46 protein-coding genes and 1 pseudogene are annotated in these 47,934 nt (G+C 67.1%); 26 read left to right on the top strand and 21 right to left on the bottom strand.

Translation table 11 applies throughout. The features are described from left to right. Positions 1-268 (bottom strand): annotated as a pseudogene (locus tag HB724_RS14625) (hypothetical protein); the annotation flags it as partial. Between the two features lie 5 nt (positions 269-273). After that, positions 274-1,653 (bottom strand): efflux transporter outer membrane subunit, encoded by a 1,380-nt coding sequence (locus HB724_RS14620; RefSeq protein ID WP_346344735.1) that lies wholly within the window; start codon positions 1,651-1,653, stop codon positions 274-276. A gap of 197 nt (positions 1,654-1,850) precedes the next feature. Between HB724_RS14620 and HB724_RS14615 the strand changes: the two genes are divergently transcribed. Then, a complete protein-coding gene (locus tag HB724_RS14615; RefSeq protein WP_213981674.1) occupies positions 1,851-2,309 on the top strand; it encodes a VOC family protein in 459 nt (152 codons plus the stop codon). Between the two features lie 153 nt (positions 2,310-2,462). Next, positions 2,463-4,568 carry a TonB-dependent receptor gene (locus HB724_RS14610; RefSeq protein WP_213981673.1) on the top strand — a complete coding sequence of 702 codons (2,106 nt, stop codon included), beginning with the start codon at positions 2,463-2,465 and terminating at the stop codon, positions 4,566-4,568. A gap of 28 nt (positions 4,569-4,596) precedes the next feature. Here the strand turns inward: HB724_RS14610 and HB724_RS14605 are convergent, their stop codons facing one another. Next, positions 4,597-5,874 carry a glycosyltransferase gene (locus tag HB724_RS14605; protein ID WP_213981672.1) on the bottom strand — a complete coding sequence of 426 codons (1,278 nt, stop codon included), beginning with the start codon at positions 5,872-5,874 and terminating at the stop codon, positions 4,597-4,599. Positions 5,875-5,996: 122 nt separating this feature from the next. On the opposite strand from HB724_RS14605, the gene HB724_RS14600 reads away from it, so the two are divergent. Beyond that, positions 5,997-6,713, top strand: coding sequence for a phosphatase PAP2 family protein (locus tag HB724_RS14600; RefSeq protein WP_213981671.1), 717 nt, complete (start codon positions 5,997-5,999; stop codon positions 6,711-6,713). Between the two features lie 79 nt (positions 6,714-6,792). On the opposite strand, the gene galE is transcribed toward HB724_RS14600, so the two are convergent. Beyond that, complete coding sequence (galE, locus tag HB724_RS14595; RefSeq protein WP_213981670.1) at positions 6,793-7,785, bottom strand: UDP-glucose 4-epimerase GalE; 993 nt, start codon at positions 7,783-7,785, stop codon at positions 6,793-6,795. A 95-nt stretch (positions 7,786-7,880) separates the two neighbouring features. Between galE and msrA the strand changes: the two genes are divergently transcribed. Further along, entirely contained in the window at positions 7,881-8,426 is a 546-nt protein-coding gene (gene msrA / locus HB724_RS14590) for a peptide-methionine (S)-S-oxide reductase MsrA (protein ID WP_213981669.1), read from the top strand. Positions 8,427-8,455: 29 nt separating this feature from the next. Here msrA and aqpZ read toward each other — a convergent pair whose 3' ends face one another. Continuing rightward, entirely contained in the window at positions 8,456-9,181 is a 726-nt protein-coding gene (aqpZ, locus tag HB724_RS14585; protein ID WP_213981668.1) for an aquaporin Z, read from the bottom strand. A 146-nt stretch (positions 9,182-9,327) separates the two neighbouring features. Then, positions 9,328-10,251, bottom strand: coding sequence for an L-threonylcarbamoyladenylate synthase (locus HB724_RS14580; RefSeq protein WP_213981667.1), 924 nt, complete (start codon positions 10,249-10,251; stop codon positions 9,328-9,330). A gap of 47 nt (positions 10,252-10,298) precedes the next feature. On the opposite strand from HB724_RS14580, the gene HB724_RS14575 reads away from it, so the two are divergent. Beyond that, positions 10,299-12,005 carry an acyl-CoA dehydrogenase gene (locus HB724_RS14575; protein WP_213981666.1) on the top strand — a complete coding sequence of 569 codons (1,707 nt, stop codon included), beginning with the start codon at positions 10,299-10,301 and terminating at the stop codon, positions 12,003-12,005. Between the two features lie 4 nt (positions 12,006-12,009). Here the strand turns inward: HB724_RS14575 and HB724_RS14570 are convergent, their stop codons facing one another. The 5 genes from HB724_RS14570 to HB724_RS14550 are packed head-to-tail and all read right to left on the bottom strand — an operon-like array spanning position 12,010 to position 14,681. After that, on the bottom strand, positions 12,010-12,510 hold the full coding sequence (locus tag HB724_RS14570) for a hypothetical protein (protein ID WP_213981665.1): 501 nt from the start codon (positions 12,508-12,510) through the stop codon (positions 12,010-12,012). Positions 12,511-12,568: 58 nt separating this feature from the next. Next, the gene (locus HB724_RS14565; protein WP_213981664.1) at positions 12,569-12,868 is read right to left on the bottom strand and encodes a putative quinol monooxygenase; all 300 of its coding nucleotides are present in this window, start codon (positions 12,866-12,868) and stop codon (positions 12,569-12,571) included. Next, on the bottom strand, positions 12,868-13,704 hold the full coding sequence (gene lepB, locus HB724_RS14560; RefSeq protein ID WP_213981663.1) for a signal peptidase I: 837 nt from the start codon (positions 13,702-13,704) through the stop codon (positions 12,868-12,870). Before lepB ends, HB724_RS14565 begins: the two co-directional genes overlap by 1 nt. 4 nt (positions 13,705-13,708) lie before the next feature. Continuing rightward, positions 13,709-14,065 carry a GntR family transcriptional regulator gene (locus HB724_RS14555; RefSeq protein WP_213981662.1) on the bottom strand — a complete coding sequence of 119 codons (357 nt, stop codon included), beginning with the start codon at positions 14,063-14,065 and terminating at the stop codon, positions 13,709-13,711. A 31-nt stretch (positions 14,066-14,096) separates the two neighbouring features. Next, entirely contained in the window at positions 14,097-14,681 is a 585-nt protein-coding gene (locus tag HB724_RS14550) for a nitroreductase (RefSeq protein WP_213981661.1), read from the bottom strand. 141 nt (positions 14,682-14,822) lie between these two features. On the opposite strand from HB724_RS14550, the gene HB724_RS14545 reads away from it, so the two are divergent. Then, on the top strand, positions 14,823-16,616 hold the full coding sequence (locus tag HB724_RS14545; RefSeq protein WP_213981660.1) for a peptide MFS transporter: 1,794 nt from the start codon (positions 14,823-14,825) through the stop codon (positions 16,614-16,616). A 108-nt stretch (positions 16,617-16,724) separates the two neighbouring features. Beyond that, positions 16,725-17,288: a hypothetical protein gene (locus HB724_RS14540; RefSeq protein ID WP_213981659.1), complete on the top strand. Its 564-nt coding sequence runs from the start codon at positions 16,725-16,727 to the stop codon at positions 17,286-17,288. Positions 17,289-17,362: 74 nt separating this feature from the next. Here the strand turns inward: HB724_RS14540 and HB724_RS14535 are convergent, their stop codons facing one another. Continuing rightward, positions 17,363-19,393 (bottom strand): M13 family metallopeptidase, encoded by a 2,031-nt coding sequence (locus tag HB724_RS14535; RefSeq protein ID WP_213981658.1) that lies wholly within the window; start codon positions 19,391-19,393, stop codon positions 17,363-17,365. A gap of 65 nt (positions 19,394-19,458) precedes the next feature. After that, the gene (gene acs, locus HB724_RS14530; RefSeq protein WP_213981657.1) at positions 19,459-21,396 is read right to left on the bottom strand and encodes an acetate--CoA ligase; all 1,938 of its coding nucleotides are present in this window, start codon (positions 21,394-21,396) and stop codon (positions 19,459-19,461) included. 145 nt (positions 21,397-21,541) lie between these two features. On the opposite strand from acs, the gene HB724_RS14525 reads away from it, so the two are divergent. The 4 genes from HB724_RS14525 to HB724_RS14510 are packed head-to-tail and all read left to right on the top strand — an operon-like array spanning position 21,542 to position 26,358. Further along, the gene (locus HB724_RS14525; protein ID WP_213981656.1) at positions 21,542-23,017 is read left to right on the top strand and encodes an efflux transporter outer membrane subunit; all 1,476 of its coding nucleotides are present in this window, start codon (positions 21,542-21,544) and stop codon (positions 23,015-23,017) included. Then, positions 23,007-24,440: an efflux RND transporter periplasmic adaptor subunit gene (locus HB724_RS14520; RefSeq protein WP_213981655.1), complete on the top strand. Its 1,434-nt coding sequence runs from the start codon at positions 23,007-23,009 to the stop codon at positions 24,438-24,440. The genes HB724_RS14525 and HB724_RS14520 overlap by 11 nt, the downstream gene beginning before the upstream one ends. Next, the gene (locus HB724_RS14515; RefSeq protein ID WP_213981654.1) at positions 24,427-25,149 is read left to right on the top strand and encodes an ATP-binding cassette domain-containing protein; all 723 of its coding nucleotides are present in this window, start codon (positions 24,427-24,429) and stop codon (positions 25,147-25,149) included. The genes HB724_RS14520 and HB724_RS14515 overlap by 14 nt, the downstream gene beginning before the upstream one ends. Continuing rightward, the gene (locus tag HB724_RS14510) at positions 25,150-26,358 is read left to right on the top strand and encodes an ABC transporter permease (RefSeq protein ID WP_213981653.1); all 1,209 of its coding nucleotides are present in this window, start codon (positions 25,150-25,152) and stop codon (positions 26,356-26,358) included. It begins immediately after the preceding gene. Positions 26,359-26,390: 32 nt separating this feature from the next. Here the strand turns inward: HB724_RS14510 and HB724_RS14505 are convergent, their stop codons facing one another. Next, positions 26,391-26,984, bottom strand: a complete 594-nt coding sequence (locus tag HB724_RS14505; RefSeq protein WP_213981652.1) for a nucleotidyltransferase family protein — start codon at positions 26,982-26,984, stop codon at positions 26,391-26,393. Further along, positions 26,977-27,888 (bottom strand): XdhC family protein, encoded by a 912-nt coding sequence (locus tag HB724_RS14500; protein ID WP_213981651.1) that lies wholly within the window; start codon positions 27,886-27,888, stop codon positions 26,977-26,979. Before HB724_RS14500 ends, HB724_RS14505 begins: the two co-directional genes overlap by 8 nt. Before the next feature lie 88 nt (positions 27,889-27,976). On the opposite strand from HB724_RS14500, the gene HB724_RS14495 reads away from it, so the two are divergent. Both HB724_RS14495 and HB724_RS14490 read left to right on the top strand, forming a co-directional pair. Beyond that, on the top strand, positions 27,977-29,011 hold the full coding sequence (locus HB724_RS14495; protein WP_256731533.1) for a glycerophosphodiester phosphodiesterase: 1,035 nt from the start codon (positions 27,977-27,979) through the stop codon (positions 29,009-29,011). A 12-nt stretch (positions 29,012-29,023) separates the two neighbouring features. Then, positions 29,024-29,308, top strand: coding sequence for a hypothetical protein (locus HB724_RS14490; RefSeq protein WP_213981650.1), 285 nt, complete (start codon positions 29,024-29,026; stop codon positions 29,306-29,308). Positions 29,309-29,589: 281 nt separating this feature from the next. Here the strand turns inward: HB724_RS14490 and HB724_RS14485 are convergent, their stop codons facing one another. Beyond that, the gene (locus HB724_RS14485; protein ID WP_213981649.1) at positions 29,590-30,471 is read right to left on the bottom strand and encodes a LysR family transcriptional regulator; all 882 of its coding nucleotides are present in this window, start codon (positions 30,469-30,471) and stop codon (positions 29,590-29,592) included. A gap of 204 nt (positions 30,472-30,675) precedes the next feature. Between HB724_RS14485 and HB724_RS14480 the strand changes: the two genes are divergently transcribed. Genes HB724_RS14480 through HB724_RS14470 form a run of 3 tightly spaced genes read left to right on the top strand, consistent with a single transcriptional unit; the run spans position 30,676 to position 32,625 of the window. Next, positions 30,676-31,425, top strand: a complete 750-nt coding sequence (locus tag HB724_RS14480; protein WP_213981648.1) for a glucose 1-dehydrogenase — start codon at positions 30,676-30,678, stop codon at positions 31,423-31,425. 20 nt (positions 31,426-31,445) lie between these two features. Further along, complete coding sequence (locus HB724_RS14475; RefSeq protein WP_213981647.1) at positions 31,446-31,979, top strand: nuclear transport factor 2 family protein; 534 nt, start codon at positions 31,446-31,448, stop codon at positions 31,977-31,979. A 13-nt stretch (positions 31,980-31,992) separates the two neighbouring features. Continuing rightward, a complete protein-coding gene (locus HB724_RS14470; protein ID WP_213981646.1) occupies positions 31,993-32,625 on the top strand; it encodes a class I SAM-dependent methyltransferase in 633 nt (210 codons plus the stop codon). Between the two features lie 190 nt (positions 32,626-32,815). On the opposite strand, the gene HB724_RS14465 is transcribed toward HB724_RS14470, so the two are convergent. Continuing rightward, the gene (locus HB724_RS14465) at positions 32,816-33,553 is read right to left on the bottom strand and encodes an alpha/beta fold hydrolase (RefSeq protein WP_213981645.1); all 738 of its coding nucleotides are present in this window, start codon (positions 33,551-33,553) and stop codon (positions 32,816-32,818) included. Between the two features lie 109 nt (positions 33,554-33,662). On the opposite strand from HB724_RS14465, the gene phhA reads away from it, so the two are divergent. After that, positions 33,663-34,535, top strand: coding sequence for a phenylalanine 4-monooxygenase (gene phhA, locus HB724_RS14460; RefSeq protein ID WP_213981644.1), 873 nt, complete (start codon positions 33,663-33,665; stop codon positions 34,533-34,535). A gap of 162 nt (positions 34,536-34,697) precedes the next feature. Here the strand turns inward: phhA and HB724_RS14455 are convergent, their stop codons facing one another. Genes HB724_RS14455 through HB724_RS14445 form a run of 3 tightly spaced genes read right to left on the bottom strand, consistent with a single transcriptional unit; the run spans position 34,698 to position 37,739 of the window. Next, positions 34,698-35,672 carry a 50S ribosomal protein L11 methyltransferase gene (locus HB724_RS14455; RefSeq protein WP_256731531.1) on the bottom strand — a complete coding sequence of 325 codons (975 nt, stop codon included), beginning with the start codon at positions 35,670-35,672 and terminating at the stop codon, positions 34,698-34,700. Between the two features lie 13 nt (positions 35,673-35,685). Beyond that, positions 35,686-36,387 carry an SDR family oxidoreductase gene (locus HB724_RS14450; RefSeq protein WP_213981642.1) on the bottom strand — a complete coding sequence of 234 codons (702 nt, stop codon included), beginning with the start codon at positions 36,385-36,387 and terminating at the stop codon, positions 35,686-35,688. A gap of 26 nt (positions 36,388-36,413) precedes the next feature. After that, complete coding sequence (locus HB724_RS14445) at positions 36,414-37,739, bottom strand: methyl-accepting chemotaxis protein (RefSeq protein WP_213981678.1); 1,326 nt, start codon at positions 37,737-37,739, stop codon at positions 36,414-36,416. A gap of 242 nt (positions 37,740-37,981) precedes the next feature. Here HB724_RS14445 and sdhC point away from each other — a divergent pair, with 242 nt between their 5' ends. From sdhC to HB724_RS14400, 9 genes are all read left to right on the top strand, one after another. Continuing rightward, positions 37,982-38,377, top strand: coding sequence for a succinate dehydrogenase, cytochrome b556 subunit (gene sdhC / locus HB724_RS14440; RefSeq protein WP_213981677.1), 396 nt, complete (start codon positions 37,982-37,984; stop codon positions 38,375-38,377). After that, entirely contained in the window at positions 38,370-38,759 is a 390-nt protein-coding gene (sdhD, locus tag HB724_RS14435; RefSeq protein ID WP_213981641.1) for a succinate dehydrogenase, hydrophobic membrane anchor protein, read from the top strand. Before sdhC ends, sdhD begins: the two co-directional genes overlap by 8 nt. After that, positions 38,756-40,558 carry a succinate dehydrogenase flavoprotein subunit gene (gene sdhA, locus HB724_RS14430; RefSeq protein ID WP_213981676.1) on the top strand — a complete coding sequence of 601 codons (1,803 nt, stop codon included), beginning with the start codon at positions 38,756-38,758 and terminating at the stop codon, positions 40,556-40,558. The genes sdhD and sdhA overlap by 4 nt, the downstream gene beginning before the upstream one ends. A gap of 322 nt (positions 40,559-40,880) precedes the next feature. Beyond that, a complete protein-coding gene (locus HB724_RS14425) occupies positions 40,881-41,264 on the top strand; it encodes a GIY-YIG nuclease family protein (RefSeq protein WP_213981640.1) in 384 nt (127 codons plus the stop codon). Positions 41,265-41,354: 90 nt separating this feature from the next. Next, positions 41,355-42,329 carry a C13 family peptidase gene (locus HB724_RS14420; protein ID WP_213981639.1) on the top strand — a complete coding sequence of 325 codons (975 nt, stop codon included), beginning with the start codon at positions 41,355-41,357 and terminating at the stop codon, positions 42,327-42,329. A gap of 115 nt (positions 42,330-42,444) precedes the next feature. Beyond that, positions 42,445-43,227 carry a succinate dehydrogenase iron-sulfur subunit gene (locus HB724_RS14415; protein WP_213981638.1) on the top strand — a complete coding sequence of 261 codons (783 nt, stop codon included), beginning with the start codon at positions 42,445-42,447 and terminating at the stop codon, positions 43,225-43,227. Continuing rightward, positions 43,224-43,676: a PaaI family thioesterase gene (locus HB724_RS14410; RefSeq protein ID WP_213981637.1), complete on the top strand. Its 453-nt coding sequence runs from the start codon at positions 43,224-43,226 to the stop codon at positions 43,674-43,676. Before HB724_RS14415 ends, HB724_RS14410 begins: the two co-directional genes overlap by 4 nt. Next, the gene (zapE, locus tag HB724_RS14405; protein ID WP_213981636.1) at positions 43,673-44,785 is read left to right on the top strand and encodes a cell division protein ZapE; all 1,113 of its coding nucleotides are present in this window, start codon (positions 43,673-43,675) and stop codon (positions 44,783-44,785) included. Before HB724_RS14410 ends, zapE begins: the two co-directional genes overlap by 4 nt. 303 nt (positions 44,786-45,088) lie before the next feature. Then, the gene (locus HB724_RS14400) at positions 45,089-46,960 is read left to right on the top strand and encodes a glycoside hydrolase family 2 TIM barrel-domain containing protein (protein WP_346344734.1); all 1,872 of its coding nucleotides are present in this window, start codon (positions 45,089-45,091) and stop codon (positions 46,958-46,960) included. A 105-nt stretch (positions 46,961-47,065) separates the two neighbouring features. Here the strand turns inward: HB724_RS14400 and HB724_RS14395 are convergent, their stop codons facing one another. Then, a complete protein-coding gene (locus HB724_RS14395; protein ID WP_213981635.1) occupies positions 47,066-47,887 on the bottom strand; it encodes a glutaminyl-peptide cyclotransferase in 822 nt (273 codons plus the stop codon). Positions 47,888-47,934: the final 47 nt, after the last annotated feature.

Below are 47,934 nucleotides of genomic sequence, written 5' to 3'. Positions count from 1 at the left end.
CCCCCCCCCCCCCCCCCCCCCCCCCCCCCCCCCCCCCCCCCCCCCCCCCGGCTTTCCCCCCCCCCCCCCCCCCGGCCAGGATGGTGCGGATGCGGCCCGGTGCCTTGGCCGAGACATCGACCTCGGTGGCCTCGATCCGGCCGTTGCCGCTTGCGATCCCTTCGCCGAGCGGATCGCGCGTCAGATAGTGGCGCGCGACCAGCACCACGACGACCGCCACCACTGCGATGCCGAAGCGTATTACCCATTTGGTCCAGTTCTTCGTCATGGGCTTCACCCCTGCGGTTCGGATTCGGGAAAGCCGCCGCCCAGCGCGGCATAGAGCGCGACGCCGCTCGCCAGCCAGGCGCGGCGAAGCTGGACGCGCTTCTGCTCCGCCGAGAAGCGGTCGCGCTCGGCGTCGAGCACTTCTAGATAGGCGGCGCGGCCGGCCTCGTAGCGGAGCTGCGCCAGCCGCGAGCGCTCGGCGAGCGCGGCGATCGACTGGTCGGCGGTGGCGATCTGCTCGGCGAGCCAGTGACGCTGGGCGAGCGCATCGGCCACATCGCGAAAGGCGGACTGGATCGTCCTTTCGTAAGCGGCGAGCATCTCGTCACGCTGCGCCTCGCTGCCGCGCAGATTGGCGTGCAGCTTGCCGGCGGTGAAGATAGGCAGTGAGATGCCGGGGCGGAACAGCCAGAGCCCGGTGCCCTTGCCGAACAATCCGTCGAGATCGTCGCTGGTGGTGCCTGCCATGCCGGTGAGGGTGATGCTCGGGAAGAAGGCGGCGCGGGCGGCGCCGATATTCGCCTCCGCGCCGCGAAGCTGGTGCTCGGCGGCGGCGATGTCGGGCCGGTTGGCGAGCAGCTCGGAGGGAAGGCCCGCGGGGATCGGCTGGTCGAGCCCGAGCCGGGCGAGGCCGTGGGTGAGCAGCGCCGGGTCGATCGGCTCGCCCACCAGCAGCGCCAGCGCGTTCAGGTTCTGCGCGCGGGCGAGTTCGGTCGCCTGGATCTCACCGACCGCCTGAGTACGCAGCGTCTCGGCCTGCGTCACTTCGACCTTCGAGCCCGATCCGACCTGATAGCGCCGTTCGAGCAGGTGGAGCGAGCGCTCGCGATTGGCGAGCGTGTCGCGGGCCAGCGCCAGCCGCTCGACATATTCGCGATCGGCCAGATAGCCGGCGGCGACCTGGGCGATCAGGCTGGTGGCGAGTCCGCGCCGGGCCTCCGCGCTTGCCAGATATTGCTCCAGCGCCGCCGCACGCAGGCTGCGCAGCCGGCCGAACAGGTCGATCTCCCAGCTTGTCTGGAGCAGCCCGTCATAGCTGGTGAGCGTGTCGTCCCGCAGCATCGTCGCCAGATTGTCGGGCACGCCGATCTTCGCCATGCCGAGCGAGCCGCTGACCTGCGGCGCCAGATCGGCCCCGCGCATCCGGAGCCCGGCGCGCGCCTGCTCGATCCGCGCGGCGGCGGCGCGCAGGTCGCGATTGTTGGCAAGCGCGCGGCCGATCAGCGCCTGGAGCTCGGGATCGGCGAAGAAGTCGCGCCAGCCGATCCGCGCGACCGATGCCTCGCCGGGCGTCGTTGTGGGATAGCGGGCGGGCGTGGGGAGGTCCGGGTGCAGCGGCTTCGGCGCCAGCGTGCAGCCGGCGACAAGCAGTGTGGCTGCCAGCACCCCGATCCCGGTTTCGATTCGACTGGCCAATCTTGTCCGCCCCAACAGCCCTGGATGCCGGGTGCTACCGCGCTGCAACATGGCTGGGCATTGGGGATGCTACGGACGCGGATGCCCGCCGGGCTCCGTATCAACCCCAATACAGAAGCCCCCTCGCGCGGGCGCATGGGGAGGCTTTCCCGGCATGGAGCAGCGCCATGGTGCAGGTCGTCGGCATAGATCATCTCGCTATCCGCGTGGGCGATCTCGCGCGCTCGAAGCGGTTCTACGACGCGCTGCTCTGCTTCATGGGCTTCGTGCGCGAATGGGAGTTCGGTGAGGTCGTCGGCTGGGACAATGGCGAGACGATGTACTGGATCACCCAGGCCGATGCCGAGGGACTGCGCCGCCCGCACCGCACCGGCGACATCGGCTATCACCATTATGCCTTCGAGCTGGCCTCGCGCACGGAGGTGGACGAACTCTACGCCTTCCTGCTCGCCCACGACGTGGAGATCGTCGACGCCCCCGCCGACTATCCCGATTATGGCGAGGGCTATTACGCGGTCTATTTCCTCGATCCCGACGGGCTGAAGTTCGAAGCGATGCACTTCGTCGAGAAGGAGAAGCGCCGCGCGGCACGGGCCGCGGCGAAGAGGGACCGGACCGCCGCCTAAGGCCACGGCACCGCGCATTCAATCGCCGTTCAGCTTGGCCGACCTAACGCCCCGGCCGCACAGCTATTTTCCGCTGCGGCGATTCCGCTATTGATACTTTATATCATCGCAGTTACCGCAGTGCAGCACGTTCTCTGTCGGAGTTGCCCCTTGATGCTGCGTACCCTGCTGCTTGCTTCCGCCGCACTCTTCGTCCTCCCCGCGCATGCCGAGGACAAGCCGACTCCTACAGGCAGCGACAAGAGCGCCCCCGCCGCCGCTGAAGACGATCCCCAGGACCACGTCCAGCCCGGCAACGAGATCGTCGTCACCGGCACGCGCGCCCGCAACACCGCCGACGTGCTGGGCGGAACCAGCGTGCTCGCGCAGGAGGAGCTCCAGCGCCAGATGCGCCCGACGATCGGCGAGACGCTGGCGAAGCAACCCGGCGTCTCCGCCACGTCGTTCGGCCCCAACGCCTCGCGCCCTGTCCTGCGCGGCTTCATCGGCGCCCGCGCGCCCCTGCTCACCGACGGCATCGGCAGCATCGACGTGTCGAACACCTCGGCCGATCACGCGCCGATCATCAATCCGCTGACCGCCGACCGCATCGAAGTGCTGCGTGGGCCGACTGCGCTGATCTTCGGCCCCTCGGCGATCGGCGGCGTGGTCAACGTGATCGACAGCCGCATCCCGCGCCACATGCCCGACGAGCCCGTCCATGCCGACGGCATCGCCACCTATGGCAGCGCCGCCGACGAGCGCTCCTTCTCGGGCGCGGTCGACGTGCCGATCGCCGGCAAGCTGGTCGCGCATGCGGACGGCAGCTTCTCGCAGACCGGCGACGAGCGGATCGGCGACTATGTGCTGAGCCCGGCGCTCCGCGCCCAGGCGCTGGCGAGCGCCGATCCCGGGGTGCAGGCGCTGGCCGATCTCAAGGGCAAGCTGCCCAACAGCGCCGCCAAGACCTGGAACGTCGCCGGCGGTGCGGCGATCATCGACGACAACGGCAATCTCGGCTTCTCCGCGTCGCATTTCGACACCTTCTACGGCGTGCCGATCCGCTATTCGCTCGATCCCTCGATCGAGGCCGAGCAGGTGCGGCTCCATGCCCAGCAGGACCGGTTCGACCTGCGCGGCGAAGTGAACACCGGCGACGGCTTCCTCAAGCAGATCCGCCTGCGCGCAGCGGCGGCCGATTATCGCCACAGCGAGATCGAGGATACCGGCGAGATCGGCACGACCTTCTTCAGCCAGGGCTTCGAGTCGCGGCTGGAGTTCGTCCAGAAGGCCCAGGGCGGCTGGGACGGCATGTTCGGCGGGCAGTTCTCGGTCCGCGACATGCATGTGGTGGGCGACGAGAAGTTCCTGCCCCAGAATTCGAGCACCCAGTTCGGCCTGTTCACGCTGCAATCGCTCGATCTCGGCCCCGTGAAGGCCGAGGCGGCCGCGCGTTTCGAGCATAACGAGATCAGCGCCCAGGCGGACGGCGATATCGGCAATCCGGCCTATCAGCGGACCTTCGACACGTTTTCCGGCTCGCTCGGCGCGAGCTATGCACTGGCCGACCGCATCCGCTTCGGCGTCAACGTCTCGCGCAGCGAACGCGCGCCGACGCCCGAGGAGTTGTTCGCCCGCGGGCCGCATGCCGGCACCCAGGCGTTCGAGATCGGCAATCCGAACTTCGGCAGCGAAAAGGCCTGGGGCGTCGAGGCGACGCTGAAGGGCTCGGGCGACGGCTTCAACTTCTCGACCGCGGCCTATTACTCCTGGTTCACCGGCTATATCTACGACACGCCGACCGGCGCGGTGCAGGACGACCTGCCGGTCTTCCAGACCTATCAGGCCGATGCGCGCTACTACGGCTTCGAGGCCGAGGGTTCGCTGCGGCTCGCCACTCTGGGCAGCTATGCGATCAATGCCGATGCGCTGGCCGATTATGTCCATGCCGAAGTGGTCGATAGCGGCCCCGTGCCGCGCATCCCGCCGCTGCGCCTGATGGGCGGGCTCGAGGCGCAGTCGGACGCGATCAGCGCGCGCGTCGAAGTCGAGCACAGCTTCGCCCAGGATCGCATCGCCGAGTTCGAGACGCGCACCGACGCCAATACGCTGGTGAACGCATCGGTCGCCTGGAAGCCCTGGGGCGAGAACGGCACCAGCCTGACGCTGTCGGCGAACAACATCTTCGACGTCGATGCCCGCCGCGCCGCCAGCGTGCTCAAGGATTATGCGCCGCTCGCGGGCCGCGACATCCGGGTGACGGCGCGAGTACAGATCTGAGGCGGCCTGTCGATCCTGGCAGGGGCCATCATGGACGAAGGCCGGCGATGCAGTGCGCCGCCGCTGCGGCCCCATCTTCGTCGGCCATCATGCGGGCGGCCCGTTGCGCCGCCCGCGCCATGTCCGGATCGGATAGGACGCGGGAAATGACGCGCGCGGCAAGATCGCGCTCGAACCGTTCCCGCCTGATGGTCATGCCGATGCCTGCGGATTGCAGCCGAGCGGCGTTGTCGAACTGATCGCCGAAATGCGGGACGACGATCTGGGGCCGTTCGGCGCGGAGGGCCTGGCCGGTCGTCCCGATGCCGCCGTGATGGATGACGGCCGCCGCGCGCGGAAAGACGGCCGAGTGCGGCGCATAGCCCATGAACAGGCAGTCGCCATCGAGACGCGGAGCCGCCGGCTGTCCCGTCAGCAGGAGCGCACGCTTGCCCAACGCCCGGCTTGCGGCGGCGGCTTCCTCGTAGAAGCCCCCAGCCGAGGCGACCGCGAACGAACCCAGAGTGAATATGAGGGGCGCATCGCCCTGATCCAGGAAGCTGTTCAACTCGGGCGCAAGCATTTCCTCCGCACCGCTTTCGCTGTCGAAGAAGGGAAATCCGACAAGCGCAGCTTCACGCGGTGCGTCCGGCGGGAGCGCCCCCAGCGCTGCGGACCAGCAGCATAGGACTGCCCTCGTGGCGGGCCCGTGATCCAGCATGGGCGCACCCTCGCTCGGACGGAGGCCATGTTCGGCGCGCACCGCATCGATCCGCGCGGCATGCCGTCGGCGCAACAGGGCACGCGCCAGCGAGGAGAACGCTCGATTCCAGCTCCGGCCAAGCGCAGTATGCGGATTATGCCGCATCATTTCGAAGCGCGGAGCGGTCGGCGGCTGCCAAGCGGAGAACAAGGTCATCGGCTGAAGCACCACCGTTGCCAAGGGCAAGCGCCGCTTCTCCGCGACGATCCCGGCTGCGAAGGCGAAGATCGAACCCGCCAGCACGTCCGCGTCCGCCGCCAGTTCATCCAATGCAAGCGTGCTCGTGTGCAACGACGGCAGCAGGATCTCATCGATCACGAAGTCCGGGTCGGCGATGACCCTGGCGGCAGCGTCTTCCGGGCTTATGCCCAGCCGCTCGCAGATGTCGGCGTAGCTCGGCAGGATGGGAGCGGCGTCGAGCCCGGCCGCCCGCACCTTCGCCAAACCATCCTCGGGAACGGCCAGCAGCACCTGCTCGCCCTGCGCGGCAAGCGCCCTGCCGATCGCGATGAAGGGATGCAGGTCGCCAAGCGAGCCAATGGTTGCGAGAACGATCCGGGCCATGATCTTACCTAGTCGAAGATCGTTGCGCCAGCGAGACGGCTGGATCCGAGGCTACCTTGTGGAAGGCGCTGAGGGAGCGCGGAAGAGTTGCGACACGCGGGCGATTGGGCGATCCAGTCGCGATGGAACGGCCGCCCGCCCCCGATGAATCGCTGGTTTCGCTGACCCCCGAAGCGAGCGCCTCACGGCGCGTGCCCTGGGGAATCGTCGCATCGGCCTGTATCGCGGCAATATTCGCGGTGCTGCTGTGGCTCGGCCACGAGCTCAACGAAGGCGATGGCGCGGCATTCGATCACGCGGTGATGCTGGCGATGCGCGTGCCGGGCCATCCCGATCTGCCGCGCGGCCCCACCTGGCTCCCCTCCGCCGTGCGCGACGTGACGGCGCTGGGGAGCAGCACGGTGCTCAGCTTCGTGGTGATCGCGACAGCCCTGTTCCTGTGGCTGCGCGGCCGGGCGCGCACCGCGTTGCTGGTGCTCGCCTCGACCACGCTCGGCGCAGTCGCGGTCACCCTCATCAAGGCGCTGGTCGGCCGTTCGCGGCCCGATCTGATCGGCCGGCTGATGGACGAGACCTCGAACAGCTTTCCCAGCGGCCATGCCGCGTCGAGCGCGATGGTCTATCTGACGCTGGCGACCCTGCTCTTCCCGGTCGTGCGCGAGCCGAGGATGCGTGCCTATCTGATCGGCGTGGCGCTGGTGCTGGTGGGGGCGATCGGGATCAGCCGCGTCTATCTGGGCGTCCACTGGCCCAGCGACGTGATCGCCGGCTGGGCCTTTGGCAGCCTGTGGGCGCTGCTCTGGTGGTGGATCGAACTACGGCTGATGCGCCGGGCCTGAAATCTTCCCCCGTCACCCCGGCACTTCGGCCGGGGTGACGATAGAGGGTTGGGTAGTCACCACCCCTTAGGGTATGCCCTCAGCGCTCCGCCAGCCTGCGCTCCCACGCCAGCGCATCGCGGACAATGCCGTCGAGATCGTCGTACTTCGGGCGCCACGGCAGCGCCGCAAGGATCGCGCCGTTGTCGGCCACCAGCGCGTCGGGATCGCCGGCGCGGCGGCCTTCCAGCCTGCGCTCGATCTTCATGTTGGTGACGCGGTCCACCGCATCGAGCACCTGGAGCACCGAGAAGCCGCGGCCATAGCCGGCGTTGAGCGTGTGATTCTCCTCCGGTCGCGCGATCAGCAGGTCGAGCGCGTCGACATGCGCCGCCGCCAGATCGCTGACATGGATATAGTCGCGCACCCCGGTGCCGTCCTCGGTCGCGAAATCGGTGCCGAACACGGAGACCGCGGCGCGCTTGCCCGTCGCCGCCTCTACCGCGACCTTGATGAGGTGGGTGGCCCCGGCGGTCGACTGGCCCGAACGTCCCTGCGGATCGGCGCCGGCGACGTTGAAATAGCGCAGCGCGCAATAGTTGATCGGATGCGCTGCAGAGACGTCCTTCAGCATGATCTCGGTCATCAGCTTGGACATGCCGTAAGGATTGATCGGCGACTTGGGGCTGTCCTCGCGCACCGGCACGACCTCGGGGATGCCATAGGTCGCGGCGGTGGAGGAGAAGATGAAATGCTGCACGCCCTCCGCCACGGCGCTCTCGATCAGCGAACGGCTGGCCGCCGTGTTGTTGCGATAATATTTGAGCGGGTCGGTCACCGATTCAGGCACCACCACCGATCCGGCGAAGTGCATCACCGCAACCACGCCATGCTCGCGCATCGCGGCGCGGACCACCGCTTCGTCCTGGATATTGGCGACCACCAGGGCCGCGCGCTTGTCGACCGCCCAGTCGAATCCGGTAACGAGATTGTCGACCACCACCACGTGCCAGCCCGCATCGAGCAAGGCCAGCACCGCATGGCTGCCGATATAGCCCGCACCGCCCGTCACCAGCACCGATCCTTCGCGCATGCACGTCCTCCCTTTGAGCAGGTGCCGCGCTACACGGGCGGATTGCGGTGCGCCATGGCGATCCTATCTTCTGGCGACGAACCGAGGAGATTATCATGACGATCGAAACCGCGACGCTGGCGGGCGGATGTTTCTGGTGCACCGAGGCCGTCTTCAACGACGTGATCGGCGTGCAGTCGGTCGAAAGCGGCTATATCGGCGGCACGGTCGACAGCCCGACCTACAAGCAGGTCTGCACCGGCGAGACCGGCCATGCCGAGGCGATCCGGGTGAGCTTCGACACCGATCAGATCAGCTATGGCGAGATACTCGACATCTTCCTGGCGACGCATGATCCCACCCAGCTCAACCGCCAGGGCAATGATGTCGGCACCCAGTATCGCTCTGCGATCTTCCCGCATTCGGCCGAGCAGGAGCGCGAGGCGCTCGACGCGATCGATCGCGCCCGGCCCGATTGGCCGCAGCCGATCGTAACGACGATCGAGACGCTGGGCCAATGGTGGCCGGCCGAGGATTATCACCAGGAATATTGGCAGGGCGACGGGCAGCGTAACCCCTATTGCCTGGCGGTGATCCCGCCCAAGCTGCGGAAGCTGCGCAAGAGCTTCGCCAACCGCGCAAAGGAGGGCGCGGCGGCTTAGCCTTTACCGCGCCCTCCACGGGGGGAAACTCAGGGAAGCGCCTCGCCCTCGATCGGCGGGCGCTTCTTCGTATCGGCACCGAGCGCGCGATAGGCGAGCCCGCCCAGCGCCCCGCCGACGATCGGCGCGATCCAGAACCAGATAAGCTGGCTGAGCGCGATCCCGCCCTCGATCACGGCCGGTCCGGTGCTGCGCGCCGGGTTCACCGAGGTGTTGGTGACCGGGATGCTGATGAGGTGGATCAGCGTGAGCGCCAAGCCGATCGCGATCGGCGCGAAGCCCGCGGGCGCGCGCGTATCGGTCGATCCCATGATGACGATCAGGAACATGAAGCTCAGCACGCCTTCGATGGCCATGCCCGCCTGGAAGGAATAATGGCCGGGCGAATGCTCGCCGAAACCGTTCGAGGCGAGACCGCCCGCATAATCGGGCGCGCCGCTGGCGATGCAATAGAGCAGCAGCGCTGCGATCAACGCGCCGACGACCTGTGCCAGCACATAGAGCGGAATGTCCTTCGCCGGGAAGCGCCCGCCGGCCCATAGCCCGATCGTCACCGCCGGATTGAGGTGGCAGCCCGAGATATGCCCGATCGAATAGGCCATGGTGAGGACAGTCAGGCCGAAGGCAAGGGCGACGCCGACAAGGCCGATACCCACTTCGGGAAATTTTGCCGCAAGAACTGCGCTGCCGCAGCCACCAAAAACCAGCCAGAAAGTACCGATCAGCTCGGCAAGCCCCCGCTGTGCGTGATTCATCATCCGCTCCCCTGTCGCTGCGCGCACATCTTGCACGCCGCGCGAATAAACGACGTCACGAATTCTATGTTCCGTTTCGCATCTGTAAAGAAAAGTAAAGAAAAGGCGTCGCATTTATCCTACCCGATTTGGGAGGATGCGAGGTCTCAGCGCGGATGCGCGGCGCGGCGGAGGCGATCGTTGATGGCGATGCCGATGCCGGCATGCGGCACGGGCGCGACCGCGATCGCGGGTGCCGCCGACGCATCGGCGCGATGCAGCGCGTCGAACAGGCGGGATGCCGCCTCCACCAGGTCTCCCGTGGCAGAGAGCGTGTCGTCCCCCGCGATCGGCCCGAAGCCGATCAGCCATTCGCCACCATTCCGCTCGACGGCATCGAGACGCAGCGGCTTGCCCGGCGCATAATGGCTCGCGAGCTGGCCGGGCGCGGTGATCGTGCCCGATGCGGGCGCCGCGTCGCTCAGCCCCAGATCGGCGGCGGTGAGCGGCCCGGGGCGCAGGACATGGCCGTCCATCACGATCGTCGATTCGAGACCGGCGGGCGTCGCGCCGTCGTCGATCACCAGCGGGATGCGCCCCGCGAGGCTCGCCGCGACATGCTCCGCGCGGGTAGGACTGATCGCGCCGCTGGCATTGGCCGAGGGTGCGGCGAGCGGCTTGCCGCAAACGGCGAGCAGCGCCTGCATCGCGCGGTGGGCGGGCACGCGCAGCGCGATCGTCTCCAGCCCCGCCGTCACCAGCGATGCGATGCCCGAACCAGCACGCACCGGCAGCACCAGCGTCAGCGGCCCCGGCCAGAAGCGCTCCGCCAGATCGCGCGCCGCGTCGTCGAACACCGCGATCCGCTCGGCCACCGCCAGATCGGCGACATGGACGATCAGCGGATTGAACGAAGGCCGCCCCTTGGCCGCATAGATGCCCGCGACCGCCGCCGAATCGGTCGCGTCGGCGGCGAGGCCGTAGACCGTCTCGGTGGGCACGGCGACGCACTCTCCCGCGCGGATCAGCGCGGCGGCCTCGGCGATCGCGGCCTCGCCGTAGGGTAAGATGCGGGGATTTGTCGGGCTCACCCGGTGCGGGCTATAGCGCCCGCGACACGCAGACAAGAGAGGCACCGATGTTCACGCCCGCCATCACCGAACAGCGCTTCGTTCTGGAGCATATCGTCCGCCTTTCCGAAGTCTCCGCCGAGGCGACGCCGGACCTGGTCGAGGCGGTGCTGGAGGGAGCGGGCCAGTTCGCGGCGGGCGAATGGGCGCCGCTGGAGCGACTCGGCGATACCGACGGCCCGAAATGGACCGAGGACGGCGTGAAGATGCCGGCGGGCTTCGCCGATGCCTATCGCGCCTATGTCGAGGGCGGCTGGGGCACGATCGGCTCGCCCGTCGCATTTGGCGGGCAGGGCCTGCCGGTGAGCCTGTCGATCGCGGTGCTGGAGACGCTGGGCACCGCGAACATGGGCTTCGCGCTCGCGCCGATCCTGACGGTGGGCGCGATCGAGGCGCTGACGCATCACGGCACGCCCGGGCAGCAGGCGCTCTACCTCCCCCATCTCGCCACCGGCGCCTGGACGGGGACGATGAACCTGACCGAACCCCAGGCGGGCAGCGATGTCGGCGCGCTCAAGTCCAAGGCCGAGCCGGTCGGCGACGGGACATACCGGATCAAGGGCACCAAGATCTTCATCTCGTTCGGCGATCACGACCTGGCCGAGAACATCGTCCACCTCGTCCTGGCCCGCACGCCCGACGCCCCGGCGGGCACCAAGGGCCTGTCGCTGTTCCTCGTCCCCAAATACCGGCTGAACGCGGACGGCACGCCCGGCACCTTCAACGATGTCCGCACCGTCTCGATCGAACACAAGATGGGGCTGCATGCCTCGCCGACCTGCGTGCTTTCCTTCGGCGACAATGACGATTGCATCGGCGAGCTGATCGGCCCCGAGCTGGGCGGCATCCGCGCGATGTTCACGATGATGAACAATGCCCGGCTGAACGTTGGGCTCCAGGGCGTGCAGGTGGCCGAGCGCGCCACCCAGCGCGCCGTCGCCTATGCCCGCGAGCGCATCCAGTCGGCTCGCGCCGGCTCGGCCAGCCGCGAGCCTGTCGCGATCGTCGAGCATCCCGATGTCCGCCGCATGCTGATGCGGATGAAGGCCCAGACCCAGGCGGCCCGCGCGCTGGTCTATTACGCCTTCGCCCAGCTCGACCGCGCCCGTGCTGGCGATGCCGCCGCCAATGCGCGGGTGGAGCTGCTCACCCCGCTCGCCAAGGCGCATGCCACCGATCTGGGCAACGAAGTCGCCTCGATCGGCATCCAGGTCCATGGCGGCATGGGCTATATCGAGGAGACCGGCGCCGCCCAGCATTTCCGCGATGCGCGCATCACCCCGATCTACGAAGGCACCAACGGCATCCAGGCTGCCGATCTGGTCGGCCGCAAGCTCTCGATGGACAATGGCGGCACGCTGCTCGCGCTGCTGGCCGAGATGCGCGGCGATGCGGAGGATGCCGAGCTGACCCGCCTGATCGACGCCTGCGAGGAAGTCGCCCGCAACCTGCTGGCAAGCGAGACCGACGACCGGCTCGCGGCGAGCTACCCCTTCCTGACGATGCTCTCGGTCGCGGTGTGCGGCTGGCTGATGGAGACGCAGGGCCGCATCGCCGCGCGCAGCGAGGGCGATCCGGCGTTCCTCAAGATGAAGCAGGCCGCCGCGCGCTTCCATGTCGAGCAGATCGTGCCCGAGGCGATGGGACTGAAGGCCGCCGCCATGGCAAAGGCGGAACTGCTCTACGCAGTGGACGCGGAGGCGTTCGCCGCCTGACGCCTCACTCCCCCGAGGGGCAGGGGTCGGTGCGCGCGATCTTTTCGCCGCCGGCATACCAGACCGGCTTGTCGGCGCCGTCGGGCTGGTAACAGACCTGCGCATCATGCCCGTCGGGCGCGACCAGCACGGTCCATTGGTGCGGCCCACAATTATGCGCCTCGCATCCCCAGGCGGCGAGCCGGCCCTCCACCACCGCGATCGGCGCCTGCGGTCCCGCCTTTTCGAAGATCCATGTGCGGATCGCGGCATCGCGCACCGCGCCCTCCACCGCCGAGCGGACCAGCGGCTGCTCGAAGAAGGTCTTCCCGTCCAATTTGTCGAACGGATATTTGCCGACATAGCCGGCCAGCGGCCCGGTGACGGATGCGGTCTCGTTTCCGGCCGCGCTCTGGTTCGCAGCCGGCTCCGGCGCGGCGAGGTTCGCGGTCGTTTCGTTCGCCCGGGGCTGATCGGCGGAACATCCTGCCAGCACGACGCCGGCGGCGAGGATCAGGAAACGCATCGGCCTTCTCCCACGGAACCCGGGGGAACCTATTACGCACCGGCCGGCGCGGCAATGTTCAGAGCGGAGTCCCCTCGCCGGCCTCATACACCCTCAGGTTGCGCTCGCCGACGCCGGCCGCCACGCAAGCGGCGCGCCACGGCGCCATGTGCGGTGCCCGGCCATGGGCAGCCAGCGCCTCGGCGCTTTCCCAGCGTTCGGCGACATGGATCAGGCCGGGATCGAGCACGTCCTCGGCAAAGCCATAAGCGAGGCAACCGGGGTCAGCACGGCTGGCGGCGATCACCGCCGCCATCGCCGGGCGAAGGGCGTCCAGCCACTCCGCCGGCACGCGAAGGGTTCCGGCGACGATCAGCATCAATGCGCGGGCCGCAGGCTGGCGCCGGTGCGGCTGCCCCGGATCGACGTGAAATAGCTGAGCGGGTTCAGCCAGGAGCCCTCGCCGTCATAGCTGAGCGTCAGGAACTCGGCGCGCCCGGCGATCGTCTCCAGCGGCACCGGCCCGCCCAGCCCCATCTCCGCCAGCGGAAAGCGGCTGTCGGCCGATTGGTCGCGATTGTCGCCCATCAGGAAGACATGGCCGGCCGGCACCGTCACCGGCCCATATTCGTCGCCGGGGCTGCGATAGCCGCCGGGCAGGTCGCTATCGCCCAGGTCGATCACGTCATAGCTGGCGCCGTTCGGCAGCGTCTCGCGATAGAGCGGCGGCTGGCAATAAAGCCGCCCGTCCGGCCCCGGCCTGCGGAACGCCGCCAGCGGCCCCTCGTCGCACGGCACCGCCGCATCGACCGGGATCATCGCATGGCCGTGCGCCGCGCGCGGCACCGGCCTGCCGTTCAGGATCACCTGGCCATGGCTGACCTCGATCGTGTCGCCCGGCAGGCCGATCACCCGCTTGATGAGGTCCGCCCCGTCGCCGCGCCGCACGACGATGACGATATCGCCCCGCTCGGGCGTGCTGCCAAGCAGCCGGGCCTTCGCCATGCCGGTGCCATGGATCATCAGCGACGCCTGCGACCAGCCATAGGGGAATTTGCTCGCCACCAGCCGGTCGCCGGTCAGCAGCGCCGGCATCATCGAGCCCGAAGGAATGTAGTAAGGCCGCGCCAGCGCGCTTTGGAACAGGAACAGCCCGGCCGCGAGCACCGCCCAGCCCGCGAGCGATCGCAGCCAGCCGGGCTTGTCCTCGGCCATCGGCTCAGGCGGTCTCGCGGTCCAGCAGCTCGTTCACGTCGAGCCCGAGCAGCGCGATATGATCCTTCACGCGCGGCCAATAGCCCTTGAGGAAGCGCTCGCGCTCGGCGACGCGCAGCGCCTCGACCGCGCCTGGCAGCACGAACATGCCGACGCCGCGGCGGACCTCGACATAGCCATCGTCCTGGAAGCTCTGATACGCCTTGGCGACCGTCAGCGGATTCGCGCCATGCTCGGCCGCGAGCGCGCGTACCGACGGCAATTGATCCCCTGCCCGATATTGCCCGCGCAGGATCGCCGCGGCGATGCTGGCGCGAAGCTTGAGGTAAACCGGGCTGTCCTCATGCTCTAGCGCTGTCATGCTCCCTTAATACACCATCGAGGCGGAGAGTCTACCCCTGCGAATCCCAATAGTGTGCAATTTCGGACAGTTCGGGTCGCGGCCGTTCTTCGAGTTCCCGCGCGGGCGTGCCGATGAAGACGAAGCCGGCGATGCGCTCGCCGGGCTTGCCGAACAGATCGCGCACCGCTTCCGAATAGGCCGCCCAGCCCGTCAGCCAGCCGCCGGCGAAACCCATCGCATGGGCCGCGTGGAGCAGGTTCATCGCCGCCGCGCCGGCCGACAGTTCCTGCTCCCACACCGGCACCTTATGGCCACGGACGGGGGCGGAGAGCACCACCACCAGCGCGGGCGCCTGGGTGGCGAACTGCTCGGCGGCCTCCACGTCGCGCGGGCCGCCGTCCGGCTTCTCGGCCATCAGGATCGCGCCGAGCTTCGCGGCGAGCTTCGCGCGCTGATCGTCGGGGACGATCACGAAGCGCCAGGGGAAGAGCTTGCCGTGATCGGGCGTGCGCGCGGCGATCGCGACCATCTCGCGAAGCTGGTCGGGGCTCGGCCCCGGAGCGACCAGATCGCGCGGCTTGCCCGAGCGGCGCGTGCGGAGGAGCGAGAGCGGCGTGGCGGTGTCGTTGAACATGTCCGCCATCTAGGAGCCGCATGCGATGTCGGCAACGCACCCGCGCCGCCGCCTTCTTTACAGCCGTCTCTTTCCGTCTAGTCTGGCCTCCCATGCGCCGGGCGCCTGCCCGGAAATCGATATAAAAGGGCAATAAATCGCATGGTCGACACTCCCACTGCCGATAACCCGGCAGAGCCGGACATCACCCATATCAATCCCGCCCGCGAGGAGACCTGGTTCGGCCACCCGCGCCAGCTCGCGCGGATGTTCACCACCGAGATGTGGGAACGCTTCGGCTATTACGGCATGCGGGCGCTGCTCACGCTCTACCTGACGCAGCATTTCATGTTCGGCGATCGCGAGGCCACCGGCCTCTATGGCGGCTATACCGCGCTCGTCTATCTGACGCCGCTGGTCGGCGGCTATCTCGCCGATCAGTATCTCGGCTCCAAGCGCGCGGTGAAGTTCGGCGCGATCGTGATGTCGCTCGGCTATCTGGTCCTCTGCTTCGGCGGCCAGACGGCCAAGCCCTATGCGACGGTCGACGGCCAGCGCTACGAAGTCTCGATCGAGCAGGCGAACGGCGCCGAGACCCGCTATGTCCTGGCCGACGGCCACAAGCAGCAGATCAAGGGCAATGACGACGGCTCGGTCTCGCTGATCGAGAACGGCCGGACGGTGCGCACCGTCGCCAAGGGCGGCTTCGTCTCCGATGCCGATCGCAGCCCCTTCTACGTGATGGTGATGCTGATCGCGCTGTCGATGGTGTCGGTGGGCAACGGCTTCTTCAAGCCCAACATCTCGACGATGGTCGGCGAGCTCTACGCTCCCGGCGACCGGCGCCGCGATACCGGCTTCACCATCTTCTACATGGGCATCAACCTGGGCTCGCTATTGTCCCAGATCCTCTGTCCGCTGCTCGCGGTGGTGCTCGATTGGTGGGTCGGCTTCGGGCTGGCCGCGATCGGCATGCTGATCTCCTGGGCGCTGATCCAGTTCGACGGCGGCAAGCTCGCCGGCTATGGCGAGCCGCCCGCGCGGCCGGCGGTCGAGCGGCAGCAATGGTGGATCTATGCCGGCGCGCTCTGCGTCGTGCCGATGTTCTACTTCCTCTACGTCAACCTGATGCACTCGACCGCGGCCGCGCCGGGATCGGGCATCCTCGGCTATATCGCCTCGCTGTCGCTGATGGGGAAATTGCTGTTCGGCACCTTCCTGGTCTCGGTGCCCGGCATCCTGATCTGGTCCTTCGTCGCCGGCGACCGGCGCGAGTTCCAGATGATGCTCGCTGCGATGGTGCTCATCGTCTTCAACGTCGTGTTCTGGACGCTGTTCGAGCAGGCCGGCTCGTCGCTCACCCTGTTCGCCGATCGCAACACCGATCTCTCGGTGTTCGGCTGGTTCAGCATCACCGCCGGCCAGACCCAGTTCTTCAATGCCGCGTTCATCGTGCTGCTGGCGCCGTTCATGAGCATCCTGTGGACGTCGCTTGCCCGGCGCGGCCTGGAGCCGTCGATCCCGGTCAAGTTCGGCATCGCGCTGGTCGGCGTCGGCGCCGGCTTCCTGTTCCTCGTCTGGGGCGCCAGCTTCGCCGATGCGAGCTTCAAGGTCGGGATCTGGTGGCTTGCGGGCCTCTACCTGATCCACAGCTTCGCGGAGCTGTGCATATCGCCGGTGGGCCTCAGCATGATCACGAAGCTCTCGATCGCGCGGGTCGTCGGGCTGATGATGGGGGTGTGGTTCCTGTCGATCTCGGTGGCGCAATATGTCGCCGGCGTGATCGCGCAATTCGCCAGCGTCGATACGGTCGGCGGGCAGGTGACCAATCTCAAGATCAGCCTGGACACCTATCTGGGCGTGTTCACGCTGATCTCCGAATGGGCGATCGGGCTCGGCATCCTGTTGCTGCTGCTCTCCTGGCCGCTCAAGCGCTGGATGCATGGGGTGAAGTGATCCCGGCATACCCGCGCCAGGAAACAGAAGGCCGGCCGCGAGAGTGCGCCGGCCTTTCCTTTGCGCCCGCGGCGCCCGGCGCTACAAGCCGCCGCAAAGGGGGACTTCATGGGCGCTTTCGAGTTCATTTTCTCGCTGTTCGGCCTGTTGCTGGGCCTGTCGCTCGCCGAGGTGCTGGGCGGCCTTGCCCGGGCGATCGAGGCACGGCTGCGGCCGAATACGGCGGTGCGGATCGGATGGCTGACGCCGCTGCTCGGCGCGTTCGTGATGCTGGACCTGCTGTCCTTCTGGCAGGCAGCCTGGACGGTGCGCGACATCATCGGGGTATCGGGCCGAACGCTGATGGCAATAACTGTCTTCGCCAGCGCCTATTATCTCGCGGCGCATCTCGTCTTTCCGCGCGAAGCGGAGGACCAGCCGCACTTCGACGCTCATTTCTTCCGGGTGCGGCGGATCGTCATCGGCGTCATGTTCGCACTGCTGCTGTGCCAGCTCGGCTGGTATGCGAGCATCCCGGCGCTGGCGACACATCTCGTTCGCCCTTTGGCCCTGACGCTCACCGCGATCCTGGCGCTGCTCATGATCGCCGCGATGCTCGTTCGGGGCGAACGCTGGAGCAGGCTGGTGATGCTCGCGCTCGTGGCGCGCTACGTCTTCGTCTATCTTCTCTAGCCGACTGACATCCCCAAACGAAAGCGGCCCGGCATCGCTGCCGGACCGCCTCGTTCGGTACGCCCTTCCGGGACTTACCAGATGTGGACGCGCTTCTCCGGCGCCAGATACAGCGCGTCGCCCGGCTTGATGTTGAACGCCTTGTACCAGGCATCGACATTGCGGACGACGCCGTTCACGCGGAACATCGCCGGCGAGTGCGGATCGGTGAGGAGCTGCTGGCGCAGCGCCCCTTCGCGCACCTTGGTCTGCCAGGCCTGGGCATAGGCCAGGAAGAAGCGCTGGTCGCCGGTCAGCCCGCCGATCACCTTCGCCTTGCCGTGCTCGGCCTGGTATTTCTGGAAGGCCGCATAGGCCGCCTCGATGCCGCCCAGATCGCCGATATTCTCGCCGAGGGTGAGGCCGCCCTTCACATGCGTGCCCGGCACCGCCTCATAGGTGTCGTACTGGGCCGAGAGCGCCGAGGTACGGTCCTTGAACGCCTTTTTCGCCGCGTCGGTCCACCAGTCCTCCAGCTTGCCGGTCGGGCCGAACTGGGCGCCCTGATCGTCGAAGCCATGGCCCATCTCATGGCCGATGATCGCGCCGATCGCGCCGTAGTTCACCGCCGGATCCGCGTTCGGATCGAAGAAGGGCGGCTGGAGGATCGCGGCCGGGAAAGTGATCTGGTTCGCCAGCGGGTTATAATAGGCGTTCACCGTCTGCGGCGTCATCTCCCACAGCGTGCGATCGACCGGCTTGGGGAAACGCTGCAGGTCGAGCTGGTGCTGGAACTCGCCGGCACGCATCGCATTGCCGAGCAGGTCGCCGCGATCGACCTGGAGCGACGCATAGTCGATATATTTGTCGGGATGGCCGATACGCGGCTCGAAGGCGGCGAGCTTGGCGAGCGCGGCCTTCTTGGTGGCGGCATCCATCCAGGTCGAGCCGGTGATCCGCTCCTGATAGGCGGCGCGCAGATTTTCGATCAACTCGGCCATCTGCTTCTCGGCGGCCGGCGGATAATATTTCTGGACATAGATCGCGCCCACCGCCTCGCCGAGCGCGCCGTTGACGAGCTGCACGCCGCGCTTCCAGCGCTCGCGCTGGACCTGCACGCCGCTCAGCGTCTTCGAATAGAAATCGAAGCGCGCATCGTCGAACGCCTTGGGCAGATACTGGGCGTGATCGCTGACGAAGCGATAGGCGAGATAGTCCTTCCAGGTGGCAAGCGGCGTCGCGACCAGTATCTTGCCCATCGCGGCGATCGCAGTGTTCTGCGTCATCAGCACCGTGGGCGAGCTTTCGATGCCGGCGGTCTTGAGCAGCAGCGCCCAATCGAATTCCGGCGCCTTGGCCTCCAGGCCCGCCACCGTCTCGGGATCGTTCAGCGCGGCGATGTCGCGGCTCTGCTCGGGCGACCATTGGCCCTTGGCCATCGCGGTCTCGAGCGCGACGATCGCATCGGCCTTGGCACCGGCATCGGGGATGCCGGCCAGCTCCTGGATCTTCTGGACATAGGCGCGATAGGCGGCGCGGAAACCGTCATATTTCTCGCCCTCCAGCAGATAATAGTCGCGCGGCATGCCAAGGCCGCCCTGGCCGGCGACGGCGGTGTAGCGCGTCGGATCGGCGAGATCGGGCATGACGCCGATCTCGACCGGCGAGGCATAGCCGATGCTGGCGAACAATGTCTGGAGCCCGGCCAGATCCTGCACCGCGGCGATGCGGCCCAGATAGGGCTGGAGCGGCGCCGTGCCGCGCGCCTCGATGCCGGCCTGGTCCATCCAGCTCGCATAATAGTCGCCGACCTGCCGGCCCGTCGCGCCATAGCTGGCGGGGTTCTTCGCCATGTCGTCCAGGATGCCGCGGACATTCGCCTCCGCCTCGATCGAGAGCTGCGTGCCAAAGCCCGCCGAGGCGCGATCCGGCGCGATCTGGACGCGATCGGCCCAGCCGCCGTTCGCATAGGTCCAGAAATCGTCACCCGGCTTCGTGCTTGCCTTCTGCGCGCTCAGATCGACGCCGAAGCTGCCATATTTGGGCGCCGTCTGCGCGAGCGCCGGTGCGGCAACCGCCAGCAACGCGGCGCCGCCCGCGAGCAGCAGGAATTTCTTGGTCTTCATGGAGTGTCCCTCGGTTAGTGTATTAGCCGAGGATAACGCCCCGATTCGCCGCCCGCAATCGCGATTCAGCCGATCCGGTTCGCCAGCAGATCGTCGACCACCGCGGGATCGGCGAGCGTGCTCGTGTCGCCCAGGTTCGAGACGTCGCCCTCGGCGATCTTCCGGAGGATGCGGCGCATGATCTTGCCCGAGCGCGTCTTGGGCAGGCCGGGCGCGAACTGGAGCGCGTCGGGCGTGGCGATCGGCCCGATCTCGTGCCGAACCCAGTCGCGCAGCGCCTTGCGCAGTTCCTCGCTGGCCTCGCAGCCCGCGTTGAGCGTCACATAGGCGTAGATGCCCTGGCCCTTGATGGCGTGCGGCATGCCGACCACCGCCGCCTCGGCGACCTTGGGGTGGAGCACCAGCGCGCTCTCCACCTCGGCGGTGCCCATGCGGTGCCCGGAGACGTTGATGACGTCGTCCACCCGGCCGGTGATCCAGTAATAGCCGTCCGCGTCGCGGCGGCAGCCGTCGCCGGTAAAATATTTGCCGCGATAGGTGGTGAAATAGGTCTGGAAGAAGCGCGCATGATCGCCCCAGACGGTGCGCATCTGGCCCGGCCAGCTCTTGGCGATCACCAGATTGCCCTCGGTCGCGCCGCGCAGGACATTGCCGTCGGCATCGACGATCTGCGGATCGACGCCCGGAAAGGGCAAGGTCGCCGAGCCCGGCTTGAGCATTGTCGCGCCCGGCAGCGGCGTAATCATGTGGCCGCCGGTCTCGGTCTGCCACCAGGTATCGACGATCGGGCAGCGCCCCTCGCCCACCACTTCGTGATACCAGCGCCACGCCTCGGGATTGATCGGCTCGCCCACCGTGCCGAGCAGGCGGAGCGACTTGCGCGATGTCTTCGCCACATAGTCGTCGCCCTCGCGCATCAGTGCGCGCAGCGCCGTGGGGGCGGTGTAGAGAATCTCGACCTTGTGGCGGTCCACCACCTGCCAGATGCGCGAGGCGTCGGGCCAGTTGGGGATGCCTTCGAACATCAAGGTCGTGCCGCCGTTCGCGAGCGGGCCATAGACGATATAGCTGTGGCCGGTGACCCAGCCGATATCGGCGGCACACCAATAGATCTGGCCCGGCTTGTAATCGAACACCAGCTCGTGCGTGTAGCTCGCCCAGAGCAGATAGCCGCCCGACGAATGGAGCACGCCCTTGGGCTTGCCGGTCGAGCCCGAGGTATAGAGGATGAACAGCGGATCCTCCGCCCCCATCGGCTCGGGCGGACAATCGGCGGAAACCTTCGCGGCCGCCTCATGATACCAGATGTCGCGGCCCGGCTGCATCGTCACGTCGCCACCGGTCGCCTTGACCACGATCACCTTCTGCATCGCCGGGGCATGCTCGGCCGCCGCATCGACATTGGCCTTCAGCGGCACCTTCTTGCCGCCGCGCCGGCCCTCGTCGGCAGTGACGACGACCGCGCTGTCGCAATCGGTGATGCGTCCCGCCAGCGCCTCGGGCGAGAAGCCGCCGAACACCACCGAATGGATCGCCCCGATCCGCGCGCAGGCAAGCAGCGCGAACGCCGCCTCGGGGATCATCGGCATGTAGATGGTGACGCGGTCGCCCTTCTTGACGCCTTCCGCCTTCAGCACATTGGCGAAGCGGCAGACCTCGGCATGGAGCTCGCGATAGGTGAAGGCGCGCGATGCCTCGCCGGGTTCGTCCGGCTCCCAGAGGATCGCGGTCTCGTTTCCGCGCTTCGCCAGGTGGCGGTCGATGCAGTTGGCCGCGACGTTGAGCTTGCCGTCCGCGAACCAGCTTATGTGGAAATCCTCTTCGTCGAACGACCAGTCGCCGGCCATTTCGGGCCGCTTGATCCAGTCGAGCCGGCGCGCGGTCTCCAGCCAGAAGCTGCCGGGATCGGCGATCGACCGGCCATAGAGCTTTTCATAGCCCGCAGCGTCGATCCGGGCGGTCTTCGCCCATTCTGCCGGAACCGGATACACGCTGTCGCTCATGGGGTTCTCCTCGCGCGCGCTTCTAGAGTTCGAGGGTGCCGATAGGCAAGCCGACGCGGCGTCTTTGCGCAGCCGTAACGGCTCCGATACAAGTTGCGACAAAATTTAGGTGGAACTCGCGCGCCTCTCCAATCATCTAGGCCGGATGGTCAAACGCCCCCTCGCCTTGATCCTGACCGTCGCGCTGCCGCTTTCGGCCTGTGCGGTCGGCCCTGACTATCGCCCGCACGCTTCGGCAGAGCTGGGCGTGCCCGATGCCTATTCGGTCCCGGCTGACCAGAAGGCGCGGGAAGACCTGACCAAATGGTGGACCCGGTTCGACGATCCGATGCTGGCGTCGCTGGTCGAGCGCGCCCAGGCATCGAACCTCGACGTGGCCCAGGCCGTCACCCGGCTGCGCCAGGCGCGCGAATCGCTGATCCAGTCGCGCGCGTCGCTGCTGCCCGGCGTCAGCGCATCGGGCGGCTATACGCGCAGCGAGCCGCTTAGGGGCGGCAGCACCACCGTCACCCTGCCCGACGGCACCGTCACGTCCTTCTCGCAGGGCGGGAGCAGCAACTTCTCGATCGGCCTCGACGCCAGCTATCAGGCCGACATCTTCGGCGGGGTGCGCCGCGGCGTCGAATCGGCGCGTGCCGGCTATGAAGCGAGCGGCTTCGACTATGCCTCGGTGCTGATCTCGGTCGAGGCGGAGACGGCGCGCAACTATGTGCTGGCGCGGCTCGCCCAGGCGCAGCTCGCCAATGCCCGCGATTCGCTGGCGATCCAGGACGACAATCTCCAGATCGCCCAGTGGCGGCTCCAGGCCGGGCTGGTCACCTCGATCGACGCCGAGCAGGCCCGGGCGCAGCGCGCGCAGACCGCCGCGTCGATCCCGTCGCTTGAGGCGAACTACAACGGCTTCGTCTCGCGTCTCGGCGTGCTGACCGGCCAGGCGCCCGGCGCGCTCAAGGCCGAGATCGAGGCGGTGAAGCCGATCCCGCGCGGCCCCGCCGATGTCGCCACCGGCATTCCCGCCGAGGCGCTGCGCCAGCGCCCCGACATCCGCGCCGCCGAGCGCAATCTGGCTTCCGCGACCGCCCAGATCGGCGTCGCCACCGCGCAGCTCTATCCCTCGCTGTCGATCGGCGGCAGCATCGATTCCGGCAGCAGCGCGCTCAGCTCGATCTTCGACGTCATCACCGGGCGGCTGTTCGGCAACATCGCCCAGACGATCTTCGACGCCGGCCGCGGCCGCAGCCAGGTCCGATCGGCCCGGGCCGCGGCGGACGGCGCGTTCCTTTCGTACAAATCGACCGTGCTGACTTCGCTCGAGGATATCGAGAACGCCGTCGTGGCGCTCCAGTCGGCCAGGCAGCGCGAGGCCGAATTCCGCATCGCGCTCGACGCCGCCAACAACCAGGCGCTGCTCGCGCGGATGCAATATCGCTCGGGCCTGACCGATTTCACCACGCTCAACCAGTCCGAAAGCCAGTTGCTGTCGGCGAAGAACGGCCTAAGCCAGGCCCAGTCCGATGAGGCGACCGCCCTCATCCAGCTCTATCAGTCGCTCGGCGGCGGATGGGACAGCAGCATCACCCCCCAGGCACCCAGCGCAGGCAGCACCGCGAATGGCCACTGATCCGAACCAGAATCTCAGCGACTTCCTGGGCACGCCCCCGCGGCCCTGGTGGCGGCGCTACCTGAAATGGGCGCTGATTGCGATCGGCGTGGTGTTGGTGGCGCTGGTCGGCTGGCATTTCCTGGGTGGTAGCGCCGAAGTTCGCTATGCCACCGAGGAAATCCAGCGCGGCAATCTGACGGTGACCGTGTCGGCCACCGGCAAGCTGGCGCCGACCAACCAGGTGCAGGTCGGCTCCGAGCTTTCGGGCCTGGTCGAGACCGTCTCGGTCGACGTCAACGATCGCGTGACCAAGGGCCAGCCGCTGGCGGTGCTCGATACCTCGCGGCTCGACGACGCGATCACCCAGAGCCAGGCGACCCTCGATGCCGCCGTTGCGACGGTGGCGCAGAACCAGGCGACCGTGGCGCAATCCCAGGCCAATCTCGCCCGCATGGAGGAAGTCAGCCGGCTGTCCGGCGGCAAGGTGCCCGCCAAGGTGGAGATGGAGCAGGCCCGCGCCGATGTGCAGCGCGCGATCGCCAATCTGCGCTCGGCCCAGGCGAACGTGGTGTCGCAGCGCGCCGCGCTCTCCTCGAACCAGACCCAGCGCTACAAGGCGGTGATCCGCTCGCCCGTCAACGGCGTGGTGCTGGCCCGCCAGATCGACGCCGGCCAGACGGTCGCCTCGTCGTTCAACACGCCGACCCTGTTCGTGATCGCCGAGGATCTGTCGAACATGGAGCTCCAGGTCGCGATCGACGAGGCCGATGTCGGATCGGTGAAGCAGGGCCAGACCGCGAGCTTCACGGTCGATGCCTTTCCGGGCCAGACCTTCCCGGCGACGATCACCCGCGTCGATCTCGGCTCGAACCTCTCGGCCCAGGCGGCGAGCAGCACCAGCTCCACGGCTTCCACCACCACCCAGGGCCAGGTCGTGTCCTATGCGGCGACGCTCAGCGTCTCCAATCCCGGCCAGCAGCTCCGCCCCGGCATGACCGCGACCGCCGAGATCATCACCAAGGCGCATCCCAACATGCTGCTGGTGCCCAATGCGGCGCTGCGCTTCACGCCGACGACAGCAGGCACCAGCCCGGCGAGCAGCGGCCAGGGCGGGATCGCGGGCGCGCTGGTTCCCAGCCGTCCCCGGAGAGGCGGCAGCGCCGCCAAGTCCGCGACGATGAGCAAGGGCGCGCAGCAGACCGTCTATATCCAGGGCGCCGACGGCAAGCCGCAGGCGGTGCAGGTCACGACCGGCGATACGGACGGCACCGTCACCGAAGTCACCGGCGGCGAATTGAAGCCCGGCGACAAGGTCATCACCGGCCAGCTCTCGGCCGGTAGCAGCGGCCAGCGCCGGCAGCGGCGCCAGGGCGCGGGTGCCGGGGCCGGCCAGGGTGGCGCGAACGGCGCGGGCGCCGGAGGCCAGCGTGGCGGACAATGACCTCCCGCTGATCCGCCTGCGCGGCGTCACCAAGGTCTATGGCGAAGGCGCTACCCAGTTCCAGGCGCTGAAGGGCATCGACCTCGACATCCAGGCCGGCGATTTCGTCGCGGTGATGGGGCCGTCGGGATCGGGCAAGTCGACGACGATGAACATCCTGGGCTGTCTCGACGTGCCTTCGGACGGCGAGTTCCTGTTCAAGGGCTTCCATGTCGAGACGCTGGAGCGCGACCAGCGCGCGCTGCTGCGGCGGAAATATCTCGGCTTCGTGTTCCAGGGCTTCAACCTGCTCGCCCGCACCAGCGCGCTGGAGAATGTCGAGCTGCCTTTGCTCTATCGCGGCGATCCCAAGGCGCAGCGCCGCGAAATGGCGATGAGCGCGCTGGCCAAGGTGGGGCTCGACAAATGGTGGGACCATACCCCCGCCGAGCTTTCGGGCGGCCAGCAGCAGCGCGTTGCGATCGCCCGCGCGATCGTCACCAATCCCGAAGTGCTGCTGGCGGACGAGCCGACCGGCAACCTCGATTCCGAGCGTTCGGTGGAGATCATGCAATTGCTCACCGATCTCAACAAGACGAGCAACATCACCGTGCTGATGGTCACACATGAGCCCGACATGGCCGCCTTCGCGCGCACCATCGTTCATTTCAAGGACGGGCTGGTCGAGCGGATCGACGTGCATCACCATGCCGGGGAGGCTGTGGCCTAGATGTTCGGCACCACCTTCGTCCTCGCCCTGCGATCGATCCTGCGGCACAAGCTGCGCTCGATCCTGACCGCGCTCGGCATCATCATCGGCGTCGCCGCCGTCGTCACCATGGTCACGCTGGGCAAGGCGACCACGGCCGCGGTGCAGCAGCAGATCTCGTCGCTCGGCACCAACATCCTCCAGATTCGCCCCGGCCAGGGCTTCGGCCGCGGCGGCGGCGGGCCGCGGCCGCCCGACTTCAAGGAACAGGACGTCCAGGCGGTGCGCGACCAGATCGCGGGAGTCACCGCGGTCGCCCCCCAGGCCCAGTCGACCGCCACGGTGATCTACAACGGCGCCAACTGGTCGACCACGATCAACGGCACCACCAACGATTATTTCCAGGTCCAGCCCTGGCCGCTGGTGGAGGGCCGCCAATGGACCCGCGCCGAGGAGCAGGCGGGCAAGGCCGTCTGCATCATCGGCAACACGATCCGCACCAACCTGTTCCGCGGCGGCGCAGCGGTGGGCGACCGGATCCGCGTCAACGGCGTGTCGTGCGACGTGATCGGCGTGCTCTCGACGCGCGGCCAGGCCGGGTTCGGCGGCGACCAGGACGATGTCGTCATCATGCCGATCAAGCAGGTGCAGCGCCGCTTCACCGGCACGCGCGACGTCCGGCTGATGCTGGTCGGCACCGATTCCGATTACGAAAGCGCCCAGGTCCAGGCATCGATCACCGATCTGCTGCGCGAGCGGCGCAGCATCACCGGCGGCAAGGACGATGATTTCAACATCTTCGATACCGCCCAGATCAGCGCGACGCTGACCGGCACGACGACGCTGCTCACCCGCATCGTCGCGGCGGTGGCGGGCATCAGCCTGGTCGTCGGCGGCATCGGCATCATGAATATCATGCTGGTGTCCGTCACCGAGCGCACCCGCGAGATCGGCATCCGCCTGGCGATCGGCGCGGTGGCGAACGAAGTGCTGATGCAGTTCCTGGTCGAGGCCGTGGTGCTGTCGATGCTGGGCGGGGTGATCGGGCTGCTGCTCGCGCAGCTCGCGGTCGCGCTCTTCTCCTATCTCGGGGGTCTGCCTTTCCTGTTCGACGTGCAGATCAACACGGTCGCCTTCCTGATCTCGGCAGTGATCGGCATCGTCTTCGGCTATTTCCCCGCCCGCCGCGCCGCGAGCCTCAACCCGATCGACGCGCTCCGGCACGAGTGATCCAATACCCTCCCCGTTCCGGGGAGGATTTATTATTTCCCGTCGGTCTCCAGGCCGTAGAGCGCACGCAGCTCGGCAAGATCCTCGCGGGTATCGATATCGACCAGCTCGGCGGGGCTGGCAACGACATGGTGGCCGCGCTTGATAAGCTCGCGCGCGCCCTCATCCCCCTTCAGGTCAAGCAGGCCGTCGAACATGTCGCGGCCGAACAGCGCCGGCGGCATCGGCCGGGTGCCGTCGCTCGATGCGACGATCGTCGCGGGGCCGTCGGCGGCATCGAACAGGCGGTAGATATGCGTCGCGGTGACGCGCGGCATATCGGCGAGCGCGACCAGCACCGCCTGCGCCCCGGCCTTCTTGGCAGCCTCCACGCCATAGCAGAGCGAACGCGCCTGGCCGAGCGAGGGATCGTGATTCTCGATCACCTGATAGCCGAGCGACGCGAAATCGAGCCCGGTATCCGATACGACGGCGATCCGCATCAGGAAGGGCACTCGCGCCAGCGCCGTGACGACGTGGAAGGCGAGCGGCTTGTCGAGGAACGGCTCGCTCAGCTTGTCGCCGTCGAAACGGCGCGAGCGGCCGGCCGCCAGCAGTACCAACGCGACTTGTTCGGGCTCAAGCATGGAAGCTCCTTATCATGGCGGCGGCGATCGACAATGCGATCTCCGAGGGGCCGATCGCCCCGATATCGATACCGGCAGGCCCTTCGATCCGGGCAAGATCCTCGGGAGCCACGCCCGCCCCGGCCAGCCTTTCCAGCCGTGCCGCATGGCTCCTGCGCGATCCGAGCGCGGCGACATAGCCGGTCGGATGCGCCAGCGCCGCGATCAGCGCGGCATCGTCGATCTTGGGGTCGTGGCTGAGCGTGACCAGCGCCGTCGCGGGGTCGGGCGTCAATGCGGTCACGGCGTCGTCGGGCCAGCGGTCGTCCAGGGTCACGCCGGGGAAACGCTCGGCGGTCAAAAATCTTCCGCGCGGATCGACAACGACGGTCGAAATGCCCAGTTCGCGCGCCAGCCCGGCCAGTGCCTGGGCGATCTGCACCGCGCCGACGATGATGAGCCGGCGCGGCGGATCGTAGCGATTGACGAAGGCGCCGTCGCTTGCCCCAAGCGAGGAAAGCCCGACTTCGAGATCGGTGGAAACCTCCAGCGATCGGCCCGCCGCCCGCGCGGCATCGATCGCCTCGAACAGCTCGGGCGCAAAGCCCCCCGGCCCCACCGGCTGCACGAGCACCGCGATCCGGCCGCCGCAGGGCAGGCCCACTTCCCATGCCGCCGCATCGGCGACGCCGTATTCCTTCACCACCGCCGGCGCGCCTGCGATCACTTGCGCCGCGGCCTCCAATATGTCGCTCTCGACACAGCCGCCCGAGACCGATCCTTCCAGCCGTCCGTCGGCATGGACGAGCATATGGCTGCCGCGCGGCCGCGGCGCCGATCCCCAGGTCGATACCACCGTCGCCAATGCCATCGGCGCGCCCTTCCAGGCCCGGGCGGCCGCGAGCACGCTGTCATTTTCCGCCATCACGCCTCGCTACCGTCATATCCGCCGCCTAACCCCGTAACGAAAGGAGAGTTTCGTGACGAGAACGCTGTTGATCGCATTGATGCTGATGGCGCCGGGGATCGCGCTGGGGCAGGATCGCGGGATGGAGAAGCCCCAGCCCCGCATCATCGTCATCGCCCATCGCGGCGCCAGCGGCGAGCGGCCCGAGCATACGCTCCTCTCCTATGGCCTGGCGATCGAGCAGGGCGCCGACTTCATCGAGCCCGATCTGGTGCCGACCAAGGACGGCGTGCTCGTCGCGCGGCACGAGAACAACATCACCGACACCACCGATGTCGCCAGGCACCCCGAATTCGCCGGTCGCAAGGCGACCAAGACGATCGACGGCGAGAAACTCACCGGCTGGTTCACCGAAGACTTCACCCTCGCCGAGCTGAAGACGCTGCGCGCCAGGGAGCGCCTGCCCCAGGTCCGCCCGGGCAACACCCAATATGACGGCCAGGCCCAGATCCTGACCTTCGACGAGGTGATCGCGCTGGCGAAGCGCGAATCGGCACGCACCGGCCGCACGATCGGCGTCTATCCCGAGACCAAGCACCCCAGCTATTTCGCCTCGATCGGCCTGCCCGTCGAGCAGCGGCTGGTCGACAAGCTCAAGGCCGCAGGCTGGGACCGCGCCGATGCGCCGGTGTTCATCCAGTCGTTCGAAGTGAACAACCTCAGGAAGCTGAAGGGCATGACCCATGTCCGCCTGATCCAGCTCATGGCCGGCGACGGCGGCCCCGCCGACCACGCCGAGCCCAGCTATGCCGCGATGAGCACCCCCGAGGGGCTGAAGACGGTCGCCCAATACGCCTATGGCATCGGACCCGAGCTGACGCAGATCCTGCCCAATTCGGGCGAGCCGACGACGCTGGTCACCGATGCGCATGCCGCGGGCCTCAAGGTCCATCCCTGGACCTTCCGCGCGGAGAATTTCTTCCTGAATCCGAAATTCCGCGCCGGCACGCCCTTGGAACATGGTCATATCGCCGAGGAAATCGCGCTTTTCCTGAAGCTTGGCGTGGATGGCTTCTTCACCGATTTCCCGTATATCGGTGTCCAGGCGCGCGATGCCTTTCTCGCGGCGCCGGCAAGATGAGAGTTCAGTGCCATGCGTAAGCTCCTTCTCCCCCTCGCCGTCGCGCTGCCGCTGCTTTCCGGCGGCTGCATCGCCAAGACGGCGGTGGATGTCGTCACGCTGCCGGTGAAGGCGGGCGGCAAGGTGGTCGACTGGTCGACGACGAGCCAGGAGGAAGCGGACCGCAATTACGGCCGCAAGATGCGCGAGAAGGAAGCCCGCGAGGGCAAGGAGCGCAAGAAGCATGAGAAGGAATGCAGGAAGCATCCCGATACATGCGGCGAATATCAGGGTTATCGCGCTTCCGATCCCGGCTGAGACGCCCTGCAAATTTGACTGATTTCATGATAGCGCGCGCAATCTCGCAATTTTATTTCGCGTGGATTGTGCGATATTAAGAGCGGCCGGACGACCGGCACGGTCAGCCAAGCAGCCGATATCCTACATTGCAAGTGGTGGTGGCTAAGCGCCGCATTACTGCCTTTCAAGGCGCCGAGCGGTGCTCCCTATACCTACCGTTTGCAGTGTTCCAATGGATGGACCATGACCCGCCCCTTGATTGAGTATCCGTTCGGGCATGGCCGTTTGATCAATCGCGGTCACTGGCCGACAAGACGCCGCTCGTGGGCGGCGATCCTTTTGGATACGAACTCCGTGAACAGCCTGACGCGCTTGGTTTTGCGGGTTTCGCCTTGGGTGAGGATCCATAGCGTCCCGTACATGTGAAGGGGGGTGTCCGGCACTCTTTGCAGCTGCGGGTCGGCGTCTCCGACGAAGCATGGCAGCGTCGCGATCCCAAGCCCCTGCCTAACAGCAGCTATCTGCGCCCCGGCGTCGATGACCTTGAAGGGCACTCCCGCGGCCCGCACCGCCCCCTCGCTGGCCCAATCCGGAATACCGTGCGTGTTGATGACGATCCAGCGCAGCGGTTCGCCTTCGCCGGAACGCCACCCGGCTAGTCGATCGCGTGACACATAGACGCCGCCGAACACTTCTGGCCCCTTCTGGCCGTGCAAGTTGAGCGGCAGCGTCTTGCGGTCGTAGACGACGCGGATCGCGACGTCCGCTTCCCGCTTGGTGAGATTCGCCAACTCGCCCGACGACAGGATTTCCATTTCGATATCCGGATACAGGCGCACGAAATCGGCGAAATCCGGCATCAGCAAGTGCGTGGCGAGGATTGGCGTCAAGGTCACCCGCAACAGGCCGCGCACGCTCTGGTCGCGCGCGAGGACGCGGGTTTCTAGCTGGTGCGACGACGCTTCCATCTGCGTCGCAAGTTCGAGAACCTCTTCGCCCGCTTCCGTCAGGCGATAGCCCGACGGCAGCCTTTCGAACATCTGGGTGCCGAGACGTTCTTCGAGCTGGGATATGCGTCGCAGCACCGTCGCGTGGTTCACCGCCAATCCCTTGGCCGCAGCGCGCACCGAACCGCCGCGCGCCGCGGCGAGGAAGTAGCGGACATCATCCCAGTCGATCATGGTGCGTTATCGCACCAAGAACGCTGCATTCAACGGCATTCTGCATTTGCTGGGCCGCTACGCACGAGCGCTCCTAAAGATGCTCGGCGCCGGCGGTGCATTCGCGCACCACCGATGTGCGGCATTTCGCACTCACGAAGTCAGCGGCACCGACCCATCTGGAGGCGCACGGGACTTTCTTCCCAGCATTGAAGGATGGACGAAATGAAAAGGCTCGAAGGCAAGGTCGCCGTCATCACCGGTGGAAACAGCGGCATCGGATTGGCCACCGCCAAGCGGTTCGTCGCGGAAGGCGCGCATGTCGTCATCACCGGGCGACGCGAGAAGGAACTGCAGGAGGCCGCCGCTGCCATCGGCAGCAACGTCACGACGGTGACCGGCGACGTGACACGCCTCGAGGACTTGGACCGGCTCTACGCCGTCGTGAAGGAAAAGCACGGCCACATCGATGTGGTCTTCGCCAACGCCGGCTGGGGCGAACTTGCGCCGCTCGAAGTGGCGACCGAGGAGCATTTCGACAAGACGTTCGACCTGAATGCCAAGGGCACGTTCTTCACGGTTCAGAAGGCGCTTCCGCTCCTCAAGGACGGCGGCTCGATCATCCTGACCGCTTCGGTCGCCAACGTCAGGGGAGACCCCGCCTTCAGCGCCTACGCCGCTGCCAAGGCCGCGGTGCGCACGTTCGCGCGCGGCTGGACGGTGGAGCTCAAGGATCGAAAGATTCGGGTGAATTCGATGAGCCCTGGCCCGATCGAAACGCCGGCTCTGGAGAAGGTGGGGCTCACCGCCGACCAGATCGAACAGGCGGCAGCGCATTTCGCCTCGCAAGTTCCGCTCGGCCGACGGGGCAAAGCCGAAGAAGTTGCGGCAGCGGTATTGTTCCTCGCCTCCGACGAAAGCTCTTACGTCACCGGCATCGATCTCGCCGTCGACGGCGGCATGGCGCAGGTCTGACCGGGCAGGGAGAGCCTCTCATGAGCACCGAGCAAAATGTTCAGACCGTGAAGGACTTCTTCGCCGCGATCGGCAGCGGTGACAAGGAGGCTCTACTGGCGCTTGTCGCCGAAGACATTGAATGGATCATTCCAGGAAGGGATTGGGCGCTGGCCGGAACCCACCGCGGCCACGCGGGCTTCGTCGACTTGCTCGAGACCGCGTCCCGGTCGTTGGAGACTTCGACGGAACCCCGTGAGTTCGTCGCCCAAGGGGACCGGGTCTTGGTGATCGGCGCTGCCTCGGGCAACGTGAAGGCGACCAACAAGCCGTTCGAGGATGAATGGGTCTTTGCCATTACAGTGCGCGACGGCAAGTTGGCGAGCATACGCGAATATGTCGACACCCAGGCACTGGCGCGGGCATCCGCGGCGGGACACCCCGCCGTCGTCGACCAGCGGCTCAGGAGCAGCGCTGAGGACTTCGTGACGCTCGCAAAAACCGGCGCAGAGACCGGGCTCGAGCCGTGGCGCGTTTTCGTGCGTGCCGTGCGCTCGTCGAATGTCTGGCAGTAATGGAGATTTCCAAATGTACGACAAAGCCAAGCAATCCGACTTGATACGGTTCGCAACGGTCGCCCAGGGCTCCACCGTCATCGACGTCTACCCGGGCAATGGCGACTGGACTCGCGTCTTCTCCGATGCCGTGGGACGCCAAGGTCACGTCTACAGCTTCGTTCCGGCCGAAGTCGCCCACTTTAAGAACGATCCCGTCGGCCTCACGCGAGCGCTCGCGCAGGAGGCGGGTCGCGAGAATGTCGATGCCGTCTCGGCAGACCTTCTCGCGCTGGCAGAGGCCACCCCGTTCGTAGATGTCGTATGGATGCACTTGTTCTATCACGATCTCCACACCCCGCTGATCCAGGCGAAGGGCGCGACGGCCGATGCCTTCAACCGGGCGGTCCATGCGACGCTGAAGTCGAGCGGGCGCTACGTGATCGTCGATCACGCCGCCGCAGCCGGGTCGGGGACGAGCGATGCACCGTCGCTGCACCGGATCGATCCCGCGCGGGTTGTCGAGGAAGTCCAGGCAGCCGGCTTCGTGCTGGACGCGCAAAGCGACATGCTCGCCAACGCAGAGGATGCGCACGCGATCAAGGTGTTCGATCCGACAATCAAGGGGGAGACGGATCGTTTCGCCTACCGGTTCATCAAGCCCTGAAGCCTATTGGCTACTGACCCGCAAGCGCGCAAGCCGGCCCAGAAGGGCGACATGTCGCACACGCCTCAAGCGTGGGCCGACCGCGATCAGGCCCTTGGTTGCCGCCGTCACCGCGATAACCGCGATGTCGGCTATCCTCTTCATTTGTCAGAAATCTGCCAGTCAGCCCTCGGTCCAATAACCGCCCCCGTCACACGGGTTCCACGCACTCCCCGCCCGCCAGCACCTCCGCGATCGCGCGGAGCACCTCGGCGCGCATCTGCACCAGCAGGTGGCTGCTGCGCACTTCGATCGCACGCCCCTCGGCGGTATGGCAGATCAGCCCGTTGACGAACCCGTCGCTGCGGCTCCAGATCGCGGTCGACGGCACCGGCAGCGGCTGGACCGCTTCCTCCAGCCGCTCGGCCACCGCGGCGTCGGTGATCCGCTCGCCGGTCAGCCATTCGAACGGCCGCCAGACATTGGTGGCGCTGGGCGGCCCCGCGAAGGGCGAGCTGATGGTGACGACCTCGCGGACCAGGTCCGGGCGGCGATGCGCCGCGATCCGCGCCATGATCCCGCCCAGCGAGACGCCGACCAGCGTCACCTTCTCGCCGGTCTCGGCATGGATCGCCGCGATCCGCGCGATCAGCCGCTCGGCCTCGGTGCCGATCGAGCGCACGCCCAGGTTGCGGCCCAGCCCCCAGCCATAGGCGCGATAGCCCAGCCGCCGCAGGAATGCGCGCATCACCAGGTTCGAGCGGTCCGAATTGGAGAGGCCGGGAAGCACCAGCACCGCCCGGCCGTCGCCGCGCGGGAGCCGGCGCAGGGCCGGCCAGTGCGCGGCGAGCTCGCCCAGCCCGAAGGCGGCGCGCGGCGCTTCGGCAAGCAGCGCCAGCCCTGGCGGCGGCACCGCGGCGGATCGGGGGATTCCCAGACTTAAAGCCATGTCTTCACTCCATACACGGCCCGGACTTTCCCAGCAAAAGCCTTAACCTAGCGTGACGCCTTGCGCCCCGGCGTTTCGCGCGGAGGGCCCGCATGCTATGCCTGACCCCATGGAAAATGAGACGCATGTGCTGGACCGCCCGCCCGAGGGCGCGTCCGCCGACTGGACGATACCGCAGAACTGGGACGCCTATACGCCGCAGGAACATGCCACCTGGGACACGCTGTTCGCCCGCCAGGCCAGGCTGCTGCCCGGCCGCGCCTCGGCCGCTTATCTCAAGGGGCTGGAGGCGCTGCGGCTGTCGGACGGCGGCATCCCCAATTTCGAGGAACTCTCCGAACGGCTGGCGAAGCTGACCGGCTGGCGAGTCGTCGCGGTGCCGGGGCTGGTGCCCGACGACGTGTTCTTCGATCACATGGCGAACCGGCGCTTCGTCGCGGGGAACTTCATCCGCCGGCCGGACCAGCTCGACTATATACAGGAGCCCGACGTCTTCCACGACGTGTTCGGCCATGTGCCGATGCTCGCCGATCCGGTGTTCGCCGATTATCTCGAAGCCTATGGGCGTGGCGGCATGCGGGCGCTGGAGCTGGGGGCGCTGAAGCAGCTCGGCCGGCTATATTGGTACACGGTCGAGTTCGGGCTGGTCGAGGAGGCCGAAGGGCTGCGCATCTATGGCTCGGGCATCGTCTCGTCCTCGGCCGAGAGCGTGTTCGCGCTGGAGAGCGACAGCCCCAATCGCATCCGCTTCGACATGAAGCGAGTGATGCGCACCGATTACCGGATCGACGATTTCCAGCAGAACTACTTCGTCATTCCGAGCTTCGAGGAACTGCTGCGCCAGACGGTGGAGACCGATTTCGCGCCGCTCTATGAGGAGATACTGGCGCAACCGGATATTCCGATCGCGACGATCCTGCCTGGGGACGACGTGATTACGCGGGGCACGCAGGCATATGCGGAGTCCAAGGCGAAGGGCTGAGATCGTCATAAACTTCCACGTCACCCCGGCCGAAGTGCCGGGGTCCACCGGGAGGCTGGGAGAGCCGCTTTGAGTCGTGAGGGGCTCGCTCGCGGATGAGTGGACTCCGGCACTTCGGCCGGGGTGACGGATGGAAGAGAGCGTTTTCGCACTCCCCAAGCCTCACCAGCTCCCGAAACCCGGCGCCTCGCCCTTGCCGCGGCTCAGCCGGGTCGTGCGGTCGGCGCCGTGGCGGGCGCGCTTGACCAGCTTCAGCGTCGGCCAGGCGCCGCGGTCGATGCGACCGGTCAGGCGCAGGCCCTGACGGCGATAGGCCTGGGCCACCGTCTCGGCCTGGCTGTCGAGCAGCCCCGCCAGGATCAGCGTGCCGCCCTCGGCCAGCGCCATGCTCACAGTCGGCGCCAGCTCGACCAGCGGGCCCGCGAGGATGTTGGCGATGATCAGGTCATAGGGCGCGCGGCCGATCAGCAGCGGGTGCTCCATGCCGGGCGCCACGGCGAGCGCCACCTGCCCAGCACCGCCGCCCAGCGCGACGCCGTTGTGCCCGGCATTCTCGGCGGTCACCTCGATCGACCTGGGATCGATGTCCGACGCAGTGGCATAGGCGCGCGGCCACAGGTGCAGCGCGGCGAAGGCGAGTAGCCCGGTGCCGGTGCCGAGATCGAGCAGGTTGCGCACCACCGCGCCCCGCGCCTTCAGCCCGTCCAGCGCGATCAGGCAGCCCGAGGTCGTCTCGTGCGTGCCCGTGCCGAAGGCGAGCCCGGCGTCGATGCGGAACGCCTTCGTGCCCGCCGGCACCGCGCCCTTGTTGGTGACGGTATGGACATAGAAGCGGCCGGCATGGACCGGCTCGATCCCCGCCTGGCTGAGCGTCACCCAATCGGCATCGCGGATGCGTTCGGCAACCGGCCTGATGCCCGCGGCGCTCGGCACCAGCGCCTGTACCGCGGCGAGCGCGGCGCTGTTGGGCTTGCCGTCGAAGAACGCTTCGAGCTGCCAGCTGGTCGGATCGTCGGCCACGCGCTCGCTGGTGAGCAGCACGGGCGAAGGGGTGAGTGCGGCCAGCGCCGGATTCTCGAAATCGATCCGCTCCGCCTCGTCACGGGTGCAGGGCAGGATGAGCTTCCAACTGGACATCAGCGTACCCCGTTCATCGGACATAGCTCGCGCCGTTGATGTCCAGCACGGCGCCGGTCATCGAGGGCGGCGCCTCGAGCGCGCAGAAACGGGCGAGCGTGGCGATCTCCGCCGGATCGGCGACGCGGCCGAGGGGGATGTCGGCCAGCAATTTGTCGCCGCCGCGGCTCGCCAGATACTCCTCGGCCATGCCGGTCATGGTGAAGCCCGGGCAGATCGCGAAGGCGAGGATGCCCTGCGCCGCATAGCCGCGGGCGATTGACTTGGTCATGCCGACCATGCCCGCCTTGGACGCGGCATAATGCCAGTGCGCGGGGCTGTCGCCGCGATAGGCGGCGCGGCTCGCGACATTGACGATGCGGCCCCCGCGCCCCTCGGTCTGCCAGTGGCGCACCGCCAGGCGGCAAAGCTCGGCCGATGCGGTCAGGTTGACGCGCATCGTCTTCTCCCAGCCCGCGACCCACTCGTCATGCTCCAGATCGAGCGGAGTCGCCTCGAAGATGCCGGCATTGTTGATGAGCACGTCGATACGGCCGTCGAGCGCTTCCAGCGCCCGGTTCCACAGCGCCTGGGGCGCGGCCGGATCGGTGAAATCGGCGGGGATGCCGCTATGCGTGCCGTGGCCGATCAGCCGGGTGTCGTCGCGGGTGAGTGTCTTGGCGATCGCGGCGCCGATGCCCCGGCTGCTGCCGGTGAGAAGGATGTGGGTCTGCATGCCTCCCCCTTTAGGGGAGGCGATGCTCAGGCCGCAACCGAGGACGAGAAGCTGTCCGCCGCCGAGCGGAGCTGCGACAGGCGATCGTCCACGTCACCGAATTCACGCAGCAGCGCGTCCATCTCGTGCGTGACGTTCTTGGTATCCTCGCGGATGGCGCCGATGGTGGCGGACATCGAGTCGGCTGCGAGCGCGGTCTCGTCGACGGCTGCGGTGATGGCGGTCACGGTCTGGGCCTGGACCTCCATCGCGCTGCGGATGCGGTTGGCGCTTTCCTGCACTTCGCTCACCGTCGAGCGGATCGAGGCGTTGGTCTCGACCGTGCTCTTCGTGGCCGACTGGATCGCGGCGATCTTGGCAGCGATGTCGTCGGTCGCCCGCGCGGTCTGGTTGGCGAGGGACTTCACTTCCTGCGCGACCACCGCGAAGCCGCGCCCGGCATCGCCTGCGCGTGCGGCCTCGATCGTCGCGTTGAGCGCGAGCAAATTGGTCTGCCCGGCGATGTCGCGGATCAGGCCCAGGATCGATTCGATCGACTTGGCGTGCTCGCTCAGCATCTCGGACATGCCCACCGCCGTCCCGGCCTGGCCCGACGCGCGCGTCGCGATCTCGGCCGCGGCCTCGACTTCGCTGCGCGCATCCTCGATCGCCCGGATCAGCCCCGCCGCCGTCTGCGCCGCCTCGCGCATCGCCACCGCCGACTGCTCCGCCGCCGCCGCGACCTCGCTCGCCTTGCCCAGCATCCCGCGCGCCGAAGCCGAGGTGTGGACCGCCTGGACGCGGAGCTGATCGCCCTCGCGCGACGCCCGCTCGACGGTCGCGCCGATCGAGTCGCGAAATTCGACCGCCAGCCGGTCGCGGGCGACCTGCGCGCTATATTCGCGGTACATGTTGTAGATCTCGACGGTGATGTCGCCTTCGAGCGCCGAGAGCCGCATCAGCGTGTCGATCAGCACCGGCAGCCGGGTATCGTCGGCGCCCAGGCGGCGCATCATCACCTCCAGCGCGGCGCGATCGCTGGCGTTTATCATCGAAAGCAGCGCCATCGGCGGCACCCCGCCCGAATAGGCGGCCGATACCGAGCGCTCGATCGATTCGATCCAGCTCTGGCCGGCGGTGTCGAGGAAGCGGTTCTTCAGGAAGACCACGCCCACATCGATCATCTTGGCGGTGTCGCCCGGCGCCCAGTTGCGCTCGTCGGCGAAGCAGCGCAGCCATTGCTGCCAATAGGCGCTCGATACCGCGTGGATCTCCGGCTCCAGCACGTCCCAGGCGTCGCGGCTCGACTGCACCAGCGAGCCGTCGAAATCGAAGATGCGCAGGCGCGCGCGCACGTCGATCGCGGCGCTCATGGTGCCCGCCACCGGTAGGGAGTTGGTCGATGCCACAATCGTCACGAAGCGGTTCCCCTGCATGCGGCCTGGAAATTCGGCGGGCCGCTCTTGCGCGATCCATGCGCCGCAACTGGTTAAAGGGCGGTTAGGAACCCGTCCGACCGGCGATCCGGCTTGCATCCTTCGAGTGCGTGACTAATGAGACCCGCGTCGACCCGAAAGGAACGCCCTTGGCCAACGTCCGCAACACCGCGCGACCGATGTCGCCCCATCTCCAGATCTGGAAATGGGGGCCTGCAATGACCGTATCGATCCTCCACCGCGTCACCGGCTCCGGCATGGCGACTGTGGGCGCGATCCTGTTCGTCTGGTGGCTGGTGGCGCTGGCCTCCGGCCCCGCGGCCTATGCGTCGTTCGTGGACCTGTTCACCTATCATTCGGGCGCGCTGAACGTGGTGGGCTATGTGTTCGGGATCGGCCTGACCCTGGCCTTCTTCCAGCACATGGCATCGGGCGTGCGCCATCTGTTCATGGATGCCGGCATCAATTTCGAGCTGAAGGGCAACAAGACCACCGCCCTGCTCACCTTCGCCTTCTCGATCGTCGCCACGGCGGCGTTCTGGATCGTCCTGCTGCTGGAGAAGATCCATGGGTAACGGAACCGAGCTCGGCCGGGTTCGCGGCCTGGGCGCCTCCCACGAAGGCGCCGGCGAATGGTGGAAGCACAAGGTTTCCGCGGGATCGAACCTGATCCTCGTGCTGTGGTTCATGCTCTCGATGCTGCTGCTGCCGGCGCATGACTATGCGACGATCTCCGCCTGGCTGGCCCAGCCCTTCGCGGCGGTGCCGCTGATCCTGCTCGTGCTCAGCACCACCTATCACTTCCGCCACGGCCTCCAGGTCGTGATCGAGGACTATCAGCATGACGAATCGCGCTTCGTGCTGCTGATCGTGCTGCAATATTTCACCATCGCCGTTCAGGCGCTCGCGATCTTCTCGATCCTCAAGGTCGCCTTCACCACCACAGGGGCCGCCTGATGACCGCCTACAAGATCATCGATCACACCTATGATGCCATCGTCGTCGGCGCCGGCGGCTCGGGCCTGCGCGCGACCATGGGCTGCGCCGAGGCGGGGCTGAAGACCGCCTGCATCACCAAGGTCTTCCCGACCCGCAGCCACACCGTGGCGGCGCAGGGCGGCATCGCGGCGAGCCTGGGCAACAACACGCCGGACCATTGGTCGTGGCACATGTACGACACCGTCAAGGGCTCCGACTGGCTCGGCGACCAGGACGCGATCGAGTATATGGTGCGCGAGGCGCCCGCCGCCGTCTATGAGCTCGAACATGCCGGCGTGCCGTTCAGCCGCAACGACAACGGCACGATCTACCAGCGCCCGTTCGGCGGCCATATGCAGAACATGGGCGAAGGCCCCCCCGTGCAGCGCACCTGCGCCGCGGCGGACCGCACCGGCCATGCCATGCTCCACGCGCTCTACCAGCAGAGCCTGAAGTACGACGCCGACTTCTACGTCGAATATTTCGCGCTCGACCTCATCATGGAGGACGGCGCCTGCCGGGGCGTGATCGCGCTGTGCATGGAAGACGGCTCGATCCACCGCTTCCGCAGCCATGCCGTGGTGCTCGCCACCGGCGGCGGCGGCCGCATCTACCAGTCGGCGACCTCGGCGCACACCTGCACCGGCGACGGCAACGGCATGGCGCTGCGCGCCGGCATCGCGCTCCAGGACATGGAGTTCGTCCAGTTCCACCCGACCGGCATCTACGGCGCCGGCGTCCTCATCACCGAGGGCGCGCGCGGCGAGGGCGGCTATCTGACCAATGCCGAGGGCGAGCGCTTCATGGAGCGCTATGCCCCCTCCGCCAAGGATCTCGCCAGCCGCGACGTCGTCTCGCGCTCGATGGCGATGGAGATCCGCGAGGGCCGCGGCGTGGGCCGGGAGAAGGACCATATCTTCCTCCACCTCAACCATATCGATCCCAAGATCCTGCACGAGCGGCTTCCGGGCATCACCGAGACCGGCAAGATCTTCGCCGGCGTCGACCTGACCCGCCAGCCGCTGCCGGTCGTGCCGACCGTACATTACAATATGGGCGGCATCCCGACCAATTATCACGGCGAGGTCGTCCACAATAAGGACGGCAATCCGGACGCGGTGGTCCCCGGCCTGTTCGCGGTCGGCGAGGCGGCGTGCGTCTCGGTCCATGGCGCCAACCGCCTGGGCTCGAACTCGCTGATCGATCTTGTCGTGTTCGGCCGCGCCACGGGCCTGCGCCTCAAGGAGATCGTCAAGCCCGGCACGTCGCATGCGGCGCTGCCCAAGGGCTCGGAGGAATTCTCGCTCACCCGCCTCGACCATTTCCGCAATGCCAAGGGCGGCACGCCCACCGCGAAGATCCGCGCCGAGATGCAGAAGACGATGCAGCGCAACTGCGCCGTGTTCCGCGACAGCGCGCTGCTGGCCGAGGGCGTGGAGAAGATCGGCAAGGTCTATCAGGGCTTCCAGGACGTCGGCATCACCGATCGCTCGCTGATCTGGAACACCGATCTGGTCGAGACGCTCGAGCTCGACAATCTGATCGGCCAGGCGGTGGTGACGATGGAGTGCGCCGCCAACCGCAAGGAAAGCCGCGGCGCCCATATGCACGAGGACTTCCCCAATCGCGACGACGCGAACTGGATGAAGCACACCGTCGCGACCTTCACCGGCTGGGGCGGCAAGGACGGCGAGACGGCGATCGAATATCGCCCGGTGCATGATTACACGCTCACCGACGAGATCGAGTATATCAAGCCGAAGAAGCGGGTGTATTGAGCTTCCGTACTGCGCTTGAGCCAAGCCACGTGATCCTCCCCCAGCTTGCTGGGGGAGGGGGACCGCCGCCGAAGGCGGTGGTGGAGGGGCGGCGCGAAGCGCCGTAGTCCTTTGCCGCACGGTCCTCGGCCTGCGGCCCGCGTTCCTCCACGCCCTACGGGCGCGGGCGCCTCCCCGAGCAAAATTCATAAAAACATGGCATGACTCCAGTGATGGCTGCTGTTGTCACTGATCTGCTTTAGGAGATTGCGGATACTGCCAAGTTGGTGGAGGATACAGAAGTTGAGTTTACGAAACGCAGTCGGTATCGAAAGCGCAAAGGATGCGATCCAAGCTCAGGCCTGAATGGTATGCCCTATCCATTGAGGAGAATTTTGATCTCAACCGATCGGGAATTTACGAATGGCGGATCGCTGGCGTCGGCATTTATGTAGGCAAGGCTAAGACCCTACGTAGACGAATAAGAGACTATCCCAACAACGTTCGCCGTATGATCAACGGATTGGCTTGGCACGGCAACTCCTCCAAGGATTATCGCCAAATCCACCACGAGCTTAGGCGTGCTTATGATAGCGGCACTCAGGTGAGCGTTGCCGTGCTGGAAATATGTGATCCGAGTTCCCGCGCCGAGCGGGAGCGACACTGGATCGAGCAGCGTCGCAAAGAGCATTTGGCCGGCGGACCAAGAGTCCTAAATTCAAACTGACCCTCCCGGGGCTCGCCCCATTGCTTGACTTCCCCCATCCACCCGCGCAGTTGCGCGATTTCCGGTTCCTTCCGGGGGGACTCGTCCTTTATGCGTTTCAAGCGTTTGCTCGTGCTTTCGGCTGCCGCCGCGATCCTCCCCGCCCTTCCCGCCGCCGCCCAGTACAAGGCGCCCGAGCATCATGCCGACTGGCCCGGCCTCGTCTCCGGCCAGGAGGGGATCGACGGGCTCGACAGCGGACCGGAGCTCCAGCGCGGACGCTCCGCCAGGGAGATACTCGCCGATCACCGCAAGCTCGATGCCGCGCTCGCCGCGCTCCAGCCCCAGCGCAAGGCCCTGGTCGATGCCTATGTCGTCTCGATCGCGCTCGACAGCGATCCGGTGTTCGGCCGCGAGGCGCGCGAAGCGGGCAAGGTGCTCAGCCGCCGCTTCGATGCGGAGGGGCGCACGCTGGTCTTCGCCGGCAGCAACGGCAGCGGCCCCAGCGAGCTGCCCGCCGGCAGCCTGGAATCGCTGACGCTCGCCCTCGCCCGCGTGGCCGAGGTGATGGACAAGCAGCAGGACGTGCTCGTCCTCTACACCACCAGCCACGGCGCCAAGGTGGGCATCGCCTATCATGACGGCGATTCCGGCTATGGCATCCTCTCCCCCGAACGGCTGGCGAGCCTGCTCGACGAGCTGGGCATCAGGAACCGCGTGCTGATCCTGTCGGCCTGCTATTCGGGCATCTTCGTGCAGAAGCTGATGGGCGACGATACCGCGCTGTTCACCGCCGCCTCGTCCGAGCGCACCTCGTTCGGCTGCATGGCGGAGAATGACTGGACCTTCTTCGGCGACGCGATGATAAACCATGCGCTGCGCAAGCCCCAGCCGCTGGCCGATGCCTCGGACGAGGCGCGCGGGTTGATCGGCGAATGGGAGGCGGCGTCGAGCCTGACGCCGTCGAACCCCCAGGCGAGCATCGGCGACGATGTCGCGACCTGGCTGACCCCGCTCGAGGCGCGCATGCCCAGGGTCGCGACCCAGCCGGTCGGCAGGCCGGCGACGGACGCGCTCAAGCGCTGAGGCGCGCGCGAACCCGATATGATCGAAAAGCGGGTCAAAGGAGACTTGCGCTGCGTTTGCGAAAGGCATAGCCCGCGCATCGAACGCCTCGCGCCGTATAAGGACTTTTGAGGAAATGGCCGAATTCCGCCTGCCCAAGAACAGCCGCATCACCAAGGGCAAGGAGCATAAGGCCGATCCGGCCGCGACCCGCGTCAAGAAGTTCAAGATCTACCGCTACGATCCCGACAGCGGTGAGAATCCCCGCTACGACAATTTCGAGGTCGATCTCGACGAATGCGGGCCGATGGTCCTCGACGCGCTCATCAAGATCAAGGGCGAGCAGGATTCGTCGCTGACCTTCCGCCGCTCGTGCCGCGAGGGCATCTGCGGCTCGTGCTCGATGAACATGGACGGGCGCAACGGCCTCGCCTGCACCACCGCGATCGAAGACATCAAGGGCGATATCCGCATCACCCCGCTGCCGCATATGGACGTCATCAAGGATCTGGTCCCTGATTTCACTCATTTCTATGCGCAATATTCGTCGATCAAGCCGTGGCTCCAGACCGTCACGACCACGCCCTCGGGCAAGGAGCGGCTCCAGAGCCCCGAGCAGCGCGAGAAGCTCGACGGCCTGTACGAGTGCATCCTGTGCGCCTGCTGCTCGACCTCGTGCCCCAGCTATTGGTGGAACAGCGACAAGTTCCTGGGTCCGGCGATCCTGCTCCAGGCCTATCGCTGGCTGGCCGACAGCCGCGACGAGATGACCGGCGAGCGGCTCGAAGCGCTCGAGGATCCGTTCCGCCTCTATCGCTGCCACACGATCATGAACTGCGCCAATGCCTGCCCCAAGGGCCTGAGCCCGGCCAAGGCGATCGCCGAGATCAAGAAGATGGAAGCCGAGCGCACGCTTTGAGCGAGGCGACGCCGCATTTCACCTATGAGGACGATCCGGCGCTTCCGGGCTGGAAGCGCTGGACGCTCACCGATCCGACTCGCTTCAACGCGCTGCTCGGCCCGTTATGGGTGCGGATGGAACAGGGCCATGCCCGCGTCCGCATGCTGCCCGAGCGGCGGCATTCCAACCTGGGCGACAATGTCCATGGCGGCGCGCTGCTCGGCTTCATGGACGTGGCGCTGTTCGCCGCCGCGCGCGCGCACGGCCTGCTGGACGTCGGCCCGGCGGTGACGCTCGATCTTGCCGCCCAGTTCATCGGCGCCGGCCGGCTCGACGCGCCGGTCGAGGCCGAGATCGAGCTGCTGCGCGAGACCGGACGGCTGATCTTCCTGCGCGGGTTGATCGTCCAGGGCGAGGCGCGCATCGCCAGCTTCTCCGGCACCGTGCGCAAGTTCGGCAAGCGATGACCCGGATCCTCCAACGCTATCGCGCGCTCGTCGCCGCGGGCGAGCTCCGCACCGATCCCGAGCAGGAGGCGGCCGCCGCCCGGCTCGATCGCCTGGCCAATGATCTCGAAGTGGTGCCGAGGAAGGGCAGCATCCTGTGGCGCGCGCTGGGCCGCATGCCCGAGCCGCCGCGCGGCATCTACATCTGGGGCGGCGTGGGCCGCGGCAAATCGATGCTGATGGACCTGTTCTTCGACACGGTCGACATCCGCCGCAAGCGCCGCGTCCATTTCCACGAATTCATGCTCGACGTGCACGAACGGCTGAACGTCGAGCGCCAGAAGAACACCGCCGATCCGGTGGTCGCCGTGGCCGACGCCATGGCCGAGGACATCCGCCTGCTCGCCTTCGACGAGATGGTGGTCAACAATCCCGCCGACGCGATGATCCTCTCGCGCCTGTTCACCGAGATGATGCGCCACGGGCTGACCGTGGTCGCCACGTCGAACCGGCCCCCGCGCGATCTCTACAAGGACGGGCTCAACCGCCAGCTCTTCCTGCCCTTCATCGCGCTGATCGAGGAGCGCATGGACGTGCTCACGCTCAACGGCCCGGTCGATTACCGGCTCGATCGCCTGGGCAGCATGGACACCTGGCTGGTCCCCAACGGACCCGAGGCGACCGCGGCGCTCTCCGCCGCTTTCTTCCGCCTTACCGACTATCCGGTCGAGGACCGCGCCAAGGTGCCCGCCTGCGACCTGCCGGTGCAGGGCGGGCGCGAGATGCATGTGCCGAAATGCCTGAAGGGCGTGGCGGTCTTCTCGTTCAAGCGGCTGTGCCGCGAGGCGCGCGGCGCGGCCGACTATCTCGCGATCGCGCGGCGCTTCCACACGATCATCATCGTCGGCATCCCCCGGCTCGGCCCCGAGAACCGCAACGAGGCGGCGCGCTTCGTCACGCTGATCGACGCGCTCTACGAGCACCGGGTCAAGCTGCTCGCCGCCGCCGATGCCGAGCCCCAGAATCTCTACGAAGCCGGCGACGGCCGTTTCGAATTCGACCGCACCGTATCGCGGCTGATGGAGATGCAGTCCGACGAATATCTGGCCGAGGGCCACGGCGAGCGCTGAGGCAGGGCGTCGTTCAACGGCGTCGCCGATCCTCCCTCCGTCACCCCGGCCGAAGTGCCGGGGTCCACTCCTCCGCGCACGAGCCCCTCTAGGCTTCTAGCTGCTCTCCTGGCCTCCCGGTGGCCCCCGGCACTTCGGCCGTGGTGACGGTGAAGATTTTGCAGCCGTCTGCCTCAACTCTGAATGTCGATCGGCCCCGGGAGCATGCCGCCGCCAGTCACATCCCGGCAATTCTCATCTGACAAAGTGGCCAAGCCACTTCATCCGCGCTAGACGGATATAAAAGTCAGGGGAGACGAGAGGGTGATATTCCGCCGCGCAGCCGCAATCCTGCAAGTCCTGTTCGTGTTCGCCGGGCTTTCCTCACCGGGAATCACCCTGGCCCAGTCCGCCCCGCAATCGCCCGTCCTCGTCGCCGCCGACCTGCGCGACTCCGTCAGCCTCGACGGCGCATGGCACTGGTCGGTCGATCCCTATCGCGACGGCATGGCCGGCTTCCATGGCGGCATCCCCGATCCGCGCATGCGGCGCTCGGCCGATCTCGTCCAGGCGGACGTCATGGCGAAGGATCCGCGCGCACTCTACGAATTCGACATGCAGCAATCGCCGGTGACCTACCTCCCCGGCTCGTGGATCGGCCATGCGGCCGAGATGCGCTATTATCAGGGGCTGGTCTGGTATCAGCGCACCTTCAGCGCCGCGCCGCCCGCGCCCGGCAAGCGCATCTTCCTGCGCATCGGCGCCGCCGACTATACCACCAGCGTCTATCTGAACGGCCAGGCGCTGGGCCGGCACAGCGGCGGCTTCACGCCCTTTGCCTTCGACGTCACCAAGCTGCTCCGTGCAGGCCAAAACCAGATCACGCTCGGCGTCGATTCGGCGCGCACCAAGGACGATGTTCCGCCCCCCGTCACCGATTGGGAAACCTATGGCGGCGTCACCCGATCGATCACCTTGGTCACGGTGCCCGACACCTTCGTAGACGATGCCTGGGTGCGCCTGACCCGCGACGGCCGCATCGCCGCCACCGTGCGGCTGTCCGGCTCCGCGCCGGGGAGCAAGGCGGTGCGCGTGCGGATCACGTCGCTCGGGCTGGAGCTTTCGGGCACCACGGATGCCGCAGGCAATTGGAGCGGCACCGCGCCGGCCCCGGGCAAACTTGAGCGCTGGTCGCCCGAAAGCCCCACCCTCTACGACGTCCGTGTCGAGGCGGGTGAGGACGTGCTGCGCGATCGCATCGGCTTCCGCACGATCGAAGTGCGCGGCACCGATATCCTGCTCAACGGCAAGCCCATCTTCCTGCGCGGCATCTCGATGCACGAGGAGGAGCTCGGCAAGAACCCCGTCCGCGCGATGACGCCCGCCGCCGCCCGCGCGCTGCTCACCGAGATCAAGCAGGGGCTGCACGGCAATTTCGTCCGCCTCGCCCATTATCCGCACAGCGAATCGACCACGCGGCTGGCCGACGAGATCGGGCTGCTCGTGTGGAGCGAAGTCCCGGTCTATTGGCTGGTGAACTGGCAGAACCCCGATACGCTCGCGGCGGCGCAGACGATGCTGCGCGAGAATATCCAGCGCGATCGCAACCGCGCCGCGATCGTGCTGTGGAGCGTCGCCAATGAGACACCAGTGAGCGATGCGCGCAACGCCTTCCTGCGCACGCTGATCGGCGACGTCCGGGTGCTGGACGACAGCCGGCTGGTCACCGCGGCGCTGCTCAGCAAGCGCGAGGACAGGGTGATGACGATCGACGATCCGCTGGTCGCCGATCTCGATGTGATGGCGATCAACACCTATAATGGCTGGTATTCGGACGATCGCCTGGCCGATCTGCCGAGCTTCGAGTGGCGCTCGCCGGTGCAGAAGCCGCTGATCTTCTCCGAATTCGGCGCCGATGCGCTGGCCGGCAATCACGATGCCGTCGCCGATCCGCACAAGTTCAGCGAGGAATATCAGGCCGAATATTATCGCCGGACGCTGGCGATGGCGGCGAAGGTGCCCTTCCTGCGCGGCATGAGTCCGTGGATCCTCAAGGACTTCCGCTCGCCGCGCCGCCAGCATCCGGTCTATCAGCAGGGCTGGAACCGCAAGGGGCTGATCTCCGAGACCGGGCAGCGCAAGCTGGCGTTCGGCGTGCTCGCGGAGGAATATGCGCGGCGCGCGACCAAGCCTTAGGCCGGATTGATGGTCAAGGGCGAGAGCCGGGATGACGAACCTTTAACAACGAAAAAGCCCGTCAGGCGATCGGGCCTGACGGGCTTTGCAAAAGGTAGAATGGGATCAGCGGGCGCAGGTGGTGATCCTGGCGGCCTCATCCGAATTCGACACCCGCTCCCCGGCCTTGACCTGATAGAGCTGCGGCCAGCGCTTGCCGGTGACGAACAGCCGCTTGCCCGCCGCGTCATAGGCGATGCCGTTGGCCACATCGTCCTGCCCGCGCGCCTGGGGGCCGAGCGCGCTCACGTCCAGGAAGCCGCGGACCTCGCCGGTCGCGGGATCGATCCGCGCGATCAGGTTGGTCTGCCAGATATTCGCATAGATCTCGCCATCGACCCATTCGAGCTCGTTCAGCTTCTCGACCGGACAGCCGTTCGCCGTGACGCGGAGCGTGGAAACCGGCGCCATCGTCTCGGGATCGAGGAAGCGCAGCACCGGCGTACCGTCGCTCATGATGATCGACTTGCCGTTGTGGGTCAGGCCCCAGCCCTCGCCCGAATAGGCGAAGGTGCCGCGCGGCGCGAAGTCATTCAGGCCGTAGATGAAGCCGGTTCGGTCCTGCCAGGTGACCTGATAGAGCCGGTCCTTCCAGGCGATGATGCCCTCGCCGAAATAGGGGGCGGGAAGCTGCTCCTCCTTCAGCACCTGGCCGGTTTCGGGCTTCACCTGCCGGATCGCGGAGGTGCCCACCTCGCCGGTGCCCTCATAGAGCATGCCGTCCTGGAAGAAGAGCCCTTCGGTGAAGGCCGCGCCGTCATGCGGCAGCGCCGCGACGATGCTTGCGCGGTACACCGGGATGCCGCCGGGCTGGAAGCGGGCATAGAGGAAATAGCCGGCCGTCACGACCAGGATCGCGGCCACGACCGCAAGGACAATACGCTTCATCGGAATGCTTTCGCCGAGTTCGCTGGGCAAGGGAAGCGCGACCAAAG

Source organism: Sphingomonas sp. dw_22 (genome assembly GCF_018449795.1).
In the GTDB taxonomy this organism is placed as follows: domain Bacteria; phylum Pseudomonadota; class Alphaproteobacteria; order Sphingomonadales; family Sphingomonadaceae; genus Sphingomonas.
The sequence above is the reverse complement of the archived record's forward strand: the minus strand, read 5'-3'. Positions and strand labels throughout refer to the sequence as shown.

What these genes read in the sequence shown, in the direction of transcription:
- HB724_RS14495 (WP_256731533.1), top strand. Translation starts at nt 27,977, where the DNA reads ATGGCGCCGGGGATCGCGCTGGGGCAGGATCGCGGGATGGAGAAGCCC.
- HB724_RS14480 (WP_213981648.1), top strand. Translation starts at nt 30,676, where the DNA reads ATGAAAAGGCTCGAAGGCAAGGTCGCCGTCATCACCGGTGGAAACAGC.
- HB724_RS14605 (WP_213981672.1), bottom strand. Translation starts at nt 5,874, where the DNA reads ATGGCCCGGATCGTTCTCGCAACCATTGGCTCGCTTGGCGACCTGCAT.
- HB724_RS14600 (WP_213981671.1), top strand. Translation starts at nt 5,997, where the DNA reads ATGGAACGGCCGCCCGCCCCCGATGAATCGCTGGTTTCGCTGACCCCC.
- HB724_RS14465 (WP_213981645.1), bottom strand. Translation starts at nt 33,553, where the DNA reads ATGGCTTTAAGTCTGGGAATCCCCCGATCCGCCGCGGTGCCGCCGCCA.
- HB724_RS14525 (WP_213981656.1), top strand. Translation starts at nt 21,542, where the DNA reads ATGGTCAAACGCCCCCTCGCCTTGATCCTGACCGTCGCGCTGCCGCTT.
- galE (WP_213981670.1), bottom strand. Translation starts at nt 7,785, where the DNA reads ATGCGCGAAGGATCGGTGCTGGTGACGGGCGGTGCGGGCTATATCGGC.
- acs (WP_213981657.1), bottom strand. Translation starts at nt 21,396, where the DNA reads ATGAGCGACAGCGTGTATCCGGTTCCGGCAGAATGGGCGAAGACCGCC.
- HB724_RS14550 (WP_213981661.1), bottom strand. Translation starts at nt 14,681, where the DNA reads ATGTTCAACGACACCGCCACGCCGCTCTCGCTCCTCCGCACGCGCCGC.
- HB724_RS14450 (WP_213981642.1), bottom strand. Translation starts at nt 36,387, where the DNA reads ATGCAGACCCACATCCTTCTCACCGGCAGCAGCCGGGGCATCGGCGCC.
- phhA (WP_213981644.1), top strand. Translation starts at nt 33,663, where the DNA reads ATGGAAAATGAGACGCATGTGCTGGACCGCCCGCCCGAGGGCGCGTCC.
- HB724_RS14425 (WP_213981640.1), top strand. Translation starts at nt 40,881, where the DNA reads ATGCGATCCAAGCTCAGGCCTGAATGGTATGCCCTATCCATTGAGGAG.
- HB724_RS14475 (WP_213981647.1), top strand. Translation starts at nt 31,446, where the DNA reads ATGAGCACCGAGCAAAATGTTCAGACCGTGAAGGACTTCTTCGCCGCG.
- HB724_RS14565 (WP_213981664.1), bottom strand. Translation starts at nt 12,868, where the DNA reads ATGCTGATCGTCGCCGGAACCCTTCGCGTGCCGGCGGAGTGGCTGGAC.
- HB724_RS14420 (WP_213981639.1), top strand. Translation starts at nt 41,355, where the DNA reads ATGCGTTTCAAGCGTTTGCTCGTGCTTTCGGCTGCCGCCGCGATCCTC.
- HB724_RS14520 (WP_213981655.1), top strand. Translation starts at nt 23,007, where the DNA reads ATGGCCACTGATCCGAACCAGAATCTCAGCGACTTCCTGGGCACGCCC.
- HB724_RS14615 (WP_213981674.1), top strand. Translation starts at nt 1,851, where the DNA reads ATGGTGCAGGTCGTCGGCATAGATCATCTCGCTATCCGCGTGGGCGAT.
- HB724_RS14455 (WP_256731531.1), bottom strand. Translation starts at nt 35,672, where the DNA reads ATGTCCAGTTGGAAGCTCATCCTGCCCTGCACCCGTGACGAGGCGGAG.
- HB724_RS14485 (WP_213981649.1), bottom strand. Translation starts at nt 30,471, where the DNA reads ATGATCGACTGGGATGATGTCCGCTACTTCCTCGCCGCGGCGCGCGGC.
- HB724_RS14570 (WP_213981665.1), bottom strand. Translation starts at nt 12,510, where the DNA reads ATGCGTTTCCTGATCCTCGCCGCCGGCGTCGTGCTGGCAGGATGTTCC.
- sdhD (WP_213981641.1), top strand. Translation starts at nt 38,370, where the DNA reads ATGGGTAACGGAACCGAGCTCGGCCGGGTTCGCGGCCTGGGCGCCTCC.
- HB724_RS14415 (WP_213981638.1), top strand. Translation starts at nt 42,445, where the DNA reads ATGGCCGAATTCCGCCTGCCCAAGAACAGCCGCATCACCAAGGGCAAG.
- HB724_RS14445 (WP_213981678.1), bottom strand. Translation starts at nt 37,739, where the DNA reads ATGAGCGCCGCGATCGACGTGCGCGCGCGCCTGCGCATCTTCGATTTC.
- msrA (WP_213981669.1), top strand. Translation starts at nt 7,881, where the DNA reads ATGACGATCGAAACCGCGACGCTGGCGGGCGGATGTTTCTGGTGCACC.
- lepB (WP_213981663.1), bottom strand. Translation starts at nt 13,704, where the DNA reads ATGGCCGAGGACAAGCCCGGCTGGCTGCGATCGCTCGCGGGCTGGGCG.
- aqpZ (WP_213981668.1), bottom strand. Translation starts at nt 9,181, where the DNA reads ATGAATCACGCACAGCGGGGGCTTGCCGAGCTGATCGGTACTTTCTGG.
- HB724_RS14535 (WP_213981658.1), bottom strand. Translation starts at nt 19,393, where the DNA reads ATGAAGACCAAGAAATTCCTGCTGCTCGCGGGCGGCGCCGCGTTGCTG.
- HB724_RS14575 (WP_213981666.1), top strand. Translation starts at nt 10,299, where the DNA reads ATGTTCACGCCCGCCATCACCGAACAGCGCTTCGTTCTGGAGCATATC.
- HB724_RS14500 (WP_213981651.1), bottom strand. Translation starts at nt 27,888, where the DNA reads ATGGCGGAAAATGACAGCGTGCTCGCGGCCGCCCGGGCCTGGAAGGGC.
- HB724_RS14395 (WP_213981635.1), bottom strand. Translation starts at nt 47,887, where the DNA reads ATGAAGCGTATTGTCCTTGCGGTCGTGGCCGCGATCCTGGTCGTGACG.
- HB724_RS14510 (WP_213981653.1), top strand. Translation starts at nt 25,150, where the DNA reads ATGTTCGGCACCACCTTCGTCCTCGCCCTGCGATCGATCCTGCGGCAC.
- HB724_RS14540 (WP_213981659.1), top strand. Translation starts at nt 16,725, where the DNA reads ATGGGCGCTTTCGAGTTCATTTTCTCGCTGTTCGGCCTGTTGCTGGGC.
- HB724_RS14555 (WP_213981662.1), bottom strand. Translation starts at nt 14,065, where the DNA reads ATGACAGCGCTAGAGCATGAGGACAGCCCGGTTTACCTCAAGCTTCGC.
- HB724_RS14470 (WP_213981646.1), top strand. Translation starts at nt 31,993, where the DNA reads ATGTACGACAAAGCCAAGCAATCCGACTTGATACGGTTCGCAACGGTC.
- HB724_RS14545 (WP_213981660.1), top strand. Translation starts at nt 14,823, where the DNA reads ATGGTCGACACTCCCACTGCCGATAACCCGGCAGAGCCGGACATCACC.
- HB724_RS14610 (WP_213981673.1), top strand. Translation starts at nt 2,463, where the DNA reads ATGCTGCGTACCCTGCTGCTTGCTTCCGCCGCACTCTTCGTCCTCCCC.
- sdhC (WP_213981677.1), top strand. Translation starts at nt 37,982, where the DNA reads ATGTCGCCCCATCTCCAGATCTGGAAATGGGGGCCTGCAATGACCGTA.
- HB724_RS14505 (WP_213981652.1), bottom strand. Translation starts at nt 26,984, where the DNA reads ATGCTTGAGCCCGAACAAGTCGCGTTGGTACTGCTGGCGGCCGGCCGC.
- zapE (WP_213981636.1), top strand. Translation starts at nt 43,673, where the DNA reads ATGACCCGGATCCTCCAACGCTATCGCGCGCTCGTCGCCGCGGGCGAG.
- HB724_RS14490 (WP_213981650.1), top strand. Translation starts at nt 29,024, where the DNA reads ATGCGTAAGCTCCTTCTCCCCCTCGCCGTCGCGCTGCCGCTGCTTTCC.